Raw genomic sequence first — 57,671 nt, forward strand, 5'->3', positions numbered from 1 at the left:
AGGTAATGACGGATTTGCTGGTGAATTCAGCCACATCCCATTATTTAAAAATGGAAAGCTATGTAGCTGCGGAAAGACTGGGTGTCTGGAAACAGAAACCTCATTATCCTATATGATCAAAAAAGCGAAATCAGAGATTCGTTCGGGGAGAGCAACCTATCTGACAAAAATTCCCTTAGATGACATTGATCACGAGGCGATAGCCAGGCAATTTATAGAAGCGGCAATATTAGGGGACACGCTGGTTATTGAGATCATTTCGTCAGTAGCTTATAATATAGGAAGAGGGATTGCGATTTTGATGCATCTCATCAATCCCGGAAAGGTGATATTAAGTGGCCGGATGGCTGGTGCAGGCCGGGTATGGCTGGCGCCCATACAGCAGGCTATTAATGAATTCTGCATTCCCAAATTGGTCAGTAATACAAAAATAGAATTATCAAAGTTAGGGCATGAAGCCGAAATTATCGGAGCTGCGACTTTGGTTATAGAAAATATAAAGCAATGTCCGATGGAGCATATTTTGACTGCAAAGCAAATATCGGATAATCTATGAGAGCATGTGCGTCTTGACCGAAACGAAAGCCGCAAGTACAATGTAAGAATAATCATTTAGAAAGTTCAAAATTCAATTCAAAGCAAAAGAAGTGTTTATGAAAAAATCGACACAAGTTGTTCTAAGGGCTGTATATCTTTTTATTGCAGGCCTTCTCCTTTGGGGCAACGCCTTTGCCCAAACCCAGGAAGTTTCCGGGGTGGTCAAATCTAGTGAAGGGGCGCCTCTTGCAGGGGTGGTCGTTGCCGTTAAAGATGGTCAGCAAAAGGTGCTGTCGCAGGATAACGGATCCTTCCATATTAAGGCAACCAATGGTGATGTCTTAACATTTTCCTATATCGGCTTCGCAGATGCTGAGCAAACGGTAACGGGGCCAACAATGGAAGTTACCATGACAGCAAATGAAGCGGCCTCAGCAGGCAGTGATGTAGTAGTGACGGCATTGGGTATTAAAAGAGAAAGTAAATCTCTTGGATATGGCGTGCAGGAAATTAAAGGCGCCGAGTTGGCGGATCGTCATGAACCCAACGTGACTAATACCCTCTCTGGAAAGGTTGCCGGGTTACAAGTGATCAAGTCCAGTAACGGGCCGGCGGGATCTACCAAGATTGTATTAAGAGGATACAATTCTCTTACCGGAGATAACCAACCGCTGATCGTTGTGGATGGTATTCCAATTGATAACTATGCCGGTGTTCCACGTGGTGGAACCAACGATTTCTGGAATCCGTCTCTGGATATGGGTAATGGTCTCTCTGACATCAATGCTGATGATATTGCCAGTGTGAGCGTGCTCAAGGGGCCGGCTGCAGCTGCGCTATATGGTTCCCGGGCTGGTAACGGTGTTATACTGATAACAACCAAGACGGGAAAAAAGCAGAACGGCCTTGGCATCACCGTTTCGTCCAATTTTGGAATGGAAAACGTGTTTACCCAGCCTGATATGCAAAGTACCTATGGCCAGGGAGAAAACGGCGTTTATGACAAAACGTCGGGCTCCAGCTGGGGACCGGAGATAAAAGGTCAATCGTATGAAAAGTGGGATGGTACAACGGGGGCAATGCAGGCTTATGATAACGTGAAGAGTTTCTTTAACACAGGGTTTAATAATAGCACAAATGTTTCCTTCTCCCAGTTGTATAATAAAACTTCTATATACACCTCTTTTAACAGGTTATATGACAAGAGTATGTTGCCAGGCTCTAAATATGAGCGGACTAACTTGACTTCCAGAGCGGTCAGCAAGTTTGGCAAAGATGACCGCTGGACCCTGGATACCAAAGTTCAGTATAGCAAGTCAACTGCCAGTAACCGTCCCAGCGGTGGCGTCAATGCCGGTAATGCGTTCGCTGTGATGTATCAGCTGCCGCGCAGTCTGGATATCCGGGATTTCTCAGCAGCTACTGACCCTTATGGTAATATGATCTGGTATGAGCCGGCATCCTCCGCGGTTAACCCTTATTGGGGGGCATTGTACAATCTGAACAGCGATACGAGAGACCGTTTTTTACTGAACGGGTCTTTAAAATACCAGTTTAATGACTGGCTGAACGCAGAGATTAAAGGTGGTGCAGACATATACAATACCGCGACCGAAGCAAAAGCATATGCCGGAGGTCCGATCACTAACCAATATAGCCAGGGCAAAAATTCTTTTACAGAAACAAACTATAGCTTTCTGGTCAATGCCCAGAAAGATAACATCTTTGGTAAATTCGGGGGATTGGTAAATGTTGGCGGTAACCTGATGGACCGTACGGTCTCTTCTTTGAGCTCGGGATCGGGAGAGTTGGTCGTGCCCGACTTGTTCTTATTGAACAATGGTAAAAACAGCCCGACCGTAAGTCAGTCTTACAGCCATCAGAAAATTAATTCTCTTTACGGAACGATACAGGTGAACTATGACGGTTACATCTTCCTGGATGGAACTTTCAGAAATGACTGGTCCTCTACCCTCAGCAAGGACAACAGGTCATATTTTTATCCATCTCTTAGCTTATCCTATGTCTTTACAGATATGATACGCAAGACAGGAGGTTCTGTTCCTTCCTGGTTTACCTATGGCAAATTGCGCGCTTCCGTTGCTGAAGTGGGTAATAGCCTTCAGCCATATCAGTTATATAATACTTATAGCATCGGAAAGGACCCTAATGGTAATACAACAGCCAGTACAGGAAGCACATTCTATAATTCAGATGTACGCAGTGAGTTAATTAAGTCTACAGAAATCGGTACGGAGCTCAGGTTTCTTCAAAGCAGGATAGGACTGGATGTTTCTTGGTACAAAACGAACGCTACCAGGCAGCTGTTGGCTATTCCGCAGGATGCACTAAGTGGCTATTCCAGCAAAATGATCAATGCAGGAAATATTCAGAACGAGGGTATTGAAGTAATATTAAATACCAGTATCTTGAACAAGCCAGAATCACTGAACTGGAATATGACAGTGAATTTCTCCAAGAACAATAATAAAATTATTTCTCTGACTGAAGGAAACCCTTCTTATGGTCTAGGCGGTTATGATGCCCTTTCTATTGTGGCTGAAACCGGCAAGAATTATGGAGAAATTTATGGAACAGCCTTTCAGCGTGTAGAAGATCCAAATAGTAAATATTATGGTGAATTACTTTTAGATGGAACCGGTTTGCCAAAGGGTACCTCCGACAAACGCGATCTTGGCAATCAGCAAGCAGACTATCTGTTGGGTATCACCAATCAGTTTTCTTTCGGGGGATTTAACTTGTCTTTCTTGGTAGATGGCCGTTTTGGCGGAAAAATCTTTTCTGCAACCTATGCTGCAATGGAAGCGGCGGGCACTGCCGGGATTACCGGCAGCCGAGGCAAAATGGTGGTTGATGGGGTTGTAGAAGATGGCAAAGGCGGATATACAAAAAATACGGCAGAAATTACGACAGAGCAATATTGGACAGCTATCCAAAGCGGCAATATCGGCATTGTCGAGGCCAATCTGTATGATGCAACCAATATCAGGCTTCGTAATGTACAGCTGAGTTATAACCTCCCTCATAGATGGTTGGAAAGGTCCCCGATTCAGAGAGCTAGCGTAGGATTGTCCTGCAATAATGTCTGGATGATTTCCAGTCATATGCATGGCATTGATCCGGAATCGGTTTATGCGACCGGGACAAATGCAGTGGGCTTTGAAAGTTCTGCTCCTCCGACAACAAGATCTATCATGTTCAACCTTAGCCTGAGCTTCTAAACTTCAAAACAAAATAGTGATGAAAACGATAATAAAACGAACTTTTAAATATGCATGTTGGCTAGCAGCGACTTCGCTGACGCTTGCCTCCTGTTCTAAATTTGATGAGGTAAACACAGATCCTACTGCCGCCAATGAGGACCAGGTACAGGTGGAATATCTGATTAATAACGCTATCTTGGGTGCACAGATGAATCCGGAAGTGGCGGAACGGTCCTTTGTTTTATACTGGGAGCCTGCAGGCCGGCAGGTCTCAGATTTTGATGCGGGCGCTATCAATGTTGCCAATTACAGTGATGACTGGACTTCCAATTATTGGGGCTACCAAGCTGGTTGGCAAACGAAGATCAACAAGGCAGTTGACATTGCCCGTAGCAGAATAGAATCAAAGCAAAATATAAAAGAATATACCAATAACCTTTTACAGGTGGCGAGGATCTGGCGTGTTTATCTTATGAGTGAATTAACGGATAACTTTGGTCCCATCCCAATTGATGGGTTTAAAGGAACCAATCCTGAATATGCAAGTGTAAAGGATGTCTATTATTTTATGCTGGACGAGTTAAAAGATGCTACTGAAAACCTCGATGAGTCTATAACGGTCCCCGATGAGGTGGCTAAAGAAGATCCTGCATTTGCCTATAACTTTACCAAATGGAAAAAATACGGGAACTCAATGCGGCTCAGGCTTGCTATGCGCTTATCTGAAGTGGATCCTGCTAAGGCAAAAGCTGCATTTGAAGAAGCAGCCAAATCAATGGACGATCTGATTACCGATAACAGTGATAATTTTGCTGTTCAGGAAAAAGACGGTTGGTCAGACCTTTCGGGCGTGATGAGCCGATCCTGGGATGTACAACCCTTGTCTGTGACGTATAGAAACCTGGCGGTTGGTTTAGGGGGGGTTAAATCTGCGGATCAACTGGATTCTAAATTTGACAGCTATATTAAACCCGCAGATGATTTAGGCCAGCGATATTTTGATTTCTTCCCATTGAAGAACAATGATCCAAATGCGGGGTATTGGCTAGATGGCTTACCTAATAAAATTGACCCCAGAGCCTATGTTATTTATTGTATTCCAGGGGACACGCTTAATAGTGGTTTCCCGGATCAAAACGGTGATTATGACAAGAACCCGGTAAGGAAGCTCTACAAAAAAGTAGGCGATGATCTCCAGACCGTAAAAACAGTAAATGCAAAATACACATTCAATGCACGCATCGATGGGGATTGGGGCGACAAGGACCAGTTAAATGAACTGGTGAATTATGGAGGAACGATGCCCCGGTTAAATATGCGTTTTAGAACGAGTACCGAAAAACGTGTTTTCTTTGGTGCCTGGGAGACCTATTTCCTACTGGCCGAAGCCAGTGCTCGCAATTGGAATGTCCCGCTTTCCGGTAAGCAGGCCTATGAGGATGGCGTTGCTGCAAGTTTCAAATTTTGGGGTATTGAAAAATATCTTGGCACATATCTGGCCTCCACTGATTATAATAATAATGGAACTTCTGTTAACTGGGATAATACAACAGAGCCCCCCGCTACGCATCCGATGAAATTTACCGATGGAATAACCGGCGCTTCAGGTACTGTGCAGATTAAGTATCCTGATAATGCACTGTATAAAGCGGGCAAAAAGAATGATCACCTCAGCAAAATAATTACCCAGAAATTCCTCGCACAGGTACCCTGGGTGCCCTTGGAAAACTGGAGCGATCACCGCCGGCTCGGGCTGCCTTTCTTTGAAAACCCAACGGTTGAACAGGCGATCACTACGCTGCCTGGTCTGACAGACGGGACTTACTCAAAATCCAGCATTAAATTTCTGCCACAGCGATTAAAATATCCTTCAGGTCTGCAAAACCAAAACGCCAATGGCTATCAGCAAGCAGTAAGCCTGTTAGGTGGTGCAGGTGATGCGATACTGACCCCATTATGGTGGGCTCAACAACAATAGTTAAAGGACATAAGTCATGTCGGTATTCTGCGCCTAAGAAACAATGCAGAAGGCCATCCTTACAACGGGATGGCCTTTTTGCATTGGATCAGAAAGATAATAGCCTCATGCTGTTTTCTTTTCTTTGCGTATCTGGTTCTATGATGGCCCGGCCCTTGCATATTATGCCTAACAGCCTTAATAAATAGCAAAAAAATGCCGTTATACAAGGGCTTTACCTATTGTTTAGAAAGAAGGGCTCATTAAACGATATGCCACTGGTTTATAGCATATTCTTGGCGGACGTCTGAATGTAGTGGCTGAAATTCTCCAAAAGCGATTCTCCATATTCATTTAAAGAATCCCAGGTATGCGGATATAGCTTATCCGCTCCCGACCGGACCTGTTGTTTTACCTGGAAGGATACCTGGGTGGCGCCTGTATTTTTTCTGGATTTTCCTTTAGGCTGGCCGGGGGTGTAGGATAACCGGTCTAATTTAATCTGAATGACCTGATCCTTCCATTTTATATGCAGTGTGCCCTGGTAGTATAAAGGAGCCTGGATGTGTTGATCATCTATTTTAAAATGGACTTCTGCCTGTAATTGCTGATCCTCATTTTTGCTTTCTTTAAATTTAGCTGTTGGATAGTTCTGCTCTATCCAGGCTTTTGCAATGGCATAAAAATCCTCCGCATAAAGAGCCGAAGCGGTATCGTTCTGCAAGAAGGCGACTTCTCCGGCAACCATGGGCAGATTAAAGGCGTTATTACGTATAAACTGTCCATTAGCGGTATGCAGTGAAGATGCGCCTATTAAAATGAGCACAAAAAGTACGAAAGTACGCTTCATTTGTTTTATCGTTTAGTTTTTATTTTAATACCTTCTTGCTGTAGATATACTATAAAAACGACAAAGGACCGGTTTTATTTTACCGGTCCCCTGCATTTATTCCATTGTTTAAGTTCGGTTTAGTAGCCGTAGTAACCTCCGCCATAACGGCCATAACCTCTGTTATATCCCCGGTTATAATTTCTTCTTTGCTCTGCCTGCTGATTATATTGCTCCTGGCGCTGTTTCTCCATTTCATCTTGCCGCTTTTTCTGGCGTGCCTCAAAAGCCTCCAGACGCTGAAGTTCATCCATGGACAATAAGGCTCCAAGATGCATATATTTATCGTTTTCCAACATGCCGTAACGCACCTCTTTATCTTCCTTCGTAAGGGTTTTGTCATCAGAAACCTTCATTCTCTTTAACAGAAACTGAATCTGTAAAGCGGCTACCGTATCTCTTTTTTCACGTGGAATTTGCAGAGAGTCACCCAGTAATTTGGCGTAGCTGGTTTTAAAAGCCATCAGTTGCGCTTCTGTGGGGGCATTAGATTTGTCTTTTTTTCGCTTTTTATGCCTTTGTGCAAAACTGGTTGCACAAAATATCATTACAAATAGCGTTAAAAAAGTGGCGATCTTTTTCATCCTGGGTGGTTTATTTTACTTGTAAAAATAGAAAAAGCGGTGCAATCCTCAAAATAGATTGAGTATTACACCGCCCTTTCAGCGAATAGCTGGAAGCATTATTTATAGTATAATAATTAATTGCCTGAAACTCAGGTTTTAATTAAATCTCCTGTGGAATTTATAACGCTCTTATTCCTGTGCTTTGTTCATTTGGGGGCGATTGCCTCTTCTGTTGCCCCTTTGTTGACGGCGCTCCTGCATTGTTTTTTTGATGATTTCTTTTTGTTCATCTGTGTAAATAGCATTACGCGCCTCCCGGTTCTTTTTGAACAGATCACGGAATGCGGCTTTCTTTTGATCATCAGAGAGTGCACTATTATTTTTTATAGCGTCTCCTTGCTTTCTGAAGTCTTCATTGATTGCCTTAAGTTTCGTCTGTTGATCAGCCGTAAGGTTCAGCTTTTTAGCGAGAGCGCCTCCCGGTCCCATCATCCCGCCGCCACGGCGGTGTTCCATGTGGTGCCGGGGTGTAGCAGAGGTATCTGCTGATTGTGCCTGGGATGCGGCTGCAAATAAAAACAGCCCGAATGTGAATAAGAGTATTTTTTTCATCTTTTTAAAAATTTAAATGGTGGTCAATTGTCATTAGGAAAGAATGTGATTTTTGTTCTCCTAATCGAATTTACCGGTATAAGATGAAATTATATTCTTTTGGTTTAGAGCATAGCAGACCTTTTCGGTAGGATTGCGCTTTTAACACGTGAACCGCCCTTTTTTGAAATAGATTTATACAACGATGGCTGCTCCTTCTGTTTAACCTATAGCCTGGTTTTTAGCCGCGGGATCATTTGCTCTTTCCAGGGGGTGAAATCTCCCTGAATAATATATTCACGGGCCTGTCCGACTAACCACAGATAAAAGGACAGGTTCTGGAGGCTGGCCAGCTGGCCGGCCAGTAGTTCTTTAGAAACAAATAAATGTCTTAAATAGGCTTTGCTGTAGTAATTGCTTGTTATACAAGGAAATCCGTCGTCAATGGGTGAAAAATCATCTTCCCATTTTTTATTTTTTATATTAATAACTCCTTCCGTTGTAAACAACATTCCATTGCGGCCATTTCTGGTGGGCATGACACAATCAAACATATCGACTCCTAAAGAAATGCCTTCCAGAATATTCCAGGGTGTACCTACCCCCATCAGGTAACGAGGTTTGTCTGCCGGTAATATATTACAGCACAGGTCGGTAAATGCGTACAGTTCTTCTTCTGGCTCCCCGACGGAGAGGCCGCCGATGGCATTTCCGGCCGCCTCCTTGGAGGCAATGTATTCTGCTGAAGCCGTTCTTAGATCTTTATAGGTACTACCCTGAACAATAGGGAACAGATTCTGCGTGTAACCGTATTTATCAGGGGTTTCTGCCAACCTGTGGATACAGCGGTCCAGCCATCTGTGCGTCAGTTCCATACTTTTTAAGGCATAGGCGTATTCGCAACCCGCAGGAGGACATTCGTCAAAGGCCATAATTATATCAGCCCCAATACTACGCTGGATATCCATTACTTTTTCGGGCGAAAACAGATGACGGCTGCCATCAATATGTGATTGGAAGATGACGCCTTCTTCCTTGATCTTACGCGTGCCTGCTAATGAAAAGACCTGATAGCCACCACTATCTGTCAAAATGGGGTGATCCCAGCCGTTAAACCGGTGGAGTCCTCCGGCTTTTTCCAGGATTTCGGTACCAGGCCTAAGATATAAATGATAAGTGTTACCAAGTATAATCTGTGCCCGCACAATATCTTCGAGTTCCTGTTGGTTAACGGCTTTAACGCTGCCAACGGTACCCACAGGCATGAAAATTGGGGTCAGTATCTGACCATGATCAGTAGTAATTACGCCCGCTCTTGCTTTGGAGGCGCTGTCCGTTTTTTCCAGCTTGTATCGCAAAGTGCCCATGGCGCGAAGATAGTTCGGGATTTTCGAATTTACGGAACTTTATGGGAGAGGATGTCAGACCGCAATTAAATTTGGAATTTCATCGATAGATTTTTGAATTGCCGTAATTTTAGGCGATGGAGAATATTACCCTGATCATCATTTTGCTTTTTGTCATTGCCTTTTTGTGGCTGCTCAGCAAGCGGTTTAATTTTCCCTTTCCGATCATGCTGGTACTTTTCGGGATCGTTATTTCTCTTATACCGGGATTGCCTACGCTTAAAGTCTCTCCGGACATTATCTTTTTTCTGTTTTTGCCTCCCCTGCTCTATCATGCAGCATGGAATACCAGCTGGCATGACTTTAGGGCCGCGATCCGCCCCATCAGCCTGGCCGCTATCGGATTGGTTTTGTTTACGACGATAGCAGTCGCTATTGTAGCCCATTATCTGATTCCTTCTTTTGGCTGGCCGGTGGCGTTTTTATTGGGGGCGATTATTTCTCCTCCTGACGTTGTATCCGCTACAGCAGTCACTAAAGGGTTGGGCCTGCACCCGGGGCTACTGACAATTTTAGAAGGAGAGAGCCTTATCAATGACGCCAGTGCTTTGATTGCCTATCGTTACGCACTGGCAGCGATTACGACTGCCGGATTCGCCTGGTGGCAGGCCGGCCTTAACTTTGTATATGTTGCTGCCGTGGGGATTGCTGTGGGCTGGGGCGTGGCCATGATTATGCGGGTGATACATGAAAAGTTCAGCTGTGACGCCGTTGTAGATGTAACGCTTACTTTCCTGACGCCCTATACTTCTTATTTAATCGCCGAACATTTTCATGCGTCCGGGGTGCTTGCTGTGGTGACAACCGGATTATATTTATCGTTCAGGTCGAACACCCTTTTTTCGCATCAGGGCAGGATTATGACCGATGCCATATGGGAGGTTGTCATGTTTGTCTTAAATGGCCTGATTTTTATTCTGATCGGCTTGCAACTCAGAACCGTTTCTGAAGGGCTTGAAGATTATTCAAAGGGAAGCCTGATTGCCTATGGGGTTACAATTAGTCTGCTGGTGATCTTAATCAGGTTTGTATGGATACTGCCTTCTATGCTCTGGCCAGATAAGGTGGGCAAGAGTATATACGGGGACAGGGGATATGAAAGAAAGAATCTGGTGATATTTGGCTGGTCGGGCATGCGGGGGATTGTTTCTATGGCAGCCGCCATGGCGCTGCCACTCAGTTTTGCCGGAAGCCATATCTTTCCCCACCGAAACCTGTTGATCTTCCTGACTTTTTGTGTGATCCTGACCACGCTGGTTCTTTTAGGTCTTACCTTGCCGTGGCTGATCAGGCTCATGAAACTCGAACCTTATTCTGTCGTGGCGCAGGAATACGAAGTCCGTACCAAGATTGTAGCCAACGCTATCAATAAAATAGAAGAAGAATACTCTTTGTTGCCAGATGAAATATTGAATAATATTAAGAGTAAGTATGAAGTGAAGTACAACAGACTTCAAAAGACGGCGTTGCCATCTAATTACTTCGGGCAGGGAAAAACACTTTCAAGTCAGGTTTTTAATGAGTATACGCAGGTCCAGCTGAACCTCTTAGAGGTAGAAAGAAGCTCTGTGCAGCAGATGCATCTCAGTGGCTCCGCCAGTGAGTCTATCTTAAAGAAGATTGAACGGGAATTGGATGTTGAGGAGATGCGCCTCAGAATGGAGATGTATGAGTCTTGATGCATGGATGCGACCATTTATTCCGACAATGTGTAATCAACGGAAATGAATATAATGTGGTGATGAGTAGGTAGATAACAGTGGATTCCTGGTGTTTATTGGATCTTTTCATAGGTCGCCCATATCGTTTATCGTTAGTATGGGCTAAAAAAATAAAGCTGCCTTTCTCTATGGAGGTTTTATTATCTCAGGCTTAAAATCGCGGGATCAATTCTCTTGTTCAGGCTAGAAAGACCAAATGAGTCACCATTATTTTCCTGAGCGACTATCTGATTAATAATCAACGGGAGTATCCGGTCCATGAAAAAAGCAGATTGTCTGACTGCTGTACGGTCGTCCACCACTTGGTTTACCGCAATGACAGCCTGCAAATCGGGTATTAAGATCAAAAACTGGCCAGCCCAGCCCATGCCATAGGTAACTGGCAAATTATGATAGAGCTTGTGATAGAAGGTGAGTCCATATGTCGTGTTTAACAATCCCCAGGGAGCGGGATATGTTTTTTCAGGCCGAAGCAATGATTTTGTCCACCTCTTGGAAACAATCTGTTTGCCATTGAATTTACCTCGTTGGAGAATCAACCGGCCTATTTTATTCATATCGGCAGCGCTCATATGCACACTGAGCAATCCACATCCATCATAATAACTATCTTTCATTTCGGGCCATTTAACACGGGATATCTGAAGCGGTGCGAACAGATATTTCTTTGCGAATGCAAGAGTAGACTGACCCGTAGCTTTTGACAGGATCACGGACATGAGATGAGAGGCCGCATTATTGTAGTGAAGCACTGTTCCGGGGGCAGCAACTAAAGGCTGCTGTAAAACATAACCGGAAGGGTTATTCAGGCTGAGATACTGCCCCAGATTCTCCAGGTTTTCGTGCCATAAACCGGAAGCCTGATTCATGATTTCTCTTAGCGTAATCTTTGCTTTGCGCCCATCGGGATCCTTTTTTAATTCCGGAAAAAAATTGGCAATAGGAACATCTAACGAATCAATATATCCTTTGTCGATAGCAATCCCTATTAATAACGCCATCACATTTTTAGTCAGCGATTGATTATTAAAAAGATCATCATTGCTGTGGCCATTAAAGCTCTGGGCATATGCCAGGCTATCAGATACATAGACAACTAATGATAGTATCGACTGATTATGCCGTATAAAGGATGATGTGTCAAGCCGGATCTGTGCTTTGATGCCTCCTGCCATTAATGCTGTCAGCACCATAGAAGCCAGCGCTCTTTTTATTGAAAAAAGGGTTTCTATCATAGGAAAAGATTTTTTGTAAAACTAAAAATCTGTCCATGCATAAGTGTAATGCAACTCTCTAAATGTAAATATACTTAACCTTACCGGTTGCATAGTTGATATTTGTTACCGTTTAGTAGCTAGCTGCATACTAACTGAATGGAGCCACTGGCGTTGTTCGCTTATATATTCTCTGCCATAAGGCTTAGACCCTTCAACCGAAGCAAAGGCGGCAAGTTAATATTCTTATCATTTTCTGATCGCCAAATTTGGGCTTCTGAGTTGAAAAAATGGATTTCGAAAAGTTTTGCACAGCTACGGGACTATAGTGCCCGGATAATAACTGCAACGACATCAGTAGAACTGAGAAAGAACGCTGGAATTTAAAGCAAGATTTTCTCGTTTGAAGACGCTACTGCCGTCCGTCTGTAATGGCTTCTTTATGAATTTTCAAAATCAGCCCCTGTAACACTTTACCCGGGCCACATTCCGTAAAATGAGTAGCACCGTCTGCAACCATCTGCTGAACGGTCTGTGTCCATTTAACCGCACCGGTAAGCTGGGCGATCAGATTGGCCTTGATCGCCGCCGGATCCGTGACAGCCGTTGCTGTTATATTCTGATACACCGGAGCGGACGGGCGATGAAAACTGGTGGCCTCAATGGCGGATGCCAGTTCTTCACGGGCCGGTTCCATAAGCGGAGAATGAAAGGCGCCGCCTACCGGCAGGACTAAAGCTCTCTTGGCACCGGCTTCCTTTAATGCTGCACAGGCCAGGTCTATTCCCTTAAGAGAACCACTGATGACCAACTGGCCAGGACAGTTATAATTTGCAGGGACGACGACTTCTCCAGAGCCGGCCTCAATCTCTTTACAAATCTCTTCAACTTTTTCGTCGGAGAGCGCCAGTATCGCCGCCATCGTAGAAGGGTTAATTTCGCAGGCTTTCTGCATTGCCTGCGCACGAATGCTGACTAGTTTTAAACCATCCTCAAAGCTCAGAACGCCGTTCGCGACCAAGGCAGAAAACTCTCCCAGCGAATGGCCCGCCACCATATCCGGCTTAGGCTTATCCAGTGTTTTATAAGCGATTACAGAATGTAAAAAGACGGCCGGCTGGGTAACCTTGGTCTCTTTTAGTTCCTCAGGGGTGCCGCTGAACATGATATCTGTGATCCTGAACCCCAGGATCCCGTTGGCCTGCTCAAAATACCCTCTGGCTTTGTCATTGCCTTCGTAAAGGGCTTTGCCCATGCCACTGAACTGGGCTCCCTGCCCCGGAAATACAAATGCGTGTTTCATCTATGTTTATTTAATGATTTAGGTGTTGAGTAAGTGTAACTGTCTTCACTGCGGAGATTTACCTGATCCAACACGCAACAATTAAGTATTATTAATGAAGATTAGCGGAAATGAGTTTCATAAATTCGCTTCTCGTACGGTCGTTCGCAAACTCCCCGTCAAATGAGGATGTCGTCGTATAGGAATTTTGCTTGGCGACGCCGCGCATCATCATGCACAGGTGTTTGGCTTCAATGACGACAGCAACCCCTAAAGGGTTCAGGGCTTCCTTGATGGCCTCAAGGATTTGTACGGTTAGCCTTTCCTGGACCTGCAGCCGGTGAGAAAATACATCCACCACTCTGGCAATTTTACTTAGCCCGGTAATCCATCCGTTCGGGATATAGGCGACATGTGCTTTTCCTATAAAAGGTAACAAATGGTGTTCACAAAGACTATAGAGTTCAATATCCTTCACGATGACCATTTCGCTGATGGGTTCATGGAATTTTGCAGAATTCAGAATTTCTACTGCATCCATCTGATAGCCCTGGGTCAGGTATTGCATGGCTTTGGCCAGCCTGTCCGGCGTTTTTAGCAGACCTTCTCTATCGGGGTTCTCTCCCAAAAGCCCTAGTGCAGATTTATAATGACCAGCCAGTGCTTCAGTTACTTGTTCATCGTATGATTCTAGTTTTGTATATGCCATATAGATTGAGTTGTATAAGTTACTAAGTGTGGATTAGGCGACCGGAAACTCAACGAAGTTCCTTTCGGTCTCGTATAGACGTACCTGTATATTCAGTGCGAGATCCACATGCGGTCGAAGAAGTCTGTAAATAACAATAGCTATATTTTCCGCAGTCGGAATCAGCGTTCTAAATTCCTGAGTGTCCAGGTTCAGGTTTTTGTGATCAAAACGGTGAATGATTTCTTGCTGGATAATGTCGTTTAACCATTTTAGATCCACTACAAATCCGGTTACCGGGTCTACCGGACCCGTTACTTTTACCACCAGTTCATAGTTGTGACCGTGAAAATGGGGATTGTTACATTTGCCAAAAACCCGGTCATTTTCTTGTTCCGACCAGCCCTCAACATGCAGGCGGTGTGCGGCATTAAAATGGGCTTTTCTGAATACAGCGACTTTTTCTTGTCCCATCATAGAAAGATTTGTAATGTTACTGGTTTTCTCCAAAATATTCTACATATATGCGTGGAGTCTCGTATAATTTTACACAGTGTAACTGAACACCAGCCGGCAGATATGGGTGGATCTGTTCCCAGATAGCCATGGCCAGGTTTTCAGTCGTACACATTTTGCCCTGCAGAAATGGCACTTCGATATTCAGGTTTTTGTGGTCGAGTGCTTCGATTACCTGTTCATTCACAATCCGGCTTAAAACCTTGACGTCCATTAAAAAACCTGTTTCCGGATCCGGGTTCCCCTTAACCGTTACATAGAGCTCAAAGTTGTGCCCATGCCAGTTTTCATTCGCACAGAGACCAAATACGGCTTCATTTTTTTCCTTTGTCCAAGTGGGGTTATAGAGTTTATGCGCTGCATTAAAATGTTCCAGGCGCGTAAGATAAACCATCTCTAAAAATTTTGACAAAGATAATTGGATTATTTGGGTAAACAAGGGGCAGAAGTCCAGTGTTGGGCTATCTCTTACTTAAAGGAGGCTGCCAGCCCTGTATTGTAGCAAAAAGCATGGATTGTACCATTGATTTAGTACTTTTGGGCGCGAATTACGCAGATTTCTAATCCATTTTAATGTTCTGGCCCATGAAGACGATTATCCGTAAAGCTGTTAAAGAAGACTGTCCGCAAATGATGGAACTGGTTAAAGAACTGGCTCTTTTTGAAAAGGCGCCGGAAGAGGTGACTGTTGACCTTCAACATTTTGAAGACAGCGGATTTGGAGCCCATCCGGTATGGTGGTCTCTTGTAATAGCGGATGAGGCCTCAGGAAAGCTTATCGGGATGGCGCTCTATTATATTCGTTATTCTACATGGAAAGGGCAAAGGTTATATCTGGAAGACCTGATTGTCAGTGAGCAACACAGGGGGCGGGGTCTGGGCAAAGCGCTATTTGATGCGCTATTGGACATCGCTAAAAATGAAGGCTTCAGAGGGATGGTCTGGCAGGCGCTGGACTGGAATACCCCAGCTTTGGATTTTTATCGGAAATACGGCGCCCGCCTGGATAATGAATGGGTGAACTGCTCGCTGGATTTTTAAACCAGAATCTCAGCTCTGGCCATATTGAAACACATCTCCCGGTCGGTCAGCCCTATAATAAAGCTTGTGTATGCCAAATTAATTTATCAGCTGCCTCTCAGATGACGGCGTTGGAGTGGGCGCACTTTGCTTCGTGTAAGCCTGATTGGTTCTGCTTTTCTGTGTGAGTTAGCGTAAGCGCATTTATGTAGCACCCATGTCAGGTTGAACACCGGGCTGTCTGATCCCTATAAGATCCCAATCCATTACCTGACTGATTTCTTATCAAATGGTAATTGTCGTATGCTGCGGTTGTATGTCCTTTGTAGAAAAATAAGCAATGAAACACAAAAACGTATTGTTAACCGGTATAACAGGCTTTCTGGGGGCTCACACGGCTATTCAGCTTTTAAACAAAGGGTACAATATTGTCGGCACGCTAAGGGACAGAAAAAGAGAGCCTGCCATCCGGGCAATTATTGGAGAACACGTATCCAATATTAACAATTTAACCTTTGCCGAGGCGGACCTGAATAACGCCATTGTTTGGAATGAACTTACCAAAAACGTGGATTATGTTCAGCATATAGCCTCTCCTTTTCCTAGAAAATTACCCAAAAACGAAAACGATCTGATTTCCCCGGCAAAAAACGGGACACTGAATATATTGAAATCGGCGGCGGATAATGGCGTAAAACGGGTGGTGATGACTTCCTCGATGGCAGCAGTGGTATACGGTAAATCAAAGGATCGATTGAGTCGTGTTTTTACGGAAGCTGACTGGACAGATGAAACCAATAGAAGAGACACGGCGCCATATATCAGAAGCAAAACCATCGCGGAAAAAGCTGCCTGGGCGTTCATGGAAAATAGTAAATCCGGCTTAGAGTTGACGACGGTATTGCCAGGAGCGATCTTGGGACCGGTTTTAGAAAAGGATTTTGGCACTTCGGCGAATATTATCGCTCATATTTTACAAGGGCAGGTTCCCGCCTTACCCAAAATCGGGTTTGATATTGTCGATGTTCGGTCGGTCGCTGATTTGTTGATCAAGGTAATGGAATCGCCAAAGGCAGCCGATAACAGATACATCGCGTCAGCAGGTTATCTGACATTTAGTGAAATTGCGCTTTTGCTCAGCGCACAGTATCCGGACAGGAAGATCCCATCCGGGGAGCTTCCCAACTTTGCCGCCAGGTTATTCTCTGTATTTGAACCTGCTTTAAAGCCTGTTCTGCTGGATTTGGGGGTAAAAAGAAAAGTTTATATTGACAAGGCAAAAAGTGAATTAAACTGGGAGCCTCTGCCACTTAAAGAAGCGGTAACGGCTTGTGCGGAAAGCCTTTTTAAACAGAAGATTATTGTATAAATATAAAACATGGAAAATTTAAGATCGGTACTCTCTTTTGGAGGAATCCTTACTAAACAAGAAATTGCGCATGTTGCCGCCTCTTTTAGATATTCGAAATTAAAAACGGAGGAACATTTTCAGGAGCCCGACAAGATTGCCCATAAAATTGCTTTTGTGGAAACAGGCATTGCAAGAGTGTATACGGTTGACCCGGAAGGTAATGACGTAACCAAGCATTTCATAAAGGAAAATCAGTTTTTTGTTGATCTGGAAAGCTATTATACGGGAAAACCGGCAACGGAGGCCTTCCAGGCGGTTACTGTTTGTGAGCTGATGGTCATTCACAAATCGGTAATTGAAAAACTGAGTAATGAGATCCCCAACTTCTATATTTTTCTTAAAAGCATCACCGAAGTTGCTCTCCTGAATAAGATCAAAAACAATGACTTTTTGAATTTCGGCAATGCCAAAACAAAATACCTTGAATTTGTCAGACGCGACCCGGTATTGGCCCAACAGGTTCCACAACAGTATATTGCCTCTTATCTCAAAATAACGCCACAGTCGCTAAGCAGGATAAGAAAGGAGCTAACCCCTAAAAACATAAAAAAATGATTGAAATTGTTCCCGCAAACATAGCCGATATTCATACGATCCAACAAATTGCTCATCAAACCTGGCCAGAAACGTTTGGTGATATTTTGTCAAAGGAGCAAATAGACTATATGTTGGAAATGATGTATTCAACGACTTCCCTGATTACGCAGATGGTAGGAGAAGGGCATCATTTCGTTCTGGCCCGAAAAAATGGAATTCATATGGGCTACGCTTCCTTCGAATCGAATTACAAAAAGCTGAGCAAAACGAAGATTCACAAAATCTACGTCTTACCGGACACGCAAGGAACTGGCGTAGGCCGGTCCCTGATAGCTTATATTGAGCAAGCAGCTAAAGCCACCAGTGCTGACAAAAAGCTGTTACTGCATGTCAACAGGGATAACAAAGCTGTTAAGTTTTATGAGCACATCGGATTTAGCGTGGAGGGAACACAAGATCTTCCGATCGGAAATGGCTTTCTGATGGAGGATTTTATTATGGAAAAAAATATCTGAACCTCACAATTGTCAGTTTGTGCTGCAGACGGATAGGATGGCTGACTGGCCGGCCATAAACGCAGAAGGGCAGGCCGGTACAGCAAAGATTAACCTATTTCACTTCATTGAAATTGGAGGAAAGTACAAAAAAGCCCTCATCAGCAGGGACAAAAAGCCTCAATCCGGGGAAACTCCATGCTTTAATCTTTACCGGAGTTTGGATCATTGACGCCCTTATTTTGTTTATCCCACTCGGGCACAGACGGCTGTTTCTTCTTGCGATTCAACCATTTAACCAGAAAATTAGTGATAATTGCCGCTACAATAACGATAACTGCTATACCTAATAACCACATGATTTTACGAATTAAAGTAAGGTAGCGGGTAAATCCCACAACCCAATACCCTAATTGGTACAAGGACTATTCCAGGCTGCATGTTGATGGCGCCGGCCGGCGCTACCCGTTAAAAGAGAAAACCAATACTTTGTACTTGAATACGGCTTTTATCTACAGGCGATTCGCCAATATTCCCTAAAATTGTAATAGAACTGCCTAAATTGTTTTTACTTTGTAGCCATCAGTATGAAGAAAATTGACTGGTATATCATAAGCAAATTTCTGAAGACCTTTTTCTTCTCTATCTTCCTGTTCACCATAATTTCCGTGGTGATCGACGTGGGGGAGAAAACGGACAATTTTGTGCAAAGCGGATGGTCTTTATACAAGATCATTACAGACTATTATTTCTCTTTTATTCCGCATATTATCGCCCTTCTTTTCCCCTTGTTTGTGTTTATTGCCGTCATTTTCTTTACGTCGAAAATGGCGGGCAGAAGTGAAATTGTCGCGATTTTGGCCAGCGGTACCAGCTTCCGGCGGTTTTTAAGGCCTTATATGGTCACCGGGATTGCACTGGCTTTGTTGCTGGGGTTTGCGGCCTCCTTTGTCGTGCCCAAGGCCGAGGTTAAGAGAACCTATTTTGAGGATGTCTATGTACACGGCAACTCTAATTACGCTAAACTGACAAAAAAAGACCCGCTTTTATATTTTAAGCTGGACTCATTCAGCTATGCCGGTATCCGAAACTTTAATGCGGAAACCAAAAGTGGAGGCCCGTTTTTTGTAAACCGGATTAAGAATAACGAATTGGTCTATAATCTGAGAGCCAGTACCATTCGGTGGGATACCGCAGGCGGCCCGCACTGGAATCTGAGTCAGGTTGTTGAAAGGACGATCAACGGAATGAAAGAAACCGTAACTTCCAGTAACGATAAAAAAGTCAGTTTTAATTTCGATCCCAGCAACCTTAAGAATGACGATTATGCAGAGGTAAAGATGACTACGCCGGAGCTTAAAAGTTATATTAAACAGGAACAACTACGGGGTAGCGAAGACATCAATACGTTTAAGATAGAATACTACAGACGCTTCACAACACCATTTTCCGTGCTGATCCTGACGATGATCGGGGTTATTCTCTCCAGCAGGAAGGTGCGGGGAGGCAGCGGAGCGCATTTAGCGTTGGGGTTTGTCATGGCGGCCACTTTTATTGTGATGGACAGGTTTTCCACGATCTTTTCTACCAAAGGTAATTTTACACCTATGCTTGCGGCCTGGCTGCCCAATTTTGTGTTTACCCTGGTCGCGATCTATTTGTATCGTAAAGCCCCTAAATAATGTTCATTTATGATAAGTTTCGGATATTTTTTAGAAATTTGACTGACTAATAAGTATCTTTACGCTGCTTTATATCATTCAGGGGCTCTCTGCCCCTGAATTGCATTTAAATTGGTGGAGATTACCTTTAAAACGGGCTTCGGCATTAAAAAAGATATACATTTGCTAAATATGTAATATGTGCTTTATGGGTACGATTGCATAGAAAGCAGGGAATTTGATGGAAAAAATGACAAGATGATTGAGATTAAAAAGAAGTTTTACGCCAAAGCAGAAGTAGCTGCAGCAGAAATAAAAGACCTATTAAAGACGAACGGGCAAACACCTGTGGAAAATATAACGGTCGCTCAGTTATACCAGGGGATGAGGGGTATTACCAGTATCGTGAGTGAAGTGAGTTTACTGGATCCGTTAGAAGGCATCAAGTTCAGGGGTTATACCATTCCGGAATTGCGTGAAAAGCTTCCCAAAGCAGACCAGGGAAGCGAACCTCTGCCTGAAGGTTTGTTTTATCTGATGCTGATAGGGGAATTGCCTACGGATGAAGATGTGAGGGGAATTTCTAAGGAATTGGCCAGGCGCAGTGAAATTCCTGACCATGTATATAAAACGATTGACGCCTTGCCGATAAGTGCCCATCCGATGACCCAGTTTGTTACGGGTATCATGGCGTTGCAGACGGAGAGCAAGTTTGCCAAAGCCTATTCAGATGGAATTAATAAAAAAGAGTATTGGGATCCGATTTTTGAAGATGCTGTAGACCTGATTGCCCGTGTTCCTTATATTGCTGCTTACGTATATAACAGAAAATATAGAAACGGGGCTCCGCTTAACTGCGATAAGTCTTTAGACTGGGCAGCGAATTTTGCTCAAATGCTGGGATTTGATCACCCTGATTTTCTGAAGCTGATGCGCCTTTATCTGACGATCCACGCTGATCACGAAGGGGGTAATGTATCGGCCCATACCGTGCATTTGGTTGGATCGGCTTTAAGTGATCCTTATCTGAGTTTTGCCGCAGGCATGAATGGGCTGGCGGGACCATTACATGGGCTGGCCAATCAGGAGGTCGTTAAGTGGATCTTTGAAATGCAGGAGAAGCTGGGAACAGATCTGCCTACTAAAGAGCAGATTGTTCAGTACACGAAAGATACGCTGGCTGCCGGAAAGGTGGTTCCGGGATATGGCCATGGTGTATTACGCCGCACCGACCCCCGTTTTCTGGCGCAAATGGAATTCGGCAAGCAATATATGCCGGATGACAAAATGGTGCAGACGGTCTGGAATATATTTGAAGCCGTGCCCGATGTATTAGGTGCGACCGGCAAGATCAAAAACCCATGGCCTAATGTAGATGCGCACAGTGGTGCACTGCTGGTCCATTTTGGGATGAAAGAATATGAATTCTATACCGTACTGTTTGGCGTGTCCCGCGCACTCGGCGTAATGGCCAACATGTGCTGGTCCAGAGCCTTAGGGTTTCCTCTGGAAAGGCCAAAGTCCATCACCACGCGCGGCATTAAAGAATGGTTGGCCGCTGGTGCAGAACAAGGTGCTATTTAATGGATTTCTGCCGGACAGGATTGATTAATAAAAAAACGAAAGACCCGCCTCAATATTGGGACGGGTCTTTCGTTTTTTATAAGACAGCGTCAGATGGTCAATGCCGGACGCTGCTATGAGGTGATTAGTCGATCTGTATTGAGTCAGACAATTCTTCGTCGATTAAGATACGGCCACAGTTTTCGCAAACTAATACTTTTTTGCGTTGGCGAATTTCGCTTTGCTTTTGAGGAGGGATCGCATTGAAGCAACCGCCGCAAGCGTCTCTTTCAACCGGAACTACAGCCAGCCCATTGCGGAAATTTTTACGGATACGATCATATGAATATAACAACCTTTCCTCAATTTCTTCTCTTGCTTTGTCAATTTTAGCCTGATAGGCTTTTTCTTCTTTTTCTGTTTCGGCGATGATCTTACCTAGTTCGTCCTTTTTGGTTTTAAGGACAGCGTCTTTACCCTCGATTTTCTTTTTCACATCGTCAAGCGCCTCGATTTTCTGGGTCAATTCAATATTGGCATCACGTATATGCTTTTCTGCCAGCTTCCCTTCCAGTTGTTGCAGTTCGATCTCTTTATTAATCGCCTCGAACTCTCGGTTATTTTTTACGTTTTCGCTTTGCTTCTCGTATTTAATAGCCAGTGCTTCAGAGTCTTTAATGATCGCTTTTTTCTGCTCGATATATTCAGAGATGCCATTGATCTCTTCTTCAACTCTGTTTTTTCTATTGTTGAGGCCCGCCAGTTCATCCTCCAGGTCACTTACTTCCATAGGAAGTTCGCCTTTCAGAATCTGGATCTGGTCCAATTTGCTGTCCAGTTTTTGCAACTTAGCCAGCTCAACTAATTTTTCTTCAACAGAGAAGTCTTTAACGATAGCCATATTTCTTTCAGCTTTTAGATATAATACAAAACCGGATTCGTACAATATTCCGATTTTAAGATGGCAAAGGTAGGAAATTTTTGCGCCAAAATGTCAAATAATAATTCTATAGTAAACTGTTCGCTCTCAAAATGCCCGATATCTGCCAGAACCATCTGACTATCTGCATCAAAAAACTCATGATATTTAACATCTGCGGTAATGTATACCTCCGCGCCGGCTGTCATGGCTGTTTTGGTCAGAAAGCTGCCGGCCCCTCCACACAGCGCTATATTCCGGATCTTTTTAGGGCTATCGGGTAAAGCGGTGTGACGGATAACCTTGACGGCAAATATTTTTTTAATATTGTCAAATAGTTGTTGAATATCAATTGGTTGTGGAAGGTTGCCGATTATGCCGCTGCCGACTTCGCTGAATGTATTCGATAAAGGGTGTATATAATAGGCAACTTCTTCATAGGGATGTGCCTTTATAAGTGACTGTACAAGTGTCTGTTGCAAGTAGCTGGGAAAAACGAGTTCAATGCGTTCTTCCGCTACATTTTCTGCTGTTCCGACTGTACCTATAGCAGGATGGGCCCCTTGCTGGGGCTGGAAGGTTCCTGTGCCGGAGGTGCTGAATGCACAATTGTTGTAATGGCCAATACTGCCGCCGCCGGCTTCAAATAGAGCCTGCCGTACTTTTTCGGCATCTGCTGCCGGTACAAAGGTAACCAGGCTGCTCAGGAGCCCGGATTTCGGGGCCAGAATACGCTGGTTTTCCAGCCCGAGCAGATCTGCTATTTTTTTATTGACACCAGAGCGGACATTATCGAGGTTCGTATGAATGGCGTAAATCGCAATATCTGCCTTAATGGCTTTAATCAGCGTTCTTTGTATATAGTCTTTGCCGGTTAGGTGCCTGGTGGCTTTAAATAATATCGGATGATGAGCGACCACCAGATTACAACCTTTTTTAATCGCTTCTTCGATTGTGGCTTCTATACAATCCAGCGTTACCAGCACTCCTTTGCATTCCCATGCAGGGCTGCCTGTCAACAGACCGGCATTGTCATATGATTCCTGGAAAGCAGGTGGAGCTGCCTGTTCTAAAACTTTTATCAGTTCATGAATCAACATGGGATGCAATATATTTGATTAATATACTTTAGTCGCAAAGATCTCCAGGTCACCGATATTAGATTCGGGATGCAGCTCTTTGTATACTTTCATCAGATTTCTGACGGCGTCACGGCCCGTCTTACCCAGTTTAAAACTAAAGCTGTTGACATAAAGGCTAATGTGTTGCAGCATAACCTCTTCACTCATTTCCTGGGCATGTTCTTTCACATAGTCCGGTAATTCGTCTTTATACTTATTGACATAGGCGTATTCAATACTGTGACGGATCAGGCTATCCAGTTTCTTGAGCACAGGCAGTGGCAAAGTGCGTTTACCCACGATGCCGCCTAAGGGGATAGGAGAGCCGGTTTTCTGCTCCCAATAGTCGCCCAGATCTACCACTTTGTGTAATCCTTTTTCTTCATAAGTAAAGCGGTTTTCGTGGATAATGACTCCCAGGCCGTTGCCTTCCAAAACAAAAGGCTCTATTTCATTAAAGACCTTGAATACTTTGTTTTTTGCATTGGGATAAGCAAGAGAGAAAAGTAAGTGCGCAGTCGTGTTTTCACCCGGGATGGCGATGGCACTATTATTAATTTCCTCATCGGTGACATTGCCTTTGCTAATGAGCAGCGGGCCGCAGCCATTACCGATGGCGCCACCGCTTGACATTACATAATAGTCTTTGTTAATAAAGGGCAGTACGCCATAGCTGACTTTTGTCACATCCAGTTTTCCTTCCATTGCCCACTGGTTCAGGGTTTGAACATCTTCAAGGTGTACATCAAACTCAAAACCTTCCACATCAAATTTCTGGTTAATCAATGCCTCAAAAATAAAGGTATCATTAGGACAGGGGCTGAAGCCAAGCGTTAATTTCATCCGATTTTGTTTAATAACGTCGTTTAAAAAATTGTTTAATGATTAGATCGTTAGCATTTATGTCTGTTTCTATATCACTGTTAATCAAACATAGGGCTAAAGATAATTTTTTTTTAAAACTAACCTACGGGACTTACATAAAAATTTCCATTGCTAAAGAATGGTTGTAAGTCTCGGAGACGCAAAATTCCATCATTTTCCCATGAAATCAAGCTATTTTCAGAAAAGATTTCATAGCTAAAATCATTGTTGAATTTGTTTGGCCTGCGAAACGCCATCAGTCACATCAGGGAAAATCTCTTATTGTCACAATAATAAAAAGATAGCCACTTTCTGCCATTAAAGCCCGCCTTGCGCCAAGGCGGGCAGAACAGGATTAATATGTATGGTTGATCCGATAAACGCTGAACTATATGTAACTTTGCGCCTTAATCTTTATCTAAGGACTGGAAAATGAGACAAAAAGGCAAAGCGGTCCCGGTCTATTAGAACAACGTACAAAATAACATACATGAACATAGAAATTGTATCAGGAAGTGCCCGACAGGAAAGTATTACGCTTAGAGCCGCCAAATACCTGCAGGCACATTTAAGTGAAGTGGCTTCTCAACACAATTTTGGTTTGATTGATTTAAAAGAACATCCCCTGCCCTTTATTGATAAGGTTTATTTTACACCGGCTCATGCGCCTGAAAACATCCGGCCCCTGGCTGAAAGAATGTTTGCCGCGGATGCTTTTATTTTGGTGACACCGGAATATAATGGCACCATGGCGCCCTCACTGGTTAACTGGTTTGGACATTTTCCCAAACAGCTGCATAAGGCGTTCGGTTTGGTGACAGCCTCTAATGGCGCTTTAGGGGGTATCCGGGCTGCAATGGATCTGCAACATTTTTCCCTGGCCCTGTTTGGTGTTCCTTCAGCACAGATGCTGGTGATCGGAGAAGTGGATAAGAAATTTGACGCATCGGGCAACCTGACAGCGGAAGTTTTTCAGTCCAATATAGATAATTTTGTGGCGGAATTTCTCTGGCTGGCCGAAAAAATCCATGGATAACAAAGGTGGTCTGGGCAAAAGCGGTATAGACCGCTTTTCAATTGTTAACAAAGGTCAATTTCTTTTTATGGACGGGGTGCCTTTAGTGCTAATAAATAATTGCCATTCAGTCAGATGTATGATTGAAGCGGGCCAAAAAAACGGTAAAATATACTGAATTCTTCACCGCCTGTCAGGCAGATGGGCTGATTTCTTTTTTAAGATAAATACTTAGTGTAACTTTGCACTTTCTATTCTATCCAATGAGCGACGCAATAAAACATGAATGCGGATTGGCTTATATCCGTTTGAAAAAGCCACTTTCCTTCTATTTAGAAAAATACGGAACAGTTTCCTACGGCCTCAATAAGTTATACCTATTGATGGAAAAGCAGCACAACCGTGGCCAGGATGGCGCAGGTGTCGCTACTGTAAAACTGGATGTGGAAAACGGGTATGAGTTTTTACACCGCCTGCGCAGTAATGCCAGACAGCCGATTTCTGATATCTTTTCACAGATCGGTACCCAAATTGGTGATCTTGAGAAATACCTCCCCGAAATTCAGTCTCAGCCGGAAATCATGAAAGGCCACGTACCGATGCTGGGCGAGCTGCTATTGGGACATTTACGCTACGGTACCCAGGGTAGAAATGACGTCGAGTTCTGTCACCCCTTCATTAAACGGAGCCTGAACAAGGCGACCAATATGGCGATGGCCGGGAACTTCAATCTGGTTAATACGAAAGAGTTGTTTGAAATTATTGGTATGGAACCCGGTACTTTCCAGAAGCAGAGTGATCTGGCTGCTATGATGGAGATCGTCCACCATTTTCTGGTAAAAGAAGCAGCGGCTACCGGTAATAATATCAATGTCGCCAATATCCTGAGACAGGCCGCCAGTTTATTCGACGGCGGGTATACAGTCAGCGGCCTGATTGGTAATGGAAAGAGTTTTGTGTTACGTGACGAGCATGGCATTCGTCCGGCTTATTATTATGCGGATGATGAGGTTGTAGTGGCCGCCAGTGAAAGAGCCTCCATCAGAACAACATTCAATGTTGGTGAGAATGAGGTTAAAGAATTGATGCCCGGCACCGCTCTTATCGTAGATGAAAAAGGAAATCATCAAGTTGAGCAGATTCTTGAACCCAAAGAGCGAAGAGCCTGTAGCTTTGAAAGAATTTACTTTAGCCGTGGGGGTGATGAGAAGATATACCGGGAAAGAATTGCACTCGGTTATCACTTAAGCAAACGCATTTTGGATCTCATCGACGCTGATCTTAAGAATACCATATTCTCGTATATTCCCAATACGGCAGAAGTTGCCTTCTATGGCCTTGTAAAAGGAATGGAAGATTATTTGAATACAATCAAAGTTCAGCGTATTATGAGCTGGAACGGGGACTTTGATGAGCAGAAGCTGGAAGAGATGGTTAATCGTAAGATCCGACAGGAGAAGATTGCGATCAAGGACGTCAAAATGCGCACCTTTATTACAGCTGATGCCGGCCGTAATGAAATGGTGCAACACGTATACGATATTACATATGGCACAGTCAGAAGGAATGAAGATACGCTGGTGGTGATCGATGATTCCATTGTAAGAGGAACCACGCTGAAAGAAAGTATTGTCCGGATGCTGTCACGCCTGGAGCCTAAAAAGATTATCGTGGTATCCTCTGCCCCGCAGATCAGATATCCCGACTGTTACGGAATTGATATGAGCCGCATGGGCGATTTTGTGGCGTTCAGGGCGGCACTGGCGTTGCATAAAGACAGGGGCACCGAACAGGTGATCCAGGATGTCTTTAATAAATGCCTGGAATTACAGAAAAGGGATGAGATGCACACGGAAAATGCGGTACAGGGAATTTATGCAGACTTTACACCTGAGGAGATCTCTGATAAAATCGCTGAATTAATTACACCCGAAGATGTAACTGTACCGGTAGAGGTGATATACCAGACCATTGAAGATTTACATGACAGCTGCCCCACCAATACGGGTGACTGGTATTTTACCGGAAATTATCCTACACCAGGGGGTAACCGGGTGGTCAATAAGGCCTTTATTAATTATATGGAAGGTGTGAACTCCAGAGGATATTAATTTTTAGCAGTAAGTTATTTTTTCGAAGCAGGCCGGGTCTTTACGATCCGGTCTTCGTTTTTAGAAAGAAACTCTTCCCAGTTTTTCATAACTTTTTTTCTGCCTGGCAGAAACCTGCTTTGGTAGTGATGACAGAGTGCTACGGCAAGGGCATCGGAAGCATCAAAGTATTTTGGGCTCTGCTCGATGGTGAAAATCTGCTGCAGCATTTTCCACACCTGTTCTTTACTGGCGTTACCATTGCCGGTAACCGACTGCTTTACTTTTTTAGGAGAATATTCCGTTACGCCGATAGCGTGTTGCATGGCAGCTGCAATCGCCACCCCTTGTGCCCGGCCCAGCTTTAGCATACTCTGGACATTTTTGCCGTAAAATGGTGCTTCGATCGCAAAAGTAGCCGGTTTATGAATCCGGATCAGTTCCCCTACCGTCGTATGGATCTTTTCCAATCGCTGATAGATGTCCTTGTAAGAGGAAAGCAATAAAGTTCCCATTGCGACTAATTCCGGATTACCCGTCCCCGCTTTAATAATGGCCCATCCCATTTTGATCGAACCAGGATCAATGGCTAGAATGATCGGATGCGGATTCATGACGGTATTATTGTCGGTCTTGCTACTCATATGTTATAGGCCAATGCCCGGTTGAACTGCTTTACAACCTTTATTAACCGGGGCGTCAGCACATTGATTTTGAACAAAAATACTAAAGAATATGTTTGCTGTGGGAATAAGACCGCTAAATGACGGTTTTGACCGACAAAATGTTGTGTTGATATAGCGGCTGAACAGATTCAAATGCCATAAAGTCTACAAAATATATATAAAAACATAGATAATCAGCAAATTGTAAAATAAAACATGGAATTTTGCCATAAGATCAGCATACATGCGCAAACAAAACTGGAAAAAAATATTGAACTATGTGGTTGGCCCGATCCTATTTGTCGTGCTGGCTTATTCTATATATAATAAGATTCAAAAACAGCCCAACCTCCCAAAATCCTGGGATACCATTAAAGAAACCTTTAGTTCACATGCTTATCTGCTGATATTGATGTTTTTGCTGATGGTGCTGAACTGGAGCCTGGAGGCAAGAAAATGGCAGTTATTGATCCGCCCAGTGCAGAAAGTCAGTCTGATGACCGGTTTCAAGGCTGTATTATCCGGCCTTTCCTTCTCTTTATTTATCCCCAACGGCATGGGTGAATATTTAGGAAGAATGCTCTACATGCAGGAAGGGAATCGCTTAAAGTCAGTGGCCGTCAGCTTTATGGGAAGCCTGAGCCAGGTGATCGTTACGCTGGTGATTGGCGTCATTGGTCTGGAGTTCATGATGCATTATGTACCATCGGCCGGGCTGGAAAATACCGGCCTTACCCGTTTCTGGCTGAAGGCATTGGTCTACGCTGTGATTATCTTTATCGGATTCTTTCTCCTGTTATATTTTAAAATTTCTCTATTTGTTAACTGGTTTGAAAAAATCCCTTTTGTCTATAAACATCGGCTGTTAATTGACAGTCTAAAAGAATTTGACAGGAAGCTTTTACTACGTGTACTTTTACTGGCCTTTTGCCGGTATTCAGTTTTTATTGCTCAATACGTATTAATGTTTTACCTTTTTAACGTAATGATGCCTTTGAAAGAGGCCATCTGGTCGGTAAGTATCTTATTTTTACTGATAGCGATCGTACCCACGATTCCGATAGCCGAGTTGGGTGTGAGAGGAGAGATCAGTATTAAGGTCTTTGGGCTGTTTAGCAGTAATACACTGGGGATCGTGAGTGCGGCGGGCTTCATCTGGCTCATTAATTTAATCATTCCTGCTTTGGTAGGAAGTTTGTTTGTGTTAAGTTTGAGAATATTTAAGCGAACTGAGATCAAAGCGATGAAAACTGAATAAGGATACCAAAAACAAAGCAAGCATGAAAAAATTTTGGATAATAGGGTTAATTATAATGTGCTTTGCCTTTAAACCTGTGCAGCCGGGTGACAGCAGCATGTGTCATCTGAAAAACACTTCATTTAAGGCAGGGGAAGAGTTTACCTTGACAGTGTATTATTCTGTCGCAGGTATATATGTTAATGCCGGAAATGCGACCGTAAAGACCACGCTGACCCGTTTGAATAACCGCCCTGTCTATCATGTGGCCGCTGTTGGTAAATCCAATTCGTCCTATGACTGGATTTTTAAGGTTCGCGATAACTATGAGTCCTATATTGACACGGCTACAATGCAGCCGCTAAAATTTATCCGTAAAATAAGAGAAGGCAGCTATAAACGAAATGAGAATATTGTGTTTAATAAGCAGACCAATACCGCTGTTACCAATAAAGGCGTGTTTAAAGTGCCGGATTGCGTGCAGGATGTCGTCAGTGCTGTATTTACTGCCAGAAGTATCGATTTTTCCAAGTGCAAAGTGGGGGATAAAATCCCTTTTGAAATGTTTTTAAGCGATGAACTCTATCATCTCTATATCCGCTATCTGGGGAAAGAAAAGATCAAGACACGATATGGCACCTTTAATGCAATTAAATTCAAGCCTTTGCTCATCAAAGGAGAAATGTTTAAAGGCGGAGAAAAGATGACCGTATGGGTCAGCGATGACGCCAATCATATTCCGCTTCGGGTACAAAGCCCCATTGTTGTCGGCAGTGTAAAAGTTGATTTAACCGGATATAAAAATCTTCGTTATCCCTTAAGTTCACAAATTAAAGACTAAAGGGCTGCCGACAGGATGATGCTGTTACGTTAAATGCCCTTGATATATATTTTGTGCAAATCCGTTTCATAAGCCGTTACAGGCTTATGAAACGGATTTGCTCTTTCCCTGATTTATGCCAAAGGAGAAAAGGCTTATGGTCAGCAACGATAAATGATAGAATCTGAATGTGCTGCACTGAAATATTCAATATTTCGGGATGTTTTTATATGCCCGGAAAATACATGTCTAAAATATCCCATTTTTAAAAGTCCCAGATTAGAATCATCACATATATAAAATTTACGCATAACCCTGTGGTGACGGGCATTCTGGACGTTGAATCCAAATGTTTTAAATTGCCAAATTTTTCGACGAATATTTTACTCCTTTATTTTTGATATTTCCTGCTTTTTCACGCCTGTTATTTTGCTGTACTATCTGGCTTGATTACCTTTGCATCTGTATTGGCCGTGCCATATTCATTGCAGCAGCCCTCTACAGCATTCATTCGCTTTCAAGTGTCTACCCGTGTGGAATAGGTTAATTTTGCCCCGTCATCGGAAAAGCACTGATAGAGACGATGACGAACCTACTTCGTTGATTTGACCTGACTGTACATCTGCCGCTTTGCCATAAGCAGTAAGAACAGCCATCAATCCAAATATTATTGAAATCATGCCCTGGTCGTATAAGACCACATTAAAGGGGTACAGGCATTCTATTGTAAAAAAAATTAAATTGTGAAAAGCACGCACCTGAAAGCTTATAAATTTCGGATCTACCCCGAAGGGGAGCAGATTAATTTTCTGGCCCGGCAATTTGGCTGTTGTCGGTTCGTGTACAATTATGCCCTTGAACTGCGGCAAAAGACCTATGAAGAGACCGGCAAATCCCTGTCTTACTATGACACCACCAAAATGCTGCCTGTCCTTAAAAGCCGGCAGGAAACCGGGTGGCTGGGCGAGGTGATCGCCCAGCCACTGCAGATGGCCATGCAAAATGTAGAGGATAGCTATAAGCGTTTCTTTAAGGGACAGAACAGGTACCCCAGATTCAGGTGCAGGAGCGACCGTCAGTGCTTTAAGCTGCCACAGGGCTTCAGGGTGGAGGGTGACCTTCTCTGGCTCCCTAAACTGAAAACAGGGATCAGAATAAAAATAAGCAGGCAGATCAAAGGGAAAATATTATACCTGCATCTGTCCAGGACTACTACAGGCAACTATTATGTTTCCTTTACCTGTGAGGTCCCCAGGGAGATACTGGCCGGTACGGGTAAGGATACCGGTGTCGATGTAGGGGTCAAGGATGCCGCCATCCTGTCGGATGGCACCAGATATGAAAACATCAAACCGCTGAAGAAACTGGAGAAGAAACTAAAACACAGACAAAAGCAACTCTCCAAAAAGCAGAAAGGCAGCCAATCCAGGAAACGGCAACGCCGTATAGTAGCCCGGCTGCATGAAAGGATAAAGAACCTCAGGGAGGACCACCTGCATAAGATCACTACCGACATCGTCAAGAATCACGACACCGTCGCGGTAGAGGACATTGCGGTGAAAAACATGTTGAAAAACCACTGTCTGGCAAAATCCCTGTCAGACGCTTCACTGGGAAAGCTACTGACCCAGCTAGCGTACAAATGCGACTGGTATGGCCGGAAGTTCGTGAAAGTTGACCGGTTCTTCCCCTCTTCCAAAACCTGTCATGTCTGCGGGGAAAAGAAAGAAGACCTGACTCTGGCAGACAGGGCCTGGACCTGCAGCTGCTGCCATACCACGCATGACAGAGATGTCAATGCCGCCCGGAACATACTCAGGGAAGGTCTGAAAATATTGTCTGGCTGTGGTGCGCAGTCGGACACTAAACAAAAACAGGCGGAGGCGTCCCCACTGGGGGAGTCTGTGAAGCCTGAAGCAAAGGCTAAGCAAAAGGAGAAACCTGATGCATAGCTGAGTAGCAACAAGGGAATCAGATGGTGAAGTGCAACTATTAGATTGTTCTTTCTGAGGGAGGAGATATTGTTTGCCGGAATAAAGATTGTTAACTGAAAACTGATAAAATGAAAAAATACACGATAGACAGGACGTGTTCGGACCTTGCCAGACAGGCCTGTGAAACAAAGCCCGTACCAGCAGATAAAAGCGGTGTGAATGAGGGTAACGCAAGTATTCGGGAAGAAGAAGCGGGTGTTTTTGTAAACCCGCTCAGTGATGCGGGGTTCAAAATTCTTTTTGAAAAAAGTGGCGTTTCGGAAAATGCCACAGGGCTAAAGGAAGGGGAACTGTTACGTGATATGCTGAATGCATTTTTTGATGAACGGATAGCCCCAATTAATAAAGTGCGGTACAAGAACACGGAATTATTTGGAGAAACAATTAATCAGAGAAAAACAGTTTTTGATATATATTTTGTAGATGGAACAGAGCGTAACTTCGTGATTGAAATGCAGGATGAGAGAGACGAGTTTATGGTAAACAGGGCTCGTAATTATATATGCCGAGCCCATTCAAATGCACTGGAAAAGGGAAAGAAGTTCGAGCATCGTCAGGCACCCGTAATTGGCGTTGTAATTGCCAACTTTTACATGCATCAACAAAAAGAAATGCCCTGTATATCTGTTATTGAAAGCGCCGAATTGAAAGCCAGCCTGGTGGCTATCGAACTGACGAAGCTCGTAACGATTGAGTTGCCGAAGTTTAACAAGAGAATTGAGGACCTGAAAGATAAAAAGGATGTATATTTGTTCCTGTTAAAGAACATGGGGAAGCTTAAGGAAGTTCCCCCGCAATTTGATAACGACGATTACAGGCCATATTTGAGATTGCGAGAATTGCCAATTTAAACCCGAAAGATAAAATGATGTACGACAAAGAAAGAATATACGCGACCAAATGGCAGCATGTTGTTGAGACTGCCGTAAATGACAGTAAAAGAGCAATTGTTGAAAGCTTTTTGAAAGAAAACTGCTTGACAATAGCACAGATCGCTAAAGGCTGCGGATTGGAAATAGAAGAGGTAGAAGCAATAAATGATACCCTAAAAAATGCATAAGCAGGCAGTTAGAAGATGTATAAGCCAAGCTAAGTCGATGGCCGTGACGCAGATCATGAGCGTTCGGTCTCGCAGTGCAGCGGTAACCGTTAGAACCGGACGCTGGATGGCCCTGGCCGGGGGCTTCTCTCCATCAGATGACTTTTTTGTGATCCTTGCTCTGCCTGGCTAATCCATAAACCGGTCGCTGAGTTCCGGCGTCGGCACCATACAGTGATCTTTCTTGCCGTACCACCGGTAACGGTTTTTCGCGATAAAATTATACAGTTTGTCACGGACTGCGCGAGGGAGGATATAAAAAACAGTGGCTAATTTCCATGGAAAGCCCAATGCGCCCATAATTTCTAATACGGCTTTTGAACGGGTGAAGGCCTTACCGTTCAATATAAAGACAATTGAACCCCAATCGGGATCAGGTCCGGCGTTGCTACGTTGGCCAACCTCCGGATAGTTTTTTAATATTCGCTCTGCATATGCGGATTGCAGTGCTGCAAATTTAAATTTGCCTCCGGGATCATGGCGGATCACAAACTGAACGGAACGGTTGCAGAGATTACACACGCCGTCAAATAACAACAGGTGCTCGGGTATGTCCCTGCTATTTCCCGGCATGTGCTTTTATGAATTGGATGAAGTCATTAAGATCTGCCTCTGATTTCTTTTCAGCCACCAGGTCCCCTTCCATATAAAAATAGGTCGGATTCGCCCTGGCTGCCGTTTTTTCAACGACAGCGTCCAGTTGGAAAATGTGATCAGCTCCACTGATGAGGCTTTGGGCCTGGGTGGCCAACGGCGTGGCGATCATGACAGGCAGGCTTAACCGGTGCCCTTCCTGAATAACATTACCCAGGGCTGCTTTATGGTCCTCAAAATCATCAAAGAATCTAAACATGACCAGTATATATTTGCTGCCACCGCCCAATATGTCCTGGGTGGAATCTATACCATCTATAGATTTAAGGGAAAAATCTGTAATAGCCGGGATGGCGTTCCCTTTACGGATCAGCTTATCATAACGATCTACATATTCAAAGGTAGAGTCAAAGTTCTCCGGAAAATGGGCCGCATCAAATTCAACAACCTTTCCCTGATGTTTGTATCTGAAGGTAATGGCAAAACTGTCTGCTACTGCACCGGGAGGTACCTGCATCTGCTCGAGTAAATGATTCCCCTTTTTATAGGGCAGGCAGTCTACAAAAGGCAGATGCCTGAGTACATAGGACTGTACCGACAGGCCTAATATTAATGCCAGGCCCAATATCGCCACACAGGCTTTAATGCTGATGGCCGGTTGTATTTTGTGGCGGTAGATAAATATATAAAGCACCAGAATGAGCAGGACCATATCTTTCAGAAAAGACTGCACCGGCGTTAAAGGCAGACAGTCACCGAAACAGCCACAACTCTGAAATTTTCCGCTTAGCGCCGCATAGCCGGTCAAAAAACCAAAAAAGACGGTCAGTAGTAAAATCAGCCAGCTGAAGAGCCGCATCCTGTAACCTACGAGCATCGCCACGCCGAGAAGGATCTCAAACGTATTCATGGCAATAGAAAGGCTAAAGGTGCTCCAGTTGAGTGCATTCCACCCCCAGGCTTCAAAAAATTCCTGCATTTTATAGCTGAGCCCCAACGGATCATTGGCTTTAATCAACCCGGAAAAAATAAAGAGCACCCCGACGATTACACGTGTTACGGTAACGGCTGCCGGTACTGATGCTGTGTTTGTCCTTGAATGGTTATTCATTACACTTTTTTTGGGTGTGATTATTGGTATTCAGTATGCACAATTGCTTTCAGCCCGTTTAAAGGCCATTATAATATCTGGCCGGTACTTGACTTTATGCCGGCTGCGGTTTTTGCTTATTCTGTTGCTCGATAAGGATCAGTGCAAACGCGGCATAATTGAGTATATCCGTATAGTTAGCGTCCAGTCCTTCACTGATCAGTGTCCTGCCGTCATTTTCCAGGATCTGTTTCATGCGCAGAAGCTTCACCAGTATCAGGTCTACCAGGCTCTGCTGGCTCATTTCCCGCCAGGCCTCGCCATAATCATGATTTTTAGAGATCATGATTTCTTTTACGGCTTGTACTGTCTGATCATACAGGTCGGAGGCTTGTTCAACGGATAGTTCATCCACCGTTGCTTCCTTCATCTGTAGCTGAATCAGGCCGATGACCGCATAATTCAGGATGCCGATAAATTCAGAGGGAATGTCGTCCGCTACTTTCTGTTCTTTGATTTCCTGGAGATTGCGGATCCGCAAGGCTTTAATATAGATCTGGTCAATGACAGAGATGGTTCTGAGCACGCGCCAGGAAGTACCATAATCTTTGGTCTTCTTTATAAAGATATCTTTACATACTTTTACTGCCTGATCATATTGTTGCAAGGTAGCGGACATAGTTCACGTATTGGATTGTCACAAAAATAGAATAAATATGTTTACCCTGAACTGTAAAGGACGGCTTTTAACGCTTCAGAAGCCGGCCATTATGGGCATTATCAATGTTAATCAAGACTCTTTCTTTGCCGGCAGCCGGGAAGCAGATCCTTCGGCGGTTGCCGAGACGGCATCCCGGATGCTGGAAGCGGGAGCGGCCTATATCGATTTAGGAGGCCAGAGCACACATCCAAAAAGCCCAAGGATAGGTGCTGCAGCCGAGATGAACCGTGTCGTTCCCGCTATTAAAGCAATCCTGGAAAGACATCCCGATGCCGTGATCTCAGTAGACACATATTTCAGTGAAGTGGCCGGGGCTGCCGTGCAGGCGGGAGCGCTGATGGTCAATGATATAAGTGCCGGCAACCTGGATACCAATATGCTCTCCACGGTCGGTGAGCTGGAAGTGCCATACATTGCCATGCATATGCGGGGTAATCCCAATACCATGTCAACCCTGACAGATTATGAAGATGTCGTCTTAAGTGTCTTTGATTATTTTGTTACAAAAGCGGAAGCCTGTAAAGAAGCCGGTATTAAAGATATTATTCTTGACCCGGGATTTGGTTTTGCTAAAACACAGGTGCAGAATTATAATTTACTGTCCCGGCTCGATGCATTCAAAGTGCTCGAAAAGCCTATTCTTGTAGGGGTATCCAGAAAATCAATGATCTATAAATTTTTAGGTATTACTGCGGACGAAGCTTTAAATGCCAGCACAGTATTGCACACCTATGCATTAGAGCGAGGTGCGCATATACTCAGGGTGCATGACGTTGAAGCGGCCATAGAGGCCGTTCGCCTGCTGGCCATGCTGGATGAGTGCCGTTCTTAAATATCAGATCTGCGTGAGCCTGTACGTCGTACTAAAGGTCCGGCTTGCCCCCGCCTCCAATATAATTAACCCCGTCTTGTTATTCAGCGAATCGGGTATGGAAGACAGGTTTTCCACCGCAATGCTTTTCCTGGATGGCGGCGTATAGATCTGCAGATAAGGATAGGCTTCGTCGGGATAGACGCTCAAAGATAATCCGAGCTGCTCATCCTTGATCTCAAAGGCAGGCAGATCTCCGTCATAGGACGGCTGGTTGAGCGTAAAGCAATTGTCCAGCTCTGTATCTCCGAATACCTTAAATAGATTAAAGCTATTGTATAGACTTGTCTTCCCGTTGGGTAGCAATGCTTCGTCAAATTCAACCAATTCTTTGGAATCAAAGCGTATTGATGCGGTATTGATTGTGGCACCCAATTTAAAATAAGGGTGCCAGCCGTCATTGAGTGGCATATTGCCCGTACCTGTGTTGGTAACATGAGTTGTCACCTGCAGATCATTTTGGACCGAGAGCTTGTAAATAATTTCAATATCAAAATTAAAAGGAAAACCTTGGCTATTGTCCCTGTATTCATAGAGCAGGGACAATGTTGCCTTATTTTCATCTACATGGGTGGCAGATACTTTGAATGGAGCGTCGTAAAGCAGTCCGTGGATGGCACTGTCTCCCATATAAAATTTATCAATCTTATAATCTTTGCCTTCGAAGGAATATGCTCCCAGATGCAGCCGACAGACGAACGGACTCAGCTTCGCGCTGTGAAACCCATCGGTTATATTGGCTTTAGCATCGGTGACGTCTTCAAAACCATCAATGACGTTAATGGTTTCGCCCCCTTTCACAGGGATCGTAAATCTATTCAAAAGGGCCCCAAAGGTCAGGATCTCAGCTGTTGTACCGCTTGTATTGTCTTTCAATGTATAGCTTTGCTGATCCGCTCCGGGAATAATTTCAAATCTCATGTATGATAATGTTTATGATTTTAATGCACTGGTGATCGTCTGCTGTATTTCCTGCATTTCTGTTTCCGCCAGCTGCAGTTTACCTCTGGTAAAATTGGTGTCGTCCATTTCATTGATGGGCAGCAGGTGTAAATGGGCATGCGGCACTTCCAGTCCCACGACCGACAAGCCGCATCTTTTACAGTTCATCGTTTTTTCCAGGGCATGGGCAATGGGTTTGGCAAAAACCAGCATCCGGCTCAGATAAGTGTCATCCAGATCGAAGACTTTGTCGACCTCTACTTTGGGAATCACCAGCACATGGCCCTTCACCAGTGGTGCAATATCCAGAAAGGCATAAAAATAATCATCTTCGGCGATCTTATAAGAAGGGATCTCGCCTGCGATGATTTTTGAAAATATTGTCATAGTCTTTAATGTATTATGATGATGTAAATACAAGAGGAAAGATACAGAAAAATTGTTTCTTCTTATCTAACCTGCCGCACCTTAAAGTAGATACTCTCCAACGATGGGTATTCTTCTGCCTACGCCAAAGGCCTTGGGTGATACCCGGATGATCGGACAGAACTGGTTACGCTTATATTCATTGCGGTTGACCATCTTAAGGGTCCGGTCGACCAGGGCTTCGTCGGCGCCCGGTACGCCAAGGGCCTTGATTTCGGAAGGACCTTGCCGGCGCTCGATATATTGGTACAAAATCTGGTCCAGAACACTATAGTCGGGCAGAGAATCGCTGTCTTTTTGGTTCGGGCGCAGCTCTGCGCTCGGCGCTTTATCGATGATATGTTGCGGAATAATTTCTTTTTCCCGGTTGATATAGCGAGCCAACGCATACACCTGCAGCTTATAACAATCTCCCAGTACGCCCAGTCCACCGGCCATATCGCCATAAAGCGTACCATAGCCGGTTGCCAGCTCACTTTTATTGGAGGTGTTCAACAATATATAGCCCAGTTTATTGGCAATCGCCATTAAGAGATTGCCGCGGCTGCGGCTTTGAATATTTTCCTCAGCCACGCTAAACGGCAAATCGCCAAAAATGGGGCTTAATTCAGTTAAGAAAGCGTCGTAGATCTTATCGATGTGGATAATGTCATAAGGACTGTTAAGGTGCTGACTGAGCTGAACCGCGTCATCCACAGAATGGGAAGTGGAATAAGGGGAAGGCATCAGGATGGAGCGAACATTTTCAGGGCCGAGTGCAGCAGCGGCCAGCGCAATTGTAACTGCAGAGTCGATCCCGCCGGAGGAACCAATAATGGCTTTGGAGAAGCCCATCTTGGCAAAATAGTCCTGAATACCCATCACGAGCGCCTGATAGATCTGCCCGATGTTAAGTTCCGGTTCAAGTGTCAGGGGATTGATCTCATGCAAGGGAAGTCTGTCGGCTGTTTCCTGAACAGGGCCGGCAATGGAATTGTCCTGCTGGAGTGTTGTTCCGATTAAGGCTTCCTCAAATAAGGGCAGCTTCTTGACCATATTCCCTTTTTTGTCAAATACAAAAGAGCCTCCGTCAAAAACAATCTCTGTCTGAGAGCCAACTGCATTACAGTAGAAAACAGGAATCTGATACTTGAGCGCATTAGCCCGGATAATCGCCTGCCGGTCTTCATCATGGGTATAATCAAAAGGGGAGGCGGAAAGATTCACCATAAAATCCGGCTGCTGGGCCGTCAAGATATCCATAGGGCAGACCCTGTAGAGGGGGTTATCGCCGAGGTTCCAGATATCTTCGCAGATGGTAACAGCGATGCGCTGCCCTTTAAAATCCATGACTTCATGAAGGATCGCCTGTTCAAAGTAGCGATTTTCATCAAAGACATCATAGGTGGGCAGCAAAGTTTTGTGTTGAACCGCCTGGATCTTTTTATCGTACAACAGATAAGCAGCATTAAAAAGCCTTTTTCCGTTGGGGTCGGGATTTCTGGCGGGGGCGCCGACCAGAACACCGATGGTGTCCGCGTATGCCGCAATCTGGTCGATCGCCTGTTCTGAGCGCCGGATAAAATCCTCAAATTCCAGAAAATCTCTTGGCGGGTAACCGGTGATGGCTAACTCACTAAAAATGATGAGATCGCCGCCCTGTTTTTTGGCCTCCTGAATAGCGGCTATAATTTTCGCTGTATTGGCTTTAAAGTTCCCTATATGATAATTCTGCTGCGCTATAAATATCTGCATATATGCGTTTTTTGTGTTTCGCAGCGTGAAATTACAAACTAATCGCAAGAATTAACCGCCAATCTACGCTAATGGTGCCGGGATGGACCTAAAAGCGATGACTGTGCCGGCAGGGAGCCTACTGCTTAAACGCTAAAAAATCTTTTCGCAAAAGGGCCCATTCCCGTTTTAAGATACTGTAACAGGCCGTATTCCTTCTAAACCCATCATACATCAATGTATGGCATCTTAAGAGCCCCTCAAATTGCCCTCCGATTTTTTCTATAGCGTCGCGTGAAGCCGTATTCCTTTCATCAGTTTTGAATTCAACACGGACCGCCCCCAGTGTCTTAAAGGCAAATTCCAGCATCAGGAACTTACAATTCCTGTTGAGGCCTGTTCTCTGAAACTGTTTACTGTACCAGGTACCTCCGATTTCAAGCCTGTCGTTGACGTTCGATATATTTAAAAAGCTCGTACTCCCTGCATAGCGGTTTTGGATCTTGTCAAATACGCAAAAGGTATATCTGTTATGCAGCTTGCGTTCCCCGATAGCTTTGTCAATGTATTTTTTCAAAAGCACTTCGGTATGGACCGGATTTGGAGAATATTGAAGGAGGTCTTCCTGCTGACTGGTAAAATAGATCAAATTACGGGTGTCTGCGGCCGTTATCGGCCTCAGCAATACCCTGTCGTTTTCAAGTATAATTTCTTTATTAAACTGGAATTCCATCCGTATCAAAAAATAAATGAATGGATGATTAATCTGCCGGTTGCCGGTTGCAGGCTTCAAACCGGTCAATCATCTGTTTGCTGCCAATAAAAATAGGGGTTCTTTCATGAAAATCAGTCGGCTCAATCTCCATGATCCTGCGTGTGCCGTCGGTCGCCGACCCGCCACAAAGCTCGGTCAAAAATGCCATGGGGTTACATTCATACATCAGCCGCAGTTTGCCCTGAGGTTTGTTCTTTCTGGAAGGATACAGGAACATGCCGCCTTTTAAAAAGATGCGGTGCATATCCGCTACCATGCAGCCCGCATTCTTATTGGCGAAACGGCCATCCTGCCCGTCTATGGATTCATTACAATAGTTGAGAAAATTCCGGACTTTGTCGTCCACTCCATGATAGTATTTATAGTCGAAATGATAGGTCTTGCCGTCAACAGGCATCTGCATATGGGGATTACTCAGGTAAAACTCCCCTACGCTATTGTCCAGGGTAAAACCATTGACACTGTGTCTGCGTGTGCCATAGACAAACATAGTAGACGAGCCGTAGAGCACATATCCTGCTGCAAACTGATTCTCTCCTTTTTGCAGAAAATCCTCTTTGGTACAGGGCTCGCCCAATTTAGACACCCGGCGGTAAATACTGAAAATAGTGCCGATTGGGGCATTGACATCTGTATTAGAAGAGCCGTCCAGTGGATCCATCAATACAACATACTTGGACTGATTATTTTTGGGATCATCAAAAATAATCATTTCTTCATTTTCTTCGGAGACGATACCGGCACAATGAATACCATGACGCAGTACATTGATAAAGGTATTATTGGCCAGTGAGTCCAGTTTTTGAACGGTTTCTCCCTGTACGTTAACTGCCCCGCCATCTTCTCCCAGGATATCGGCAATCGCGGCCTTGTTGACCTGTACATTGACCATTTTAGCAGCCAGGCCAATGCCTCTGAGCAGGCCAGAGAGTTCGCCGGTTGCCTGAGGATATAAGCGTAATTGCTGGATCGTGAATTCGTCGAGTGTGATCATGGCGGAGAAGATTAATGATTATAATTAATGAATATTGAATAACTGAATTTGGGGAGCAAAGCTAAAATTATGTTAGCACACTAAAAAAGAAATCTATGAAACATTTGCATAAATTCTATGAAAGCAACTGAAAGGTAATTATTTAGGTATGCGGGGGCCGCGAAGGGCAGTTGTCATAAAATTAAAGCAATTGTGAATATTTATAAACTGTTAACAGAGTGCCGTCGGCTGGCGTGGCTGCACAACTCTTCCGTATCATAATATTATACGCTTCTGCTGTACTGCTAGAGTTTGCTATATTTGTTTCAGTTTGACAGACAATTCATATTCATGCAAGAACGAAAGCTGAAAGCAGATTTTATATTTGATGGCCAACGGTTGTTGAAAGACACCGTTTTGGTACTAAAGGCAGATGGAACAGTTTTGGACCTGGTGGGTGCCAATACGCTGGACGACACGCTGGTAGAATCACTGGACGGAATCCTGTCACCGGGGTTCGTCAACGCCCACTGCCACCTGGAACTCAGCCACCTAAAATCTGCTATCGAGACAGGTACCGGGCTTCCGGGTTTTGTCAGTCAGGTGATGCGTCTTCGACATTTTGACAAGGTAGAGATTCTCGCGGCGATTGCAGAAGCCGAGACGGAAATGTGGCAGTCCGGTATTCAGGCCGTCGGGGATATCTGTAATACCACCGATACTTTGGCGCAAAAGCAAAACAGCCCCATTCATTACCGTAACTTTATTGAGTGTCTCGGATTTTTACCCGAACAGGCCGGGGCGCGTTTTGAATATGCCCGCCAAAAGGTCTGGGCGCCCATGTTTGCACAGAACCCGGCAACCACGCTGGTCCCTCATGCGCCCTATTCCGTCTCAGGTGCCTTATTGGGGAAGATCAATGAGGCACTAAAAGATATTCCCAAAGCGCATGACAGGATCGTCACCATGCATAATCAGGAATCTGCGCCTGAGAATGCTTTTTTTCAGCAGGGAACCGGTGCGTTTATTGATTTTTACAGGCAGCTGGGCAGCGATATATCCTTTTACAATCCGACAGGGAAAACCAGTCTGCAGTCAGTCTTACCTTATATCACTACGGCCCAGGTCGTATTATTGGTGCATAATACTTTTACTTCCAGGGTGGATGTGGAATTTGCCTGTGAGCAGGCGGCCCGTCTGGGGCAGTCTATCTTTTATGTGCTTTGCCCCGGTGCTAATCTGTATATAGAAAAGAGACTGCCGGATATAACCATGCTTTTGGAAACAGGGGTGCCAATCGCTCTCGGTACAGATAGCCTTGCCAGTAATCACCAGTTAAGTATTGCCAGGGAAATGGGGTATCTTTTAAATGCTTATCCTCATCTGGGTAAGGAACAGTTATTAAGCTGGGCTACCTATAATGGCGCGCGGGCACTGGGTTTTGAAGATAAGCTGGGCCTTTTAGCGACCGGCAAAAAGCCAGGCATCCTGTTGCTGAGTGAAGGGCTGGATACTGTTCGGCGAATTGCCTGACCCCTTCCTTTCCTTATCAGGCTATTGAGGAGTATATTGATGTCAGCGTTAGTGATGGACCGATAACGTTTTGCATTTGTCTTTTGATGCACTAGCTGATTTACATTCTATTCTGAACTCTTTGTATAATTGCGCAACATATGCGGAGAATACCTATGCTAATCTCCGCATATGTTGCGGAGATTAGTATTCAAATGCGGAGATTAATGTGTCTTTTTGCCGTATAATTTGCGGAGAATGCATGTTTATCAATTAAAACAATGGCCATAATTTACCTGGGATTCGGCTGAGATAGCGCCGTTATTAGCGTCCGTTCGGTTTAAACAAGGTAAACTAATAGGGTATATCGACACTTAGGCAAATAATCTTTCCAGGCGTCCATCTGTATAATCCTGTACACACATCAGCACATTGCCGAGATGGGCAAAATCTTCCGGGCCATGGAAGGTCGTCACAACAACCGCCTTCATGCCACCCCGCTCTGCCGCTTCTACTCCTTTAGGAGAATCTTCAAAGACGATGCATTTTTCAGGGGCTATTTTTAAACCGGCTGCCGCACTCAGAAAGACTTCAGGGTCCGGCTTGCTGGTCCTGACATCTTCGGCACCGATGATCTCCTGGAATAAAGAGTGGAGCTGTAAACCATCCATCACATAATCTACGTTGGTTTTTGGCGCTGCTGTACCTATCGCCAGTCCAATCCCTGCTGCCCTGGCTTTTTGCAAAAAAGCGCCCAGCCCGTCGATAAGTTTTAGATGTGGGCGGAACGCATCCTGATAGGCCAGTTCTTTATTTAAGATGATTTCATGAAGCTCCTGTTCACTGAATTTATCCGGGCCAAAGACGCGGTCAAACATCTCTTCCGCTTTGCCATACATGTGCAGTTTGGTTTGTTCCATACTAAGTCCGGCACCCAAATCATTCAATACCTTATACCAGGCCCTGGTATGGTAATCCATGTCATCAATCATAGTGCCGTTCATGTCAAAAATAAATGCGCTCTCCATATGTGTTCTCTATGCTTATTTTCTGTTGTGTGTAACAACTGACCCGTCATTATTGCCGATAATCAGCGTTCCGGTTCTGTCTACAAATAGTCCGCATTCCACAACACCGGGAATCAGGTCGATCTTCGTTTGCAAATCGCGGGGTTCAAAGATGGCACCAAAATCACAATCCAGAATATAATTGCCATTGTCTGTGATATAAATAGCAGTATCCCGCTGTCTGAGATGTGGCTTTGCGCCTAATGCCTCCAGATGGTCAAATGTCCGCTGCCAGCCAAAGGGAATGACTTCCACGGGTAAATGAAATTTACCCAGAGTCTCTACATACTTGGACTGGTCTGCAATGATCACATAATGGTCCGTCATATAGGCGATGATCTTTTCTCTCAACAGTGCGCCGCCGCCGCCCTTGATGAGCTGCAGTTGGTGATCTGCTTCATCTGCCCCATCGATTGTGATATCAAGCCGTTTTAGGGTATCAAAGCCGGCCATGGGAATATTGAGGGATTTTGCGAGTTCTTCAGACTGAATCGAGGTGGCAATGCAAGTCACCTGCAGGCCTTCTTCTTTTACACGCTGGCCAATTTTCTGAATAGCAAAATAGGCTGTAGATCCTGTGCCCAGACCTACTTTCATGCCGTTTTCTATTAATGCAACCGCTGCATGTGCAGCCAACTGTTTAGGATTCATGATTTGTGTTTATTACCAGGTGGCCAGTACGGTTACCCCGCCAAGAACCGCCTGATTGAGTTCAACATTCACTTTGGTGCCCAAAGGTAAAAGCAAATCGACCCGGCTGCCAAATTTTATAAACCCCAGTTCGTCATTTTGCTTTACTTTTTCTCCTGTTTTGGCATAATTACAAATGCGTCTGGCCAGTGCGCCGGCAATTTGTTTTACCAGTATCTCGCCTTTGCCCGGTTGATTGATTACGATGCTATGTCTTTCATTGTCAGTAGAAGACTTCGGATGCCAGGCAGCCAGGTATTTGCCTTTATGGTACTGGTTGTATACGATCTCCCCGCTTACGGGGTAGCGGTTAACGTGTACATTGGCAGGGCTCATGAAAATGCTGACCTGCAGGCGTTTACCTTTAAAGTATTCCGGATCTTCAGCTTCTTCAATAACCACTACTTTACCGTCTGCCGGTGCGATGATCTTATTATCTCCAAACGTCATATTCCGCTCGGGGATCCTGAAGAAGGAGACGATAAATAGAAAGAGGATGATCAGGATCAGCAAAATAATCAGATAGATCCAGCCATATACCGGCATTAGGAAATAATTGGCAATCAGTGAGGCTACGGCCACAATAATGGCGGCCAGCACAATGGATGCGGTTCCTTCTTTATGTATTGTCATCTGAACGCAGATTATTTTTAAAATGAGTCGCAAAGATACGGCGCTTCGGGCGATTATCCGCCGCCAGGGGTGATTTAGCCATGGCCCGATCCGTTAATGAATTGTTGCCAGGCTATTTCAGGAAAGCGCTACCCAAAGCTGGGCCGCCAGCCATACCAATGGTGTTGAAACAATCAGGCTGTCGAACCGGTCCAGAAAACCGCCATGGCCTGGCATAAAATGCCCGCTGTCTTTCACCCCCGCTAATCTTTTGATCTTGCTTTCCAGCAGATCCCCGGCAGTACCGGCAATCGCTGCAATGGCGGAGACAACGATAAATAGCCAGCCTGCATTTTTATCCACAAAGTAATAGCCAATTGAAGAAACGACTATTATGCAGAGCAGACTGCCGCCAATGGTTCCTTCTAGGGTCTTGTTAGGGGATATTTTGGAAAAGGGCGTCTTGCCGATTAAAGATCCCACCATGTACTGCATGGTATCATTGATCCATACACCAGCCACCAGGGTCAGAGCAGCCATAAATCCAAGAGGATATTGCAGGAAATAGAAAAACCGGAGATGGATCATCAGTCCCCAGCTGAGGGAAATGTACAGCAATCCCAAAACGGCTCCTTTTAACAGGAGCGGCCGTAACGTGCCTGCCCGGGCCCAAAGAGAGATAAATTTAACAGCACCAACCACCATGATCAGTATGCCGATAAAATCGAGCTCGACACCGGCTATTGTATAATGATGGGGGAGGCAATAGACCAGAAAACCACAGCCGATCAGCCTGGGTAGGTTAGTAATTCTGAGATCTGCCGCCAAATATTTTGGATAGATCTTTTTAAATAACTGGTCAAATTCAGTCCAGCAGCCCCAGTGAATCACAAAAAACAGGATGGCGAAGGTCCAGGAGCTGATCAATAGCCCCGCCAGCATGATTGCTACAAATATAATGGCGGTAAGAGCCCTTGTTTTAAATACTTGTTGATTAAGTGCCATTAGTCGTCATATCGGTTTTGAGGGTGCGTTGTAGACAAAAGCGCACCCGGGGTATCTGTGCCATTTATTTGGAGGGCCAGTTTTCTAAAATAATAAAATAGAATAATAAGGGCCATCATCGAAATGATTTCCAGCGAAAGAGAGCTCTGGCCGTGCATGGCTTCTTTCAGAGAGCCGCTTTTAAGATTATGATAAAACAAGACCGCCACAATGACGCCATTATTGATAAAATGGATGACCATATTCAGCGCTATATTGCGGCCATAATAAAATACATAACCCAGTATCATACCGATAAAGAGCCGGGGCAGAAAGCCTATGTACGAGCCATGGATCGCGCTGAATATGACAGAGGTGATCAAAATGGCCCAAAATGGCTTTTTTATCCACCGGAGCATGATCTGTTGCAGACAGCCTCTGAACAAGAGCTCTTCAAAAAGGGCTGGCAGTAAGGCTATGAGAATCAATGATTTGATAAAGCCGCCCCAGGAATCCAACTCTAACATGTAGAGCATTTGCTGGTCGTACCGGGTCTCCACCTGGTCAAAGTGTGCTTTCAGGTCCGTTGATAATGGAATCTGATCCTGTAACCAGGAAACCAGATCCGTTGCGGAAATCGTCGCCACTGCGATAAAAATCACCAGTAACCATAGGCGCCAGGGCCGGCGATTTTTGATCATAAAATAGTCCGGATGGGGCCTTACAAATAAATTAAATAAAAACGCCGGGCCGGCGAAAATGCAGAAAGTGCTGATTATCTGCATCCACCTGGCCAGCTCTGCAAAGGCGGGATCCCCGCCGGTAATGCCTTCGATCGTCGCTCCGGGCGTAGAACTGATCATAATAAAGCTGATAATACCACTGAATAGCAGGCCAAAACAGACCATTCCCAGCAATATAAAGAATTGCCTGCGGGCGCTTACTTGTAATTTTAAAGGGGGGAATTGATCCATCCACAAACCGGTTTATGGTAATAAAAGATATTGAGTGTATTTTTGCAGCGAATATACGGCCAATATCCAAGATGGATGATCGCTGTATTGTTTAATTAGATATATGATAAAAATTGGTTCAATAGAATTACCAGACTTTCCCTTGCTGCTGGCGCCTATGGAGGATGTCAGTGACCCCCCTTTTCGTTCTGTGTGCAAAGTAAACGGAGCGGACCTGATGTATACCGAATTTATCAGTAGCGAGGGGCTGATCCGGGATGCGATCAAAAGCAGGAGAAAACTGGATATATATGAAGAAGAACGACCTATCGGGATCCAGATCTTTGGTGGGGATGAAGAGGCGATGGGCATGAGCGCCGCTATTGTGGACGCCGTAGGTCCCGATCTGCTGGATATTAATTTTGGCTGTCCGGTAAAGAAAGTCGTAACCAAGGGTGCCGGCGCCGGCGTTTTAAAGGACGTGGATCTTATGGTCCGGTTGACCAGTTCAGTGATAAAGCATACCAATTTACCGGTTACTGTAAAGACGCGCCTGGGCTGGGATGACCAGAGCAAAAATATTGAAGAGGTGGCTGAGCGCTTACAGGATATCGGGATTGCTGCGCTGTCTATTCATGGCAGGACCCGCTGTCAGATGTATAAAGGAGAGGCGGACTGGGCATTGATCGGCAAGATCAAAGACAATCCCCGCATCAAAATCCCGGTCTTTGGCAACGGGGATATTGATTCCCCTGAAAAGGCATTAGCCTACAAAAACCGGTATGGGGTAGATGGCATTATGATTGGCCGGGCAGCGATCGGCTATCCCTGGATCTTTAATGAGATTAAGCATTTTCTGGCTACAGGTGAGCATCTGCCGCTGCCTACCGTTCAACAGCGTGTAGCAGTTATTCGTCAACACCTCAAATACTCCCTGTCCTGGAAAGGACCTGTAGTCGGTATTCGGGAAATGCGTCGTCATTATACCAATTATCTGAAAGGTTTCCCCAATATCAAAGAATTTAAAAGCCGTTTGGTTCGTCTGGATACCTATGAAGAGATCGACGAAGTGCTGGAAGAAGTGCTGCGCTATTATGAAGGTTTTGTCGCCGAAAAGAATCTTTGGACGTTTGCAGAAGGTGCCCCTAACTGCGAAACAGCAAAGTAATAGAGAGATAGCCCAAGTGGTATCATTAATAACAAGCCGGCAGCAAGTAGAGAATGCTTACTGCCGGCTTGTTCAGTTTAACTGGTTTACTTAGGCGGACACCTGTTCCTTTTTGGACTTGGGTGAAAACATGCCTGGTACATATCCGCCTACTTCCGGGGGAAAGGCAATATTAAACCTGTTATAGGTATTAATGGCGGCAATGCCCAGGGTGAGATCCATCAGCTGACTGCCTGTAAAAAACCGGGCTGCCTCATCATAAATATCCTGAGGCACCTGGCCATTTTCCAGTTTGGTAACTGCCTCGGCCCAGTTAAGCGCCGCTCTCTCCTCTTCTGTAAAGAACGGCGTTTCCCGCCAGGCATCCATGACAAGTAAACGCTGCACGTTTTCTCCCGCTGCCAGTAAATCTTTAGAGTGCATATCCAGGCAATAAGCACAGCCATTGATCTGGCTGACCCGGTAATAGATCAGGTGCATGAGATTGACCGGTAGATCAGAGCGCATCAGGTGCGTACCAAAATGTTGTAAAGTGCCCATGACAGTTTTGCCATCACTGAGCAGGCTGATGCGGTTCGAATGCCTTTTTGTTGTCGTTTCCATAGTGTATTTCTTTTTAATGTTTTCTAATTATATATTATATATGGATACAACGAATGGCAAAGTCAAGATTGGACAAAAGGGCTGTAATTTTTGTAGTATTGGGAAGGAATCCGCCCCTTCAAATCCATTTAAAGGAAGGGATTTGAAGGGGCGGATAAAAGGGTGAAGCAAAAGAGGGCTTTAGTAATTAGTTAATCCTTTTATGTCCTGCCCCCACTTTTTATTCGGTTTGTTCCCCATTACAAATTCCAGGGTTGCGCCATTTTCAATGTCGCTGTGCCGGATAAAAGGCTTATTATAGATTTTGCCGTTCAATTTAACTGACTGAATATATATATTTTCATCGGAGATATTTTTTGCGGTCATTTTAAATACTTTACCATTTTCTAAATGAATGGTGGCGGATTTTAAGATCGGTGAGCCAATTTCATACTGACCGCTGGCTGGGTTGACGGGATAGAAGCCCATCGCGCTGAAGATATACCAGCTGGACATCTGACCGCAGTCTTCATTTCCGGAGTAGCCCGAAAATGAATTATTATATAGCTCCCTGAGGACTTTGGAAACATAATATTGCGTCTTCCAGGGCTGTCCGACATAATCATAGAGATAGGTGACATGATGGCTGGGTTCGTTCCCATGCGCATATTGACCGATAAAGCCGGATGCGTTACCATTGACCTCTTTAGGCAAGTCTTTAATGGTAAAAAAGCTGTCGAGTTTTTCGATGAAACCCTTTTTACCCCCTTCGAGTGCGATCAGTCCAGAGATGTCCTGAGGTACATACCAGAGATATTGCCAGGCATTGCCTTCTGTGAATGGGTTGCCACCGTTTCCACCATAGGCAAGCGGATTAAAATCCGGTAACCAGTCTCCTTTATCATCTTTGGCCTGGAAGAAGCCTGATTTTTTGTTAAACAGGTTTTTATAATAGCCGGATCTTTTGAGAAAATACTGATAGTCTTTCTCCTTGCCCAGCTTTTTGGCCAGCATGGCTACACACCAGTCGTCATATGCCATTTCCAGGGTAATGGAAACGGATTGGGATTGCTTGTTCTCCGGCATATAATGATATTTATCCCACAGATAGAATGGCGCGCCAGGATGGTTGGTGATAGAAGAATTCTTAACCGCTTCATAGGCCTTTTCTACATCAAACCCTTTGATGCCCTTAAAAATGGCATCTACGATCACCGGGATAGCGTGATTACCGATCATACAGTAATTCTCCTCACCCCAGAGTTGCCAGATAGGGAGATAGCCAAACGTCTCATACTGGCGAAGCATGCTGCGGATAAACCCTGCAGTACGGTCCGGCTGTAAGATCGTATAGAGCGGATGTGCAGCCCGGTATGTATCCCAAAGAGAGAAGGTGGAATAGTGGGTCTTATCATCTGCTTTTTTTATCGTGTAATCAGTGGCCATATAATCGCCGTTGACATCTGCGAGATTATTAGGTTGGGTATAGGCATGGTAGAGCCCCGTATAAAAGATTTCTTTCTGGGCTTTAGTGCCTTCAATAGACACCTGACTGAGCTGTTTTTCCCATTTCTGCCTGGCTTCTGCTTCAATCTGATCGAATTTCTTATCGCCGATTTCGGCCAGCAGGTTTTCTTTGGCGCCGGTTGTGCTGACAGAGGACAGGCCCACTTTAATGCGTAAAGGCTCGCCGTTTCTGGTATCAAAGTTCAATACAGCCCTGATATTGGTTCCATTGACTATCTTTTCATTGGCATACATACTGCCACCATTAAAGAGCTCATTGGACTGGATCGGTTGAGAGAACTTCGCGTAGAAATAGACTTTACGGAGATTGGCCCAACCGGTTAATATTCGGTATCCCTGAACCGTATAGGCATCGATCTGCCTGATCTCAGCATCGATGACTTTACAAGACCAGTATGGACGTTTTTTATTAAGCGTATGATTCAGATCAATGATTAGATGGGCCTTATCCGTCTTTGGAAAGGTATAACGGTGATAACCCGCGTGCTCCGTTGCCGTGAGTTCTGCATTGATATTATAGTCCAGTAGCTTCACCTGATAATAGCCTACATGGGCAGACTCCTGGTCATGAGAAAACCGGCTGCGATAGCCGCCGTCGGGGTTATCAGCTTTACCCGGCGTAGCATGTATTTCTCCAGTGGTGGGCATAAACAGTACATCAAATAAATCGGCAACCCCGGTACCACTTAAATGCGTGTGGCTAAATCCCACAATTGTTTTGTCATTATAGTCATATCCTGAAGCTGGATTGTCCGGGTTGTCCTCGGTGTCAGGACTTAATTGTACGAAGCCGAAAGGAAGGGTTGCACCCGGAAAATTACTGCCGGACAGACTGGATGCATCCACGGCTCCGGTACCGATAAACGGGTTTACATAACTGGTTACCTCAGTTGAAGCAGGGGTCTGTGCTTTGACGCTGAGGACGCTGAGAGAGATGCCTACAGCGCAAAGTAAATAAAGTATCTTTTTCACCGATTGGTTGTGGTTTATTGTAAAAAAATAAACCACAACTTTACGTCAATTCTCTTTGGGCTGGTATTAACCAATGTTAAATGGATCGTTAACGCAATGCGGCTTCCGGCACTCTTCAGGTAGTTTTTTTGACGTTAAAGACGAATCCGACACCATAGACATTGTCAATACTTACCATATCTGAGTGTTGCAATAATTTGCGTAGCCGGGAAATAAATACATCCAGACTTCTGCCCAGAAAATAGTCATTCTCTCCCCAGAGTTGTAATAAGATCTCCTCCCTTTTAAGCACTCTGTTGGGATGCTTGCACAGATAATGTAAGAGTTCCGCTTCCCTGACCGTCAACGTGATAGGCTTATCACCCTTGATGGAAAGCCGCAACAGGTCCTTATGCAGTATAATGTCCCCGACCGGAATATCATTTTTAGTTTCTGTGCTTTCCTGTTCAGGGGGTTGTTTGCGACGGATAATGTTTTTGATGCGAAGGACCAGCTCATCAATATCAAAGGGCTTGCTGATATAATCATCCGCCCCGAGTTTCAGACCTTTCAGGCGGTCCTTTTTCTCATTGCGGGCCGTGAGAAATAAAAAGGGAACAGAAACATCCTCTTTGATAATAAGTTCTGCCAGCTCAAAGCCGTTCATTTCAGGGAGCTGAATGTCAATGATTAGTATATCAAATATCTGTTTCTTTGTCAAAAATGTCCGGTAGGCATCCTTACCGTTCAGACACCAATGCACCTCAAAGTTCATCGCTTCTAAATATTGTTTGACGACGTTGCCCAGATCTTCCTGGTCTTCTACAAATAGAATTTTGTGTTTCATGTTTTGCAATATTTGCTACCCTTTGGGCATCATTATGATAAATTGTGTACCTCGGCCTTCTTTACTTTCTACATCGAGCGTCCAGCCATGCGCCAGAATGCATTGTTTGACATAGAACAGGCCTAACCCCAGTCCGTTAACATCTTCCGTGCTTTTATTTTTACTTCTGTAGAACTTTTCAAAAATATGACGGATGGTTTTTTGAGACATTCCAATCCCGTTATCAGAAATCGATAGCTGGATCATTTTTTTGTCCTGCTCGGCATGGATGCGGATCTTTTTGACAGGAGCGCTATTGTATTTGATCGCATTTTCCAAAAGATTCAGGATCGTAGTGGTAAACCAGAACTTATCCAATAAGACCAGAAAGTCATCCGGGATCTTGTCCAGTTTGATCTCTACATTTTTGCTGGTCAAAGTTAAGCGATAATCCAGTAATATTTCCTCCAGTAAATCTCCCAGGTAATAACTTTCTTTTTTCAAGGTGGCATTATTCATAACTGTTATGTCCAACACCTGACTGAAAATGGTTTTGAGCCGGCTTGTCTGTCTGGATATAATATCTGTGAGCGGAGCGATATTTTCCTTCTTTTCCAGGATCCGCTCATTTTGGAGGCTCTTGTTGGCGACCATAATAGTGGCCAGGGGCGTATGAAACTCATGGGTAATACTGTTCACGAAATCTGATTTCATTTCGGCAAGCTTTTTTTGTCTGAGCCAGTTGCGAAATGTGAAAAAGTAAATGATCATCACGGCCAGTAGTGAAAAGAAAGACAGTGCGAATGTCGGCTTCATCAGGCTAAGTATGGCCCATGTCCGGTTGGGGGAGTCTACATATAATTGGAAGGTGATCTGGTAACTATAGGCGTCCGGGGCGCTTACCGTTATCGACGTCACCTGGTTTTTCATATTGAGGTTTGCCAGGTTTCCGGAAACGGAAGCGCCCTCTGGTATAATATAACTACTGTGTAGTAGGGGCAACCTATGGCCATTTTGGAATAATATGATATAATTGCTTCCCGAGAAAGTGATACTGAGTGTCTTGATAACCAGCCGGTACTGAAGATCATGCTTGAGGTGATTTTCCTTCAGGATTTTTGCAAAAACGGTATCCATGGGGCTGGAAGCCCTTAGTGCCCTAAACAGACTGTCGCAGATCTTCTGCCGTTGAAGATTAAAGGCCGCCGGGTCATTTTTATAGAGAAATTCCAGCCGGCGCATGTTTTTGTGGATAAAACTATCGATAATCTTCTGGCCGCCGGGATATACTTTGTCATTGCGTATGTCTCTGGAGTATACTTGCTTGATCAACTGTTTCTCTGCATAAAAATAATGCTCATCTTTTAGCTTATAGGTATTGTATACCAAAAAAAACTGCACCCCGAGTAGGACCAGAAAGCTGAGGACCGCAATAATTTTATAGATCAGAATAGAGGTTGATTTCACGGGCTGCCCCATTGGTTTCAAATTTAAAAGTAAAGTTCCCTATTAATAATTGAAAATTATTAAAAATCCATTAACAATAATAGAAAGGCCTTCCTGCGGCTAAAGAGCTTCTAAACGAAAAGTTATGCATTTTAAAATGCAGTGGAATATGTTTAATATCGCGTTAAATAAAGTAATATCTGTTCCCCGGCGAGCCGTACCAGTTTGTATCTGACAAAACAATCAGCCAGGGGCTAACTGAACGACAATATATGGCAAAGAAAAAGAATCTTTTGGCAGTCCTTAACGTAATGTTATTGACCTGCAGTATTTTATCCGCGCAGCAAACAAAAAGTCATGCGTCCAAAGGATATGCAGGCAATCCTGTTTTCCCCGGTTGGTATGCGGATCCTGAAGGGGTGATCTATGGAAAACAATACTGGGTGTTTCCTACCTATTCGGCCAGGTACGAGGATCAGATTTATTTTGACGCGTTCAGTTCTCCTGATCTGGTGCATTGGACAAAACACCATAGTATTCTGGATACCAGTCAGGTAAAATGGGCCAAAAAAGCGATGTGGGCGCCGGCTGTCTTGGAAAAGGCAGGCAAATACTATCTGTTTTTCGGGGCGAATGACGTTCATGAAGGAGAAATTGGAGGTATCGGCGTCGCCGTGGCTGACAAGCCCGAGGGCCCCTATAAAGACCTTATCGGCAAGCCGCTGATCGGAACGATCCATAATGGGGCACAGCCCATCGATCAGTATGTTTTTCATGATACGGATGGAAGCTATTATATGTATTACGGTGGATGGGGGCATTGTAACGTCGTGCGCCTGAAACCTGACTTTACAGGCTTGATACCTTTTGATGACGGAACTATTTATAAAGAAGTCACGCCTAAAGGTTATGTAGAGGGGCCGTTTATGTTTATACGGAACGGAAAATATTACTTTATGTGGTCAGAAGGCGGCTGGGGCGGCCCTGATTACAAGGTGGCTTATGCCATTGCTGACAACCCGCTGGGCCCCTTTAAACGGATCGGTACCATTTTGCAACAGGACAGTGCCGTAGCCACGGGCGCCGGGCACCATAGTGTGGTCAAAGTGCCGGACGAAGACAGGTATTATATTGTCTATCATAGAAGGCCGCTGGGAGAAACGAAAGCCAATAGCCGGGAGACATGCATAGACGAGATGCATTTTGATAAAGCGGGCAGGATTCTGCCGGTCAAAATGACTTTTAAAGGGGTTAAGGCACACACCATCAAAAACTGAGGATATATATAAGTGATTAACCGGCAAACATGGAAAATTATTATTTCCATGATCGCTTCACCCGTTCACAGATATGCAGTTAACAAAGAAAGGATTTATGCAACTGTTAAGCGCCGGACTGTTATGGTCTGTCAGCTTAACGGCGATCGCTCAAACTGACGCAGGAGCGGCGGCTCAGGTGGCTCCGTTATATGATCTGCACTGCAATTACCTGGTCACGCCGCTGGGTATCGATGACAAACATCCGACTCTTTCCTGGAAAGGAAGCTCCGGAAATGCTAATGCCGCAGGCACTGCTGACCAGCCGCCGGCTCCCGGCTATTATGCCATTATTGTCGCAACGGATTCTGCTTCATTGGCAGATAAGCACACTGCCGCAAAAGGAACTGTATGGTACAGTGGTTTTCAGTCCGCTGACAAGCCTTTTTTGCGATATAATGGGCAACCACTTCAACCCTATACGCGTTATTACTGGAAAGTGATACACACCGGTGACACGATCCGTTTAACGGACGCGGCTCAGGCGATGAGTTACTTCGAGACAGGCCTGCAAAGCGTTTACAATTGGAAAGGCGCCTGGATTTCCGATAATCATCCCATTAGTTTCAAGCCGGCGGGCTATTTTAGAAAAGATTTTACATTACGCAAACCGGTAAAATCTGCCAGAATCTATATCGCCGCTGCCGGTCTGTATCAATTAACGCTCAATGGTCAGCCGGTTGGTGACCGGGAACTGGATCCTGTATACAGCCGCTTCGACAAGCGCCTGTATTATACCACGTATGACGTCACTGATGCGCTTGATAGCCGTCAGAATGCGTTAGGTGTTATTTTAGGGAATGGGTGGTACAACCTGCAGTCTACTGCTGTCTGGGACTTTGATAAGGCGCCTTGGAGAGCACGGCCCGCTTTTGTATTAGATATAAGAGTTGTTTACCGGGACGGAACGGTGGAAACGATCTCCACCGGGAAAGACTGGAAAACCAGAACAGGTCCGATCGTTTTTAATAGTATTTATACGGCAGAGCATCATGATCACCGGATCCGGCTGGATGGCTGGGATCTGCCTCACAAAAATGAAGACGACTGGCATAGGCGGCATGATTCCCTGTGGCAGGATGTCATCTACCGTTCGGCACCGTCAAAAAACATTACCTCATCCATGTTGGTGCCGATTCGTAAGTCTGCACCGATTGCTGCGGTAACGATGAACAAATTCAGTGATACGGATTATGTGTTCAACATCGGACAGAATATAGCGGGTATCAGCGAGATCCGTATAAGGGGCAAAAGAGGTACCGTTCTTCGGGTAAAACATGGCGAACGCCTATATAAAAATGGACATGTGGACCTCTCTAATATTGATGTGCATTACCGGCCGACGGATGATTCCGACCCGTTCCAGACAGATATCTATATTCTTTCAGGTCAGGGAGAAGAGACTTTCAGACCAAGGTTTGGTTATAAAGGTTTTCAGTATGTTGAGATCACCAGCAGCGAGCCTGTGCAGTTGGACAAGTCGTCAGTGACAGCCTATTTTATGCACAGTGACGTGCCGGTCGCCGGCCAGGTACATAGTTCGGATACATTACTCAATAAAATATGGGCAGCCACCAACCAGTCTTATCTGTCCAATCTGATGGGCTACCCGACTGATTGCCCCCAAAGGGAGAAAAATGGCTGGACGGGTGACGGACAAATTAATATTCAGACCGGCTTGTATAATTTTGATGCCATTACCGTTTATCAAAAATGGATGCAGGACCATTTGGATGAGCAACAGCCCAATGGTGTATTGCCTTCAATTATACCTACCGATGGCTGGGGCTATGAATGGGGAAATGGTCCTGATTGGACCAGTACGATCGCTGTTATTCCCTGGAACCTGTATTTATTTTATGGCGACGCCGAAGTGCTCCGGTCTTGCTATGACGGCATCAAGCGGTATGTCGATTATATCACCCGGATCAGCCCTGAGGGTATCTGCAGCTGGGGGCTGGGCGACTGGGTGCCTGTGAAATCTAAAACGCCGGTACCCTTTACCTCTACTATTTATTATTATACGGATGCCCGAATACTGGCTGAGGCGGCCCGGATTTTTAATAGAAAAGAGGATTATACAAAATACAGCACACTCGCAGAAAAGATTAAAAAAGCATTCAATGATAAATGGCTCAATAAAGAAACAGCCATTTACGATAAAGGATTTCAGACGGAAATGAGCGCTCCTTTATATTGGGGAATTGTGCCTGAGGCGTATGCAGTCCGTGTGGCTGCCGCTCTCAATAAAAGGGTGGAGCAAGACAATTACCATTTAGATGTAGGGTTATTAGGATCTAAGACCATTCTCGATGCGCTGAGTATGTATGGGTATCACAACTCGGCTTATAAAATCGCGGGCAACAAGACGTTTCCGTCCTGGGGATGGTGGATGGTCAATGGGGCGACCACCTTGTATGAAAACTGGAATATTCAGTCAAGTAGTGATATTTCCTTGAACCATATCATGTTCGGGCAAATAGGCGCCTGGTTGTATCGCGGACTGGGAGGGATTATTCCCGATCCTGAGTCACCGGGCTTTAAACATTCCATACTCCGGCCCGGCGTCCCCGACAGCCTGGAAAGATTTAGCGCCAGTCATACAACGCCCTATGGAAAGCTGGCCGTTTCCTGGGAGAGAAAAGAGAAAAGTAAAACAGTGGAGGTTCGCCTTGTGATACCGGCCGGTACTACAGCAACATTTTATGCTCCTGCAGGTTATGCACCTGTCAGAGGGGAAAGAAAAGATAAAGTAGCGGTCAAATGGGAGAAGGAAACGGAGCAACGGTCATTATATGTTGATCTGAATAAAGCGACATTATCCGGCGGAA

The 57,671-nt window shown here is 44.7% G+C and carries 53 protein-coding genes and 1 pseudogene (2 of these 54 only partly in view); 23 read left to right on the forward strand and 31 right to left on the reverse strand.

The features are described 5' to 3' along the window. The 3 genes from K9M52_RS09510 to K9M52_RS09520 all read left to right on the forward strand — a co-directional run. Positions 1–556, forward strand: the final stretch of a protein-coding gene (locus K9M52_RS09510; protein WP_224071822.1) for an ROK family protein. The gene continues 662 nt to the left of window position 1, outside the view; the window shows 556 of its 1,218 coding nt (coding positions 663–1,218); its start codon lies off the left edge, out of view; it ends in the stop codon at positions 554–556. 97 nt (positions 557–653) lie between these two features. Beyond that, positions 654–3,779: a SusC/RagA family TonB-linked outer membrane protein gene (locus K9M52_RS09515; RefSeq protein WP_224071823.1), complete on the forward strand. Its 3,126-nt coding sequence runs from the start codon at positions 654–656 to the stop codon at positions 3,777–3,779. 19 nt (positions 3,780–3,798) lie between these two features. Next, complete coding sequence (locus K9M52_RS09520; protein ID WP_224071824.1) at positions 3,799–5,739, forward strand: SusD/RagB family nutrient-binding outer membrane lipoprotein; 1,941 nt, start codon at positions 3,799–3,801, stop codon at positions 5,737–5,739. Positions 5,740–6,001: 262 nt separating this feature from the next. Here K9M52_RS09520 and K9M52_RS09525 read toward each other — a convergent pair whose 3' ends face one another. The 4 genes from K9M52_RS09525 to tgt all read right to left on the reverse strand — a co-directional run bounded on the left by K9M52_RS09525 (position 6,002) and on the right by tgt (position 9,131). Next, positions 6,002–6,568 (reverse strand): hypothetical protein, encoded by a 567-nt coding sequence (locus tag K9M52_RS09525; RefSeq protein ID WP_224071825.1) that lies wholly within the window; start codon positions 6,566–6,568, stop codon positions 6,002–6,004. Positions 6,569–6,687: 119 nt separating this feature from the next. Continuing rightward, positions 6,688–7,191, reverse strand: a complete 504-nt coding sequence (locus tag K9M52_RS09530; protein ID WP_224071826.1) for a hypothetical protein — start codon at positions 7,189–7,191, stop codon at positions 6,688–6,690. Positions 7,192–7,362: 171 nt separating this feature from the next. Continuing rightward, a complete protein-coding gene (locus K9M52_RS09535; protein WP_224071827.1) occupies positions 7,363–7,785 on the reverse strand; it encodes a Spy/CpxP family protein refolding chaperone in 423 nt (140 codons plus the stop codon). Positions 7,786–7,991: 206 nt separating this feature from the next. After that, entirely contained in the window at positions 7,992–9,131 is a 1,140-nt protein-coding gene (tgt, locus tag K9M52_RS09540) for a tRNA guanosine(34) transglycosylase Tgt (RefSeq protein ID WP_224071828.1), read from the reverse strand. A gap of 116 nt (positions 9,132–9,247) precedes the next feature. Between tgt and K9M52_RS09545 the strand changes: the two genes are divergently transcribed. Beyond that, positions 9,248–10,849, forward strand: coding sequence for a Na+/H+ antiporter (locus K9M52_RS09545; protein ID WP_224071829.1), 1,602 nt, complete (start codon positions 9,248–9,250; stop codon positions 10,847–10,849). Between the two features lie 182 nt (positions 10,850–11,031). Here the strand turns inward: K9M52_RS09545 and K9M52_RS09550 are convergent, their stop codons facing one another. The 5 genes from K9M52_RS09550 to K9M52_RS09570 all read right to left on the reverse strand — a co-directional run bounded on the left by K9M52_RS09550 (position 11,032) and on the right by K9M52_RS09570 (position 14,985). After that, positions 11,032–12,126, reverse strand: coding sequence for a serine hydrolase domain-containing protein (locus K9M52_RS09550; RefSeq protein ID WP_224071830.1), 1,095 nt, complete (start codon positions 12,124–12,126; stop codon positions 11,032–11,034). A gap of 391 nt (positions 12,127–12,517) precedes the next feature. After that, entirely contained in the window at positions 12,518–13,408 is an 891-nt protein-coding gene (gene fabD / locus K9M52_RS09555; protein WP_224071831.1) for an ACP S-malonyltransferase, read from the reverse strand. Positions 13,409–13,499: 91 nt separating this feature from the next. Further along, a complete protein-coding gene (gene folE, locus K9M52_RS09560) occupies positions 13,500–14,096 on the reverse strand; it encodes a GTP cyclohydrolase I FolE (protein ID WP_224071832.1) in 597 nt (198 codons plus the stop codon). 33 nt (positions 14,097–14,129) lie between these two features. Next, positions 14,130–14,552 carry a 6-pyruvoyl trahydropterin synthase family protein gene (locus K9M52_RS09565; RefSeq protein ID WP_224071833.1) on the reverse strand — a complete coding sequence of 141 codons (423 nt, stop codon included), beginning with the start codon at positions 14,550–14,552 and terminating at the stop codon, positions 14,130–14,132. A 16-nt stretch (positions 14,553–14,568) separates the two neighbouring features. After that, on the reverse strand, positions 14,569–14,985 hold the full coding sequence (locus K9M52_RS09570) for a 6-pyruvoyl trahydropterin synthase family protein (protein WP_224071834.1): 417 nt from the start codon (positions 14,983–14,985) through the stop codon (positions 14,569–14,571). Positions 14,986–15,176: 191 nt separating this feature from the next. On the opposite strand from K9M52_RS09570, the gene K9M52_RS09575 reads away from it, so the two are divergent. The 4 genes from K9M52_RS09575 (at position 15,177) to K9M52_RS09590 (ending at position 18,074) form a co-directional block, all read left to right on the forward strand. Beyond that, positions 15,177–15,632 carry a GNAT family N-acetyltransferase gene (locus tag K9M52_RS09575; protein ID WP_224071835.1) on the forward strand — a complete coding sequence of 152 codons (456 nt, stop codon included), beginning with the start codon at positions 15,177–15,179 and terminating at the stop codon, positions 15,630–15,632. Positions 15,633–15,951: 319 nt separating this feature from the next. Then, positions 15,952–16,980, forward strand: a complete 1,029-nt coding sequence (locus K9M52_RS09580) for an SDR family oxidoreductase (RefSeq protein WP_224071836.1) — start codon at positions 15,952–15,954, stop codon at positions 16,978–16,980. Positions 16,981–16,989: 9 nt separating this feature from the next. After that, positions 16,990–17,577, forward strand: coding sequence for a Crp/Fnr family transcriptional regulator (locus K9M52_RS09585; protein ID WP_224071837.1), 588 nt, complete (start codon positions 16,990–16,992; stop codon positions 17,575–17,577). After that, positions 17,574–18,074, forward strand: a complete 501-nt coding sequence (locus tag K9M52_RS09590) for a GNAT family N-acetyltransferase (RefSeq protein ID WP_224071838.1) — start codon at positions 17,574–17,576, stop codon at positions 18,072–18,074. Before K9M52_RS09585 ends, K9M52_RS09590 begins: the two co-directional genes overlap by 4 nt. Before the next feature lie 182 nt (positions 18,075–18,256). Here the strand turns inward: K9M52_RS09590 and K9M52_RS09595 are convergent, their stop codons facing one another. Continuing rightward, positions 18,257–18,412, reverse strand: coding sequence for a hypothetical protein (locus tag K9M52_RS09595; protein WP_224071839.1), 156 nt, complete (start codon positions 18,410–18,412; stop codon positions 18,257–18,259). A gap of 228 nt (positions 18,413–18,640) precedes the next feature. On the opposite strand from K9M52_RS09595, the gene K9M52_RS09600 reads away from it, so the two are divergent. Both K9M52_RS09600 and K9M52_RS09605 read left to right on the forward strand, forming a co-directional pair. Continuing rightward, complete coding sequence (locus K9M52_RS09600; protein WP_224071840.1) at positions 18,641–19,735, forward strand: LptF/LptG family permease; 1,095 nt, start codon at positions 18,641–18,643, stop codon at positions 19,733–19,735. A 237-nt stretch (positions 19,736–19,972) separates the two neighbouring features. After that, positions 19,973–21,298 (forward strand): citrate (Si)-synthase, eukaryotic, encoded by a 1,326-nt coding sequence (locus tag K9M52_RS09605; RefSeq protein ID WP_224071841.1) that lies wholly within the window; start codon positions 19,973–19,975, stop codon positions 21,296–21,298. A 124-nt stretch (positions 21,299–21,422) separates the two neighbouring features. On the opposite strand, the gene K9M52_RS09610 is transcribed toward K9M52_RS09605, so the two are convergent. From K9M52_RS09610 to K9M52_RS09620, 3 genes are read right to left on the reverse strand one after another with little or no spacing between them, the layout of a single operon-like run. Continuing rightward, entirely contained in the window at positions 21,423–22,178 is a 756-nt protein-coding gene (locus tag K9M52_RS09610) for a zinc ribbon domain-containing protein (RefSeq protein WP_224071842.1), read from the reverse strand. Positions 22,179–22,192: 14 nt separating this feature from the next. Next, positions 22,193–23,296, reverse strand: coding sequence for a Nif3-like dinuclear metal center hexameric protein (locus K9M52_RS09615; protein ID WP_224071843.1), 1,104 nt, complete (start codon positions 23,294–23,296; stop codon positions 22,193–22,195). Positions 23,297–23,314: 18 nt separating this feature from the next. Further along, positions 23,315–24,160, reverse strand: coding sequence for a 1,4-dihydroxy-6-naphthoate synthase (locus tag K9M52_RS09620; RefSeq protein WP_224071844.1), 846 nt, complete (start codon positions 24,158–24,160; stop codon positions 23,315–23,317). Between the two features lie 511 nt (positions 24,161–24,671). Here K9M52_RS09620 and K9M52_RS09625 point away from each other — a divergent pair. Further along, positions 24,672–25,217: an NADPH-dependent FMN reductase gene (locus K9M52_RS09625; protein ID WP_224071845.1), complete on the forward strand. Its 546-nt coding sequence runs from the start codon at positions 24,672–24,674 to the stop codon at positions 25,215–25,217. A 242-nt stretch (positions 25,218–25,459) separates the two neighbouring features. Further along, the gene (locus tag K9M52_RS09630) at positions 25,460–27,307 is read left to right on the forward strand and encodes an amidophosphoribosyltransferase (protein WP_224071846.1); all 1,848 of its coding nucleotides are present in this window, start codon (positions 25,460–25,462) and stop codon (positions 27,305–27,307) included. 14 nt (positions 27,308–27,321) lie between these two features. Here K9M52_RS09630 and ruvC read toward each other — a convergent pair whose 3' ends face one another. After that, positions 27,322–27,930, reverse strand: a complete 609-nt coding sequence (gene ruvC, locus K9M52_RS09635) for a crossover junction endodeoxyribonuclease RuvC (RefSeq protein ID WP_224071847.1) — start codon at positions 27,928–27,930, stop codon at positions 27,322–27,324. A 265-nt stretch (positions 27,931–28,195) separates the two neighbouring features. Here ruvC and K9M52_RS09640 point away from each other — a divergent pair, with 265 nt between their 5' ends. The 5 genes from K9M52_RS09640 to K9M52_RS09660 all read left to right on the forward strand — a co-directional run bounded on the left by K9M52_RS09640 (position 28,196) and on the right by K9M52_RS09660 (position 33,062). Continuing rightward, positions 28,196–29,209, forward strand: coding sequence for a lysylphosphatidylglycerol synthase domain-containing protein (locus K9M52_RS09640; RefSeq protein WP_224071848.1), 1,014 nt, complete (start codon positions 28,196–28,198; stop codon positions 29,207–29,209). A 22-nt stretch (positions 29,210–29,231) separates the two neighbouring features. Then, on the forward strand, positions 29,232–30,029 hold the full coding sequence (locus K9M52_RS09645; protein ID WP_224068214.1) for a DUF3108 domain-containing protein: 798 nt from the start codon (positions 29,232–29,234) through the stop codon (positions 30,027–30,029). Positions 30,030–30,751: 722 nt separating this feature from the next. Next, entirely contained in the window at positions 30,752–31,960 is a 1,209-nt protein-coding gene (locus K9M52_RS09650) for an RNA-guided endonuclease TnpB family protein (RefSeq protein WP_224068215.1), read from the forward strand. A gap of 110 nt (positions 31,961–32,070) precedes the next feature. Continuing rightward, complete coding sequence (locus K9M52_RS09655; protein WP_224068216.1) at positions 32,071–32,853, forward strand: Rpn family recombination-promoting nuclease/putative transposase; 783 nt, start codon at positions 32,071–32,073, stop codon at positions 32,851–32,853. Between the two features lie 14 nt (positions 32,854–32,867). After that, positions 32,868–33,062, forward strand: coding sequence for a hypothetical protein (locus K9M52_RS09660; RefSeq protein ID WP_224068217.1), 195 nt, complete (start codon positions 32,868–32,870; stop codon positions 33,060–33,062). Between the two features lie 168 nt (positions 33,063–33,230). On the opposite strand, the gene K9M52_RS09665 is transcribed toward K9M52_RS09660, so the two are convergent. The 3 genes from K9M52_RS09665 to K9M52_RS09675 form a co-directional block, all read right to left on the reverse strand. After that, entirely contained in the window at positions 33,231–33,674 is a 444-nt protein-coding gene (locus K9M52_RS09665) for a thiol-disulfide oxidoreductase DCC family protein (protein WP_224068218.1), read from the reverse strand. Next, a complete protein-coding gene (locus K9M52_RS09670; RefSeq protein ID WP_224068219.1) occupies positions 33,661–34,806 on the reverse strand; it encodes a BT_3928 family protein in 1,146 nt (381 codons plus the stop codon). Before K9M52_RS09670 ends, K9M52_RS09665 begins: the two co-directional genes overlap by 14 nt. Before the next feature lie 94 nt (positions 34,807–34,900). After that, positions 34,901–35,464, reverse strand: a complete 564-nt coding sequence (locus K9M52_RS09675; protein ID WP_224068220.1) for a DUF1599 domain-containing protein — start codon at positions 35,462–35,464, stop codon at positions 34,901–34,903. A gap of 37 nt (positions 35,465–35,501) precedes the next feature. Here K9M52_RS09675 and folP point away from each other — a divergent pair, with 37 nt between their 5' ends. Beyond that, a complete protein-coding gene (folP, locus tag K9M52_RS09680; RefSeq protein WP_224068221.1) occupies positions 35,502–36,338 on the forward strand; it encodes a dihydropteroate synthase in 837 nt (278 codons plus the stop codon). 3 nt (positions 36,339–36,341) lie between these two features. On the opposite strand, the gene K9M52_RS09685 is transcribed toward folP, so the two are convergent. The 5 genes from K9M52_RS09685 to fbp all read right to left on the reverse strand — a co-directional run bounded on the left by K9M52_RS09685 (position 36,342) and on the right by fbp (position 41,227). After that, entirely contained in the window at positions 36,342–37,298 is a 957-nt protein-coding gene (locus K9M52_RS09685; RefSeq protein ID WP_224068222.1) for an aldose 1-epimerase, read from the reverse strand. A gap of 12 nt (positions 37,299–37,310) precedes the next feature. Further along, positions 37,311–37,706 carry an HIT family protein gene (locus tag K9M52_RS09690; protein WP_224068223.1) on the reverse strand — a complete coding sequence of 132 codons (396 nt, stop codon included), beginning with the start codon at positions 37,704–37,706 and terminating at the stop codon, positions 37,311–37,313. 81 nt (positions 37,707–37,787) lie between these two features. Then, on the reverse strand, positions 37,788–39,479 hold the full coding sequence (locus K9M52_RS09695) for an NAD+ synthase (RefSeq protein WP_224068224.1): 1,692 nt from the start codon (positions 39,477–39,479) through the stop codon (positions 37,788–37,790). 118 nt (positions 39,480–39,597) lie between these two features. Continuing rightward, on the reverse strand, positions 39,598–40,191 hold the full coding sequence (locus K9M52_RS09700) for a GNAT family N-acetyltransferase (protein WP_224068225.1): 594 nt from the start codon (positions 40,189–40,191) through the stop codon (positions 39,598–39,600). A 28-nt stretch (positions 40,192–40,219) separates the two neighbouring features. Continuing rightward, entirely contained in the window at positions 40,220–41,227 is a 1,008-nt protein-coding gene (gene fbp / locus K9M52_RS09705) for a class 1 fructose-bisphosphatase (RefSeq protein WP_224068226.1), read from the reverse strand. 330 nt (positions 41,228–41,557) lie between these two features. On the opposite strand from fbp, the gene K9M52_RS09710 reads away from it, so the two are divergent. Next, positions 41,558–42,739, forward strand: coding sequence for an amidohydrolase family protein (locus K9M52_RS09710; RefSeq protein WP_224068227.1), 1,182 nt, complete (start codon positions 41,558–41,560; stop codon positions 42,737–42,739). A gap of 282 nt (positions 42,740–43,021) precedes the next feature. Further along, positions 43,022–43,096 (forward strand): annotated as a pseudogene (locus K9M52_RS19195) (hypothetical protein); the annotation flags it as partial. Here the strand turns inward: K9M52_RS19195 and K9M52_RS09715 are convergent. The 5 genes from K9M52_RS09715 to K9M52_RS09735 all read right to left on the reverse strand — a co-directional run bounded on the left by K9M52_RS09715 (position 43,093) and on the right by K9M52_RS09735 (position 47,045). After that, entirely contained in the window at positions 43,093–43,746 is a 654-nt protein-coding gene (locus tag K9M52_RS09715) for an HAD family hydrolase (protein WP_224068228.1), read from the reverse strand. The pseudogene K9M52_RS19195 and the gene K9M52_RS09715 overlap by 4 nt on opposite strands. Before the next feature lie 15 nt (positions 43,747–43,761). Further along, positions 43,762–44,436 carry a ribose-5-phosphate isomerase RpiA gene (rpiA, locus tag K9M52_RS09720; protein ID WP_224068229.1) on the reverse strand — a complete coding sequence of 225 codons (675 nt, stop codon included), beginning with the start codon at positions 44,434–44,436 and terminating at the stop codon, positions 43,762–43,764. 12 nt (positions 44,437–44,448) lie between these two features. Continuing rightward, positions 44,449–45,108: a phosphatidylserine decarboxylase family protein gene (locus K9M52_RS09725; RefSeq protein ID WP_224068230.1), complete on the reverse strand. Its 660-nt coding sequence runs from the start codon at positions 45,106–45,108 to the stop codon at positions 44,449–44,451. A 117-nt stretch (positions 45,109–45,225) separates the two neighbouring features. Then, on the reverse strand, positions 45,226–46,092 hold the full coding sequence (locus K9M52_RS09730; protein WP_224068231.1) for a phosphatidate cytidylyltransferase: 867 nt from the start codon (positions 46,090–46,092) through the stop codon (positions 45,226–45,228). Next, positions 46,092–47,045: a CPBP family intramembrane glutamic endopeptidase gene (locus tag K9M52_RS09735; RefSeq protein WP_224068232.1), complete on the reverse strand. Its 954-nt coding sequence runs from the start codon at positions 47,043–47,045 to the stop codon at positions 46,092–46,094. Before K9M52_RS09735 ends, K9M52_RS09730 begins: the two co-directional genes overlap by 1 nt. A 103-nt stretch (positions 47,046–47,148) precedes the next feature. On the opposite strand from K9M52_RS09735, the gene dusB reads away from it, so the two are divergent. Next, the gene (gene dusB / locus K9M52_RS09740; RefSeq protein ID WP_224068233.1) at positions 47,149–48,192 is read left to right on the forward strand and encodes a tRNA dihydrouridine synthase DusB; all 1,044 of its coding nucleotides are present in this window, start codon (positions 47,149–47,151) and stop codon (positions 48,190–48,192) included. A gap of 90 nt (positions 48,193–48,282) precedes the next feature. Here dusB and K9M52_RS09745 read toward each other — a convergent pair whose 3' ends face one another. The 4 genes from K9M52_RS09745 to K9M52_RS09760 form a co-directional block, all read right to left on the reverse strand. Then, positions 48,283–48,795 (reverse strand): carboxymuconolactone decarboxylase family protein, encoded by a 513-nt coding sequence (locus K9M52_RS09745; protein ID WP_224068234.1) that lies wholly within the window; start codon positions 48,793–48,795, stop codon positions 48,283–48,285. A gap of 180 nt (positions 48,796–48,975) precedes the next feature. Beyond that, positions 48,976–51,273 carry a GH92 family glycosyl hydrolase gene (locus tag K9M52_RS09750; RefSeq protein ID WP_224068235.1) on the reverse strand — a complete coding sequence of 766 codons (2,298 nt, stop codon included), beginning with the start codon at positions 51,271–51,273 and terminating at the stop codon, positions 48,976–48,978. Between the two features lie 115 nt (positions 51,274–51,388). Continuing rightward, positions 51,389–52,099: a response regulator transcription factor gene (locus K9M52_RS09755; protein ID WP_224068236.1), complete on the reverse strand. Its 711-nt coding sequence runs from the start codon at positions 52,097–52,099 to the stop codon at positions 51,389–51,391. 15 nt (positions 52,100–52,114) lie between these two features. Next, the gene (locus K9M52_RS09760; protein ID WP_224068237.1) at positions 52,115–53,557 is read right to left on the reverse strand and encodes a sensor histidine kinase; all 1,443 of its coding nucleotides are present in this window, start codon (positions 53,555–53,557) and stop codon (positions 52,115–52,117) included. 239 nt (positions 53,558–53,796) lie between these two features. On the opposite strand from K9M52_RS09760, the gene K9M52_RS09765 reads away from it, so the two are divergent. Continuing rightward, a complete protein-coding gene (locus tag K9M52_RS09765) occupies positions 53,797–54,801 on the forward strand; it encodes a glycoside hydrolase family 43 protein (protein WP_224068238.1) in 1,005 nt (334 codons plus the stop codon). 97 nt (positions 54,802–54,898) lie between these two features. Next, positions 54,899–57,671: the 5' portion of an alpha-L-rhamnosidase gene (locus tag K9M52_RS09770; RefSeq protein ID WP_224068239.1), read on the forward strand. 32 nt of this gene lie beyond the right edge of the window; 2,773 of the gene's 2,805 nt are visible here — the first part of the coding sequence; its start codon is at positions 54,899–54,901; its stop codon lies beyond the right edge, outside the window.

It is taken from the genome of Arachidicoccus terrestris, from assembly GCF_020042345.1.
GTDB classification, from domain to species: Bacteria; Bacteroidota; Bacteroidia; order Chitinophagales; family Chitinophagaceae; genus Arachidicoccus; species Arachidicoccus terrestris.

Coding starts and splice junctions, on each gene's coding strand:
- K9M52_RS09515 (WP_224071823.1), top strand. CDS start 654: ATGAAAAAATCGACACAAGTTGTTCTAAGGGCTGTATATCTTTTTATT.
- K9M52_RS09520 (WP_224071824.1), top strand. CDS start 3,799: ATGAAAACGATAATAAAACGAACTTTTAAATATGCATGTTGGCTAGCA.
- K9M52_RS09525 (WP_224071825.1), bottom strand. CDS start 6,568: ATGAAGCGTACTTTCGTACTTTTTGTGCTCATTTTAATAGGCGCATCT.
- K9M52_RS09530 (WP_224071826.1), bottom strand. CDS start 7,191: ATGAAAAAGATCGCCACTTTTTTAACGCTATTTGTAATGATATTTTGT.
- K9M52_RS09535 (WP_224071827.1), bottom strand. CDS start 7,785: ATGAAAAAAATACTCTTATTCACATTCGGGCTGTTTTTATTTGCAGCC.
- tgt (WP_224071828.1), bottom strand. CDS start 9,131: ATGGGCACTTTGCGATACAAGCTGGAAAAAACGGACAGCGCCTCCAAA.
- K9M52_RS09545 (WP_224071829.1), top strand. CDS start 9,248: ATGGAGAATATTACCCTGATCATCATTTTGCTTTTTGTCATTGCCTTT.
- K9M52_RS09550 (WP_224071830.1), bottom strand. CDS start 12,126: ATGATAGAAACCCTTTTTTCAATAAAAAGAGCGCTGGCTTCTATGGTG.
- fabD (WP_224071831.1), bottom strand. CDS start 13,408: ATGAAACACGCATTTGTATTTCCGGGGCAGGGAGCCCAGTTCAGTGGC.
- folE (WP_224071832.1), bottom strand. CDS start 14,096: ATGGCATATACAAAACTAGAATCATACGATGAACAAGTAACTGAAGCA.
- K9M52_RS09565 (WP_224071833.1), bottom strand. CDS start 14,552: ATGATGGGACAAGAAAAAGTCGCTGTATTCAGAAAAGCCCATTTTAAT.
- K9M52_RS09570 (WP_224071834.1), bottom strand. CDS start 14,985: ATGGTTTATCTTACGCGCCTGGAACATTTTAATGCAGCGCATAAACTC.
- K9M52_RS09575 (WP_224071835.1), top strand. CDS start 15,177: ATGAAGACGATTATCCGTAAAGCTGTTAAAGAAGACTGTCCGCAAATG.
- K9M52_RS09580 (WP_224071836.1), top strand. CDS start 15,952: ATGAAACACAAAAACGTATTGTTAACCGGTATAACAGGCTTTCTGGGG.
- K9M52_RS09585 (WP_224071837.1), top strand. CDS start 16,990: ATGGAAAATTTAAGATCGGTACTCTCTTTTGGAGGAATCCTTACTAAA.
- K9M52_RS09590 (WP_224071838.1), top strand. CDS start 17,574: ATGATTGAAATTGTTCCCGCAAACATAGCCGATATTCATACGATCCAA.
- K9M52_RS09595 (WP_224071839.1), bottom strand. CDS start 18,412: ATGTGGTTATTAGGTATAGCAGTTATCGTTATTGTAGCGGCAATTATC.
- K9M52_RS09600 (WP_224071840.1), top strand. CDS start 18,641: ATGAAGAAAATTGACTGGTATATCATAAGCAAATTTCTGAAGACCTTT.
- K9M52_RS09605 (WP_224071841.1), top strand. CDS start 19,973: ATGATTGAGATTAAAAAGAAGTTTTACGCCAAAGCAGAAGTAGCTGCA.
- K9M52_RS09610 (WP_224071842.1), bottom strand. CDS start 22,178: ATGGCTATCGTTAAAGACTTCTCTGTTGAAGAAAAATTAGTTGAGCTG.
- K9M52_RS09615 (WP_224071843.1), bottom strand. CDS start 23,296: ATGTTGATTCATGAACTGATAAAAGTTTTAGAACAGGCAGCTCCACCT.
- K9M52_RS09620 (WP_224071844.1), bottom strand. CDS start 24,160: ATGAAATTAACGCTTGGCTTCAGCCCCTGTCCTAATGATACCTTTATT.
- K9M52_RS09625 (WP_224071845.1), top strand. CDS start 24,672: ATGAACATAGAAATTGTATCAGGAAGTGCCCGACAGGAAAGTATTACG.
- K9M52_RS09630 (WP_224071846.1), top strand. CDS start 25,460: ATGAGCGACGCAATAAAACATGAATGCGGATTGGCTTATATCCGTTTG.
- ruvC (WP_224071847.1), bottom strand. CDS start 27,930: ATGAGTAGCAAGACCGACAATAATACCGTCATGAATCCGCATCCGATC.
- K9M52_RS09640 (WP_224071848.1), top strand. CDS start 28,196: ATGCGCAAACAAAACTGGAAAAAAATATTGAACTATGTGGTTGGCCCG.
- K9M52_RS09645 (WP_224068214.1), top strand. CDS start 29,232: ATGAAAAAATTTTGGATAATAGGGTTAATTATAATGTGCTTTGCCTTT.
- K9M52_RS09655 (WP_224068216.1), top strand. CDS start 32,071: ATGAAAAAATACACGATAGACAGGACGTGTTCGGACCTTGCCAGACAG.
- K9M52_RS09660 (WP_224068217.1), top strand. CDS start 32,868: ATGATGTACGACAAAGAAAGAATATACGCGACCAAATGGCAGCATGTT.
- K9M52_RS09665 (WP_224068218.1), bottom strand. CDS start 33,674: ATGCCGGGAAATAGCAGGGACATACCCGAGCACCTGTTGTTATTTGAC.
- K9M52_RS09670 (WP_224068219.1), bottom strand. CDS start 34,806: ATGAATAACCATTCAAGGACAAACACAGCATCAGTACCGGCAGCCGTT.
- K9M52_RS09675 (WP_224068220.1), bottom strand. CDS start 35,464: ATGTCCGCTACCTTGCAACAATATGATCAGGCAGTAAAAGTATGTAAA.
- folP (WP_224068221.1), top strand. CDS start 35,502: ATGTTTACCCTGAACTGTAAAGGACGGCTTTTAACGCTTCAGAAGCCG.
- K9M52_RS09685 (WP_224068222.1), bottom strand. CDS start 37,298: ATGAGATTTGAAATTATTCCCGGAGCGGATCAGCAAAGCTATACATTG.
- K9M52_RS09690 (WP_224068223.1), bottom strand. CDS start 37,706: ATGACAATATTTTCAAAAATCATCGCAGGCGAGATCCCTTCTTATAAG.
- K9M52_RS09695 (WP_224068224.1), bottom strand. CDS start 39,479: ATGCAGATATTTATAGCGCAGCAGAATTATCATATAGGGAACTTTAAA.
- K9M52_RS09700 (WP_224068225.1), bottom strand. CDS start 40,191: ATGGAATTCCAGTTTAATAAAGAAATTATACTTGAAAACGACAGGGTA.
- fbp (WP_224068226.1), bottom strand. CDS start 41,227: ATGATCACACTCGACGAATTCACGATCCAGCAATTACGCTTATATCCT.
- K9M52_RS09710 (WP_224068227.1), top strand. CDS start 41,558: ATGCAAGAACGAAAGCTGAAAGCAGATTTTATATTTGATGGCCAACGG.
- K9M52_RS09715 (WP_224068228.1), bottom strand. CDS start 43,746: ATGGAGAGCGCATTTATTTTTGACATGAACGGCACTATGATTGATGAC.
- rpiA (WP_224068229.1), bottom strand. CDS start 44,436: ATGAATCCTAAACAGTTGGCTGCACATGCAGCGGTTGCATTAATAGAA.
- K9M52_RS09725 (WP_224068230.1), bottom strand. CDS start 45,108: ATGACAATACATAAAGAAGGAACCGCATCCATTGTGCTGGCCGCCATT.
- K9M52_RS09730 (WP_224068231.1), bottom strand. CDS start 46,092: ATGGCACTTAATCAACAAGTATTTAAAACAAGGGCTCTTACCGCCATT.
- K9M52_RS09735 (WP_224068232.1), bottom strand. CDS start 47,045: ATGGATCAATTCCCCCCTTTAAAATTACAAGTAAGCGCCCGCAGGCAA.
- dusB (WP_224068233.1), top strand. CDS start 47,149: ATGATAAAAATTGGTTCAATAGAATTACCAGACTTTCCCTTGCTGCTG.
- K9M52_RS09745 (WP_224068234.1), bottom strand. CDS start 48,795: ATGGAAACGACAACAAAAAGGCATTCGAACCGCATCAGCCTGCTCAGT.
- K9M52_RS09755 (WP_224068236.1), bottom strand. CDS start 52,099: ATGAAACACAAAATTCTATTTGTAGAAGACCAGGAAGATCTGGGCAAC.
- K9M52_RS09760 (WP_224068237.1), bottom strand. CDS start 53,557: ATGGGGCAGCCCGTGAAATCAACCTCTATTCTGATCTATAAAATTATT.
- K9M52_RS09765 (WP_224068238.1), top strand. CDS start 53,797: ATGGCAAAGAAAAAGAATCTTTTGGCAGTCCTTAACGTAATGTTATTG.